13 protein-coding genes (2 of these 13 only partly in view) are annotated in these 57,671 nt (G+C 72.0%); 1 reads left to right on the forward strand and 12 read right to left on the reverse strand.

Annotated elements, in window-relative coordinates:
- From ACFYTT_RS08105 to ACFYTT_RS08130, 6 genes are all read right to left on the reverse strand, one after another.
- Positions 1-27,220, reverse strand: the 5' portion of a protein-coding gene (locus tag ACFYTT_RS08105; RefSeq protein ID WP_387258105.1) for a hypothetical protein. 8,108 nt of this gene lie to the left of the window's left edge; the window shows 27,220 of its 35,328 coding nt (coding positions 1-27,220); its start codon is at positions 27,218-27,220; its stop codon lies off the left edge, out of view.
- Positions 27,221-27,384: 164 nt separating this feature from the next.
- Entirely contained in the window at positions 27,385-28,764 is a 1,380-nt protein-coding gene (locus ACFYTT_RS08110) for an EsaB/YukD family protein (RefSeq protein WP_350696001.1), read from the reverse strand.
- Between the two features lie 25 nt (positions 28,765-28,789).
- Complete coding sequence (locus ACFYTT_RS08115) at positions 28,790-31,531, reverse strand: right-handed parallel beta-helix repeat-containing protein (RefSeq protein ID WP_357211513.1); 2,742 nt, start codon at positions 31,529-31,531, stop codon at positions 28,790-28,792.
- A gap of 7 nt (positions 31,532-31,538) precedes the next feature.
- Positions 31,539-33,185: a S8 family serine peptidase gene (locus ACFYTT_RS08120; protein WP_350696005.1), complete on the reverse strand. Its 1,647-nt coding sequence runs from the start codon at positions 33,183-33,185 to the stop codon at positions 31,539-31,541.
- A 58-nt stretch (positions 33,186-33,243) separates the two neighbouring features.
- Positions 33,244-33,798 (reverse strand): sigma-70 family RNA polymerase sigma factor, encoded by a 555-nt coding sequence (locus ACFYTT_RS08125; protein ID WP_131055982.1) that lies wholly within the window; start codon positions 33,796-33,798, stop codon positions 33,244-33,246.
- Between the two features lie 153 nt (positions 33,799-33,951).
- A complete protein-coding gene (locus ACFYTT_RS08130; protein ID WP_387258109.1) occupies positions 33,952-37,302 on the reverse strand; it encodes a hypothetical protein in 3,351 nt (1,116 codons plus the stop codon).
- Positions 37,303-37,465: 163 nt separating this feature from the next.
- Between ACFYTT_RS08130 and ACFYTT_RS08135 the strand changes: the two genes are divergently transcribed.
- Entirely contained in the window at positions 37,466-38,164 is a 699-nt protein-coding gene (locus ACFYTT_RS08135; RefSeq protein WP_131051007.1) for a response regulator transcription factor, read from the forward strand.
- 10 nt (positions 38,165-38,174) lie between these two features.
- On the opposite strand, the gene ACFYTT_RS08140 is transcribed toward ACFYTT_RS08135, so the two are convergent.
- From ACFYTT_RS08140 to ACFYTT_RS08165, 6 genes are all read right to left on the reverse strand, one after another.
- Entirely contained in the window at positions 38,175-39,623 is a 1,449-nt protein-coding gene (locus ACFYTT_RS08140) for a hypothetical protein (protein WP_387258111.1), read from the reverse strand.
- A 41-nt stretch (positions 39,624-39,664) separates the two neighbouring features.
- Entirely contained in the window at positions 39,665-40,366 is a 702-nt protein-coding gene (locus tag ACFYTT_RS08145; RefSeq protein WP_176092457.1) for a hypothetical protein, read from the reverse strand.
- A 9-nt stretch (positions 40,367-40,375) separates the two neighbouring features.
- The gene (locus tag ACFYTT_RS08150; RefSeq protein WP_161594869.1) at positions 40,376-40,663 is read right to left on the reverse strand and encodes a YbaB/EbfC family nucleoid-associated protein; all 288 of its coding nucleotides are present in this window, start codon (positions 40,661-40,663) and stop codon (positions 40,376-40,378) included.
- Positions 40,664-41,226: 563 nt separating this feature from the next.
- A complete protein-coding gene (gene eccCb / locus ACFYTT_RS08155) occupies positions 41,227-45,276 on the reverse strand; it encodes a type VII secretion protein EccCb (RefSeq protein ID WP_387258114.1) in 4,050 nt (1,349 codons plus the stop codon).
- A gap of 73 nt (positions 45,277-45,349) precedes the next feature.
- Complete coding sequence (locus ACFYTT_RS08160) at positions 45,350-47,452, reverse strand: hypothetical protein (RefSeq protein ID WP_387258115.1); 2,103 nt, start codon at positions 47,450-47,452, stop codon at positions 45,350-45,352.
- 64 nt (positions 47,453-47,516) lie between these two features.
- Positions 47,517-57,671, reverse strand: partial view of a hypothetical protein gene (locus ACFYTT_RS08165; protein WP_387258117.1) — the end only. The gene runs 41,358 nt beyond the window's last position; 10,155 of the gene's 51,513 nt are visible here — the last part of the coding sequence; its start codon lies beyond the right edge, outside the window; the stop codon is at positions 47,517-47,519.

Here is a 57,671-nt window from a genome sequence, read left to right on the forward strand (position 1 = left end):
CCGCGACGCGCACCAGCGCGTCCCCCACCGTCACGACGAGTTCCGGCAGCACCCCCAGGTCGCGGACCACACCGAACAGCGGCCCGGGTCCGGCGAGCCCGATCTCTCGCGCGTGGGTGCCCACGTCGAGCGGCACCGTGCCGAGCACCTCGACCAGGTTCACCAGTTCGGCGACCTCGTCGCCCGCCATGGCCAGTCGCTGGGCCAGCCGATCGACCTCGGTCCGGTCGAACGGCAGTTCCCCGTCATCCAGCAGGCGAGCCGCCTGCGGGCCGGTGATCCCGACACCCTGCAACCATCGCGCGTCGTCGGTGTCCGTCGTGCGGCCGTCGGGGCCGGCGTCCGCTCCGGGGGCGACCAGTACGACCGGGAAGTCCGTCTCGGGCACGACGGGCAGCGACGCGACGGCGTCGTCACCCCCCGACGGGTCGGTCGTCGGCGGCGCCAGGTAGGGCAGGTCCAGTGCCACCAACCGCTCGTGCATGCGCTGGTAGCTGGTGGTGCGATCCGCCTCGGAGACCTGCGGGGCCGGGCCGTGGGCAGCTCCGAACAACACGCGCCGGTGTGCGTCCACGGCTGCCGAGGCCGCACCGGCTCCGGGATGGCCCTCGGCAGCCAGCCGCCGCAGGGCCGCCAGCCGATCCGGCACCGCCCAGGCGACGAATCGCACCTGGGCCTCGGTCGTGGCGAGTGCGCCTGGCAGATCGGACGGCGACGGCGAGGCGGCACCAGCCGCCCCACGGGGTGGCACCACGCCGGCCGCCGCCGGGGATGCGCTCGTCCCGGCCGGTGCCGTGTCGGTCCGGCTCGCGGTCGGCGCCTCGACGGACGCATCACGGATCGCACCGGGTGCGCCACCGCGCAGGCGGGGCAGCCACTGCCGGCTCGCGGTCAGGAAGTAGTCGGCGGTCCGTTCACCGGTCTCCGGGTGCCGGCCGTGCACGCCGGTGTCGTCGATCAGCACCGGCACGAGCAGCCACCGATCGGCGCCCGGCACCGACTGCTCGACCCGGATGTGGCTGGTCAAGCCCTCCGGCGTCGCCTCGACCGGCTGGTGCCGGGCGATCTCGGTCAGCTCGGCCTTACGTTCCCGTAGGCGGTGGATCTCCGTCTGCACGGACAGGATCTCGTCCGACAGATCGGCGATCCGCGCAGCGGCTGCCGTCGGTTCGAGCTCGTCGCGGTTGCGGCCCTCCTCGACGGCTGTCCGGTCGGCAGTCAGATCCGTGAGAGCCTTCGCCCTGTCGATCAGGGCACGCGTCATCTCACTGAGGCGGACGCGGTCGACGCTCGCCGCTTCTGCCGGGGTGACCTCGCGCGCGGCCACGAACAGGGCGGGCGTGAAACCGGTGGTGGACCAGTGCACCCGACCGTCCGGACCGATCACCCGCCACGGTGCGGCGGGACCCGCCTCGTCCGCGCCGATCACGGGCAGGCCGTGCCGGCGTACCAGGGCCGTCAGTTCGGCACTGTGCGTGGCCGCGAGCACCAGCGGTAGCTGACGTCGAGCGCCGAACAGCGTCAGCGTCGCGCCGAGTGCGGTCAACGCCGCGTGTTTCGGCTCGGGCTCCGGGCCGACCACCACCACCGGACGCGCCCAGGAGGCTGCCGCCTCGGCCACCCTCTCCGCGAACGGCCATTCCCGCCACCGGGTCAGGTCCCCCACGACCAGCACGCCGCCGTCGTAAGCCGTGCCGGGAGGCGCCTCGACGCGGGGTGCGCCGAACGGAACCGGATACCGCTGAGGTACTACCTCCGCATCGGACGCCTCCCGACGCTGGTGCAGGTGCCACGTCATCGCCGCATCGGCCGAGGATCCGAGTCGCCTCTGCTCGCCGAACAAGGTCAGTTTGACGAACTGGCCTTCCTCCTGGATCAGCAGACCGCCGTGAACGTCGACGGTCAGCGTCCCCAGCCGCACGTCGGTGTCCCCGGGCAGGATGCGGGCCGGACCGTCGTTGACGACGACATCCTCGAAATTCCCGTGGCGGTGAACGGCCTGCGCGAACCGCATCAGGGCCTGCCGATCCGTTGCGGATCCCTCGGCGCCGCCGGGCAGGAAGAACACCAGCAGCAGGGAGACCTCCTCGTCGAGGCCCGCACGGTGGAGCTGTTGGACGAAGGTCTGTGGGCCGTATCGACCTTCTCGGGTCACCACCTCGCCGGTCGCCGGCTCCAGGGTGGCGAAGACCGAGGTGTAGGTCGAGTACCTGGGCATTCGCCTGACGGCGGCGAATGTGTCCTCGTTGTCGGCGGGATGGACGAAGTGGACCCCGGCAGGGATGTCGTGTCGGGCGCCAGGCCTTCCCGTGCCGGACCCGATCCGGACGCTCAGCGGGAGCACCGGTGCCCGCACCTGGTCGGCCACGAGCCGCGCCGCGACGATCAACCAGTCATGCATCGATCGGGGGCTGTGCTGGTGACGTTCCTCCGTGTCGTTGAACCTGCCCGATTTGTCGTTCATATACCAGATGTCGGTGCCGGGGTTCCAGCGCAGTTCGCCCGCGACACCGGCAGGTGCCACGAGGGCCGCGTCACGTGTCGCCGGGTCGGTGGAGAACCTCACTGCCAGGGAGGGATGGCCCGGGCCGTCGACGAGGTCTCTGACGTGACCCGGCGTGGCCTCCGGGTCGGTCCGCCGCAGCGTCGCCAACAGCTCGTCGAACTGCCAGCTCGACATCGCGGCGGACGCGGCCTCCGAGCCGACGAAGACCAACAGGTCGTCGGGATGCGTCCCGGCCTCGGGATCCTCCTGCTCCGACCCGGTGTGCGCCCGACGCTCCAGCACCACGAACATCCAGGTGTGGCCGGGCCGCCTACCCCACACCTGCGGCGTGAACTCGGCCAGCGGCATCCAGAGCGGATTGAGTCGCACCTCCAGTCCGTCCACGTCGGTCATCTCGTCCACGACGGTCATCTCGTCGACGGCAGGGATCTGCTCGATCGACTGGACGAGGTGCGGCAGCACTCCGGCCGGCCGGTCGTACCGCCGGGACTCGCGGGGATCCACGCTCTCCGGGGACGGCAGCACCGGCTGCTGAACGCCCCGAAGTCCTTCGCGCACCACGTACCAGCCCGGTCCGGTCTCCTCGACGAACTGCCTCTGGGACAGCCGGGTGACACCGACGCCGCCGTGGACCGGCCGGTAGGCGAGCAGTTCCCCGTTGGGCTGTACGACGGCCGCGCGGGCCGTCCCGGTCGGGCTGAGGAAGAGGATGGAGTCACTGGGCCATAGGTCGGTCGGCCAGTCCTGCACCCGAGCCGCCCCCTCGGGCGCTTCGGCGAACGCGGCCAGCACCAGTTCCGTAAGGTCCACCGGCACCATCCGCCCCCCGCGCAACTTGACGGCCTGCGCGGCGGCGAACTCCAACTCCTCCTGTCCCAGTGCGCCCAGGTCGAGCCCCTCATCCGGGCCGCCGTCGAGCAGCCATCGCAGGGCGAGGTACGGCGTGGCGTCGCCGAGCGACAGCCAGCCCGGCGGTGGTGCGGCGGCACTACCGATTCGCGCCGTACCGTCGCCGTCCACGAAGAGGCGCGGCACCGGCGCTTCCTCGACCGCCGGCCGGGCCGGTCGGGCCGCCAGGACGGTCGCCCCGGTGTCGGGGATCGGGAGGTTCACCACGATCGGCAGCCCGAGGGGTTCCGCACCCGCCGCGAGGTCGTTCCCGACCGACTCCGACCCGCCTCCGGCCGGTGGGAAGTAGCGGAACTCACCAGGCTCCGTCCGGGTATGGTCGACGGTTCCGTCCGGGGCACGGACCACGGAGGCGGCCGAGACCTTCCCGTCGGCGCCCAGCACGATGTCGACGGTGCTGGCGATGACCGGGGTGGCGAAACGGTCCCGGAAACGGCGGGCGAGCGCACCGTACGGACCGGACTCGTCGGCGGCCCCGCCCATCACCAGGACCAACGTCTGCGGTCCCCGGCCGGGGTGGACCGCCCACTGGTCGATCAGCTCCTGGCCGGTGAGGTCGGCGGTCAGGTCCCGCAGGCGCCGACCGTCCATACCGGTCACCACGAGAGGCAGCCGTGTCACGTCGGTGGCCGGGTCGTACTCGCCGAAGATCACCTGTGCGGGTTCGATCGCGGTGAGTTGGGCCGGCACCGGTGCGGGGCGGTAGGACTGGAATCGGCCCCGCTCGCCCCTGAGCAGGTGGAGGGTCGAGCCTCCCCCGCCCGAGAACCGGCGGGCAGCCTCGGTCTCCACCACGACCAGGTCCACTTCCAGCACGACGGCGAGCACACCGAGGATCTCGTCGACCAGCGCGGAGTCCCACAGCGTCGGATCCCCGATCGCGTCCGGCAACAGGTGTGCGACATGGCTGGCAGCGGTGGCACCGCCAGCGCCGACGCGACTCAGTGTCCATGCCGCGCCCCGGCTCGGCGAAGCGACGGCGGTGCCGAGAAGTCTGCGCAGGCGCGGATTGCCCTCGCTGATCATTGTCATGATCGTCCACCGCAGGGTCGCCAGGTCATCTAGTGACTCGACCCTGATCGGCAGCGCCTGCGCCAGGCCGAGGAGTGCCTGATCGTCGAGATCTCCGGCGACCAGGTCACCGATGGTCCGCAACGGGAACCTGGTCGGGTCGTCCTGGACCGCCTGCCGCGCGTGCCGGATCAGGCCGTCCTCGTCGCGCACCTGCGACGGCAGCCGCAGCCCCTGGGCGCGGGCGCCGTCGAGGACGGCCCGGACCAGGCTGCCGGGTGCGTCACCCACGTCGTGCGGCACCAGGTGGTGCTCGTCGGCCCCGACGCGGGCGGGATCCCCGTCGTCCAGGAACCAGGTGGTGGTCGTACTCGGGCGGTCGGCCACGACCAGGGGTGCGGGCTTCCGCTGGCGTACGATCGCCGCCGCCATGACGGCCGCCCGGGCCGGCGGATGTTCGATGGGCAGGAACGGGTCGACGCGCAGCCGCTCGGGTCGGCTGACCCGACGATCCAGTCGCGTCGAGTCATACGGGTCGACCTCGTACCCCAGGTATCCCAGCAGTTCGGGGTGCATCGTGAGGCCGCCCGGGAGGGCGATCACCGCGATCAACGCGCTGACGGTCAGCGGCGTCAGGTCCAGTTCCGCGATCCGTGTGGCCGGATCGGGGGAGGCAGCGAGGGAGACGGTCGCGGCAGCGACACGTGTTCCGTCCTGTCGGAGCTCACGCAGGCCCCGCTCCATCTCCTCCCAGGTGGCCGGGTCGTTCGTGAGGATCCATTCCCGCCGGGTCTCGACCGCTGCGAACGTCGCGAAGTCAGCGTCGACCGAGTGCGGCACGTGAACGTTGACGCGAAACCGTGAATCGGGCTCGGCCCACCGGGGCATCGGGAGTTCGAGGCGGGCACCGGCGACATCGGCGACGAATGTGGTCAGCACAGGGAGGAGCTTCTCGACGTTGCGGCCGTACCAGAAGACGGTGTTGTGGTAGACGCGGTTGAGCCCCGCCTCCGAGGCGGACGCCGCGAGGGCCGCAAGGACCTTCTTCCGCTCGTCTCCGGGCAGCGCCGACAGCTCGTCGAACGTCCAGCCGACCCGCCGCGCCTGCGCGGTCAACGGAGGGTGGAGGCGTGTGGACGTCCAGGCGATCCCGCCGAGCCAGTCGACCCACTCGTTGACCATGCGTGGCAGCGCCGCGGGGTCCACGGTGCGGACGGGCGCCTCGGCCTCCGGGCCGCCCTGGGGTACGGGACGGGAGCCGACCGCCAGTCCGATGGCGTCGGCGGTCAGCCAGAGGTCGACCTCACCTGCCTGGTAGGCCGTCTCGACCAGTTCCGTCGCGGAGACGCCGGCCTGTTGTGCGAGGAGTCCCAGGTGTCGCGGTACGCGGTCGTTCGAGGCCACACCGATCCGGAGCAGTTTGCCGGTGAGGCTCTCCCTCGGCGCCGGGGCCTTCCCCTTCGCCCGGATTCGCGCGAGCGCCCGTTCCACCACGACCTGCCGGGGCAGTGCCCGATCCATCACCTCGGTGAGTACCGTCCCGAACTGTTTCGTCACCTCCCGAGAGTCCATCCGGAGCGCGGTGGCGAGCAGGAACAGGTACGCGCCGTACATTTTGTCCGCCAGTTCCATCGGCACTCGGCCCATCCGGACGCTGTGGCCGGTGACCAGGTAGCTGCTGAGGCCCAGCGCGTCGGCCAGCGATTCGAGGTCGTGCCGTGCCCAGTTTCCGTCGGGTTCGCGGACGGCGTACTCGCGACGCACCAGATCGACGAGTTCGAGAAGCGACCGGAGGGAGACCCCGTCGGCGCCGTCCAGATCCTCCGGGTCCAGGCCGAGGATGTCGGCCACCCACCGGTGCGGCCAATCCTCGAGTTCGCCGGGGCGCGTGGCCTGGGTGGTCCGCAGGCCGACGTCGGCCAGGAAAGCGAGCCGGCGCCGGGGCCACTTCGCGATCCGGTCCGGCAGTTGTACCCGCAGCAGGGAATCCCTCACCTGCTCCAGGTCGGGTGCGGTGCCCGCCCTCGCACTCAGCAGGGCCCGCAGCGGCGACAGCAACCGCACCGGCACCGACAGATCGTTCGCCAGGCGGTAGAGGTCCTCGTGCGGCGGTCCCAGGCTCCAGGTCGCCCGCAGACCAGATGCGCGCTCGGAGTGGTACCCGTTGCGTCGGGCGTACTCGTAGACCACGCCGGGCGGGACCTTGAGTCTGCCGGCCGTCGCCACGATCGCCAGGTGATCCAACCAGGGGCGGAGGTAGCGGTCCTCCTCGATCTCGGACTCGGGTACGTCGATGAGCTTCGCCCACGACGGGGCCAGGATGACGTCCGCGCTCTGGTCGTCGGTCTCCGTTCTGTTCCGGGCCTCTGCCTGACCGTCGGTCACGGCTGCGGCGAGTTCGGCTGCGGACAGGCCACCGGCCAGCCGGTCCCAGGCCGCCACGGTCGCGGTGAGCCGCTGAGCGGCCTCGATCGCCTGGGCGGCGACCGCGTTCGCGATCAACGCCGTCCCGGGCCGAGCGGGTGTGCCCGCCCCCACCACCAGACGGGCGATGTGCGTGGCGGCCGCCTCGATCACCATGGCAGCCGTCCGATAGACGCTGCCCGCCTCGGTCGTCCGGGTCAACGTGTGGAGCAGCGTGCGTACCCCGGTCAACATCGCGGCCAGGTCGTCACGACCGGCCTGCGCCGAGGCCCGCCTCTCGCCCGCTGGCAGCGACCGCAGCAGGTCGGGAACGCGCACCGGCCGGGCCGGATCGTCTCCGGCCGACGGTATCGGCCGGTCGGCGTGCCGATCGGTCCAGGCACGTACGGCGTCGACCACGGCGTCGGCAGCCTGGACGGCTCCCCGAACCACCTCCGTCACGTCGGGTGAGGTGATGTCGCGGGTCAGCGCGGGTACCGCTGCGGTCGCCGCCGAGGCGACGATCGCCGCCTGCCGGGTCAGCGTTCCCAGGTCGGGGTCGGCGGCGACCTTCTCGGTGTCCTGCCACAGTTCCTCGGCCTCGACGGAACTGATCTCCGCCCACCGACGCAGCCTGTCGCGCCGATCGCGGACCGCCGTCGGCACGAACGTCCGGAGGCGGTCCAGGACCTCCAGTCCGGCTCCCTCCGGGCCTGATCCGAGACCGGCTGCCCAGAACAGTGCCGAGGCGTTCCGGCGGCTCCGGCCGGCACCGTCCGCCCTGGTCCAGGTCGAGCGACCGCTGTAGACGAGCGCGGCCAGGCTCGTGTGCTGTGCCTGTTGCTCGTCATCGTCCGGGATGGACAAGAGGCTGTGTGAGCGGTGCGACTCCGACGCCGAGCTTCGGTCCGAGTCGTCGTCGCGACCACTGTCCCTCTGGGGGGCAGGCTGAGGGGCGCGGACGCTCGCCGCCGTTTCCTCGGCAGTGGGCCACATCCGGAACTGGTCGTCGTCGAAGGTGTCGTGCCGGTCGAGCAGCAGTCCGTCCGTGAGGTCGGCGGCGGGCTCTGCGTGATACCCCGCGCCCGCGCGGCCCGGGTCCGCCCAGCGACCGACCAGCTCCTCGATCTCCTGCATCGACGGTCGACTCCGAGTGGGCAGCTCCGCGATCCGTGCGAACAGCGGACGCAGCGGCATCAGCCTGCGCGGATGGATCTCCCAGTAGCTGGCGAGCCAGACCAGCAGATAGGGACCCGCTGGCATGCCCAGCCGGTAGGCGAACATGAGCAGGTCGTCAGCCGACACCCGACCGGTGACCTCGACCAGCCGGACCAGTGCGGCGGCTTGCTCTGGGGGCAACGCGAGGCGGTCGGCCATCGCCGGCAGCGCTCGCCCGTCGACGCCGGGCATGACCAGCACCCGCCGCAGGTAGTAGTCGGGCACACCGAGTCTTTGCGACCACGCGGCCAACTCCTCCGGGGTGGGCACGGCGACGTGCCGAGCAGCGATCGGCGCCGGGGCCGCCGCCTCCGGCACCAACGGCACGAGCACCTCGGCGACCCGGCCCCCGTGCACGTCACCCAGGGCCTCCCAGATGAGACCTTCGAGCATCGGAATCTCGGCCAGCGGGCGGAGCCGGTCCACCGGGAATCCGAGCCGCGCACTCCAGCGCACCCAGCGGTCGAGTCCGGGTCCGGTCGACGCGACCTGGGCCAGGAGGCGATCGGCGACCCGCTGCCCCTGCTTCCGGAGGCCGTCCGGCCCCGCGTCGGACAGCGGTGGAGCATCGGACACGGCCGCCCGCAGCCGGTCGCCGAGGGCCAGGGCCAGGTCGACCGGGGGTACGCCGAGTCGCTCGGCCGCCGCCTCCAACGCGGCCGGGCCGGCGAAGCCGGCATCGGCGGCCAGCGCCGCCAGACCGGTGTCGGCCCGACGCCGGCCGTCCAGCGCCGCCCGGACGTACTCGTCGGGCAGTTCGTGCAGCAGTTCCAGCGGTACCCCGAGGTCGCGCAGCTCGCCCAACCACCTGCGGTCGGCGGGGGCCAGGTCCATCCGGCGGGTCAGCCGCATCAGCCACACCAGGTCGCTGTCGGTGCGGACACCGGCGTCGGCCAGTGCCGTCCGGAGCCGGTCGACCCAGCTGCCCTTGTCCGGTTCGAACTTTGACGAGCCGTCCGCGACCCGGGCCAGCACATCGCCGAGCGCTGCCACGTCTGCGGGGGACACCGCGAGTTCACGGACCACACCGAACAGCGGACCGGGCCCGGCGAGCCCCGCAGCCTCGGACCGTTCCCGCAGGTCCAGCAGCACCGCGCCGAGGACCTCGGTCAGCGCGACCAGTTCCCGGGCGTCTCCCTCCCCGCCCAACATCCGCACCACCTGGTCGACCTGTCCCGGGTCGAAACGCAGACGTCCACCGGTCACCAGTCGCGCGACCTGGTGGGGTGGGATGGTGTTCGAGGTCAGCCACGCCCGCGTCGCCGGGTCGGCCACCAGGTCGGCGATCGCGGGTGGCTTTGGGGACCCGGGTGCCGTCTTGGAGCCGGATGCCTCCTTTGCCGCCTTGGACCCGGGTGGCACCAGCTGCACCGGGAAGGCCGGCACCGGCACCGCGTGCACCGGCACGACGCTGTCGTCGACGGAGACCGCCGGTGGGCCGGGCGGTGCCAGATGCGGCAGGTCCAGCGCCGAGGCCAACGCCGTCAGCCGGTCGTGCACGACGCGATAGGCGGTCGCCACCGCAGCGACGTTCCGCCGCGCGTTGCCGGGCTGTTGCCGGTTCGGTGCGGTGGTCTGCGCCAGAACCTCCCGGTACTTCTCCAGGTCGGCCAACGCCTCGACGGCACCCGGACGGCCCTCGTCGGCCAACCGCCGCAGCTCGACGAGCCGGTCCGGCACCGCCCAACTGGCCAGCCGCGCCTGCGCCCGGGTCACGACCAGCTCGTCCTCGACCCCGTTCCTGCTGGCGGGAACCGGTGGCGGGATGGGCGGCGTCCGCCGGACGTCCTGCACCACCGTCGAATCGGGCGAGCCACCCAGAAGGCGGGGCATCCACTGGCCGTTCGACAACCAGAAGGAAGCGGTCACCTCGCCCGTCTCCGGGTGGATGCTCCGCACCCCCGAGTAGTCGTCGATCAGCACCCGATATTCGTCGAACCCCCGATCACCACCCGGCTGCCGACGAACCCTGATGTAGCTCATCAGACCTCGTTCGGTCTCCTCAACCGGGTAGTGGGCGGTGATCGCGCTCAACTCGGTGATACGCGCCGTCAACCGGCCGATCTCCGACTCAGCCTGGAGCCGATCCGCCGACCCGCCCGCGCGACCGCTCCGATCGTCCGCCTGCAACCACCCCAGATGCCCCTCCCATCTGGCCAGATGCTCCCGCATCTCCGCCAGGCGCACCTGACCGACATCGGCAGGCCGCGACGCGACCGCCGGCCCGGACGTGGATTCACCGGCCGCCACGAAGAGTGCCGGCGTGAACACTGACGTGGACCACCGGACCACGCCGTCCGAGTCGACCGCGTGCCACCGCGTGCCATCGCCGGAGGTCTCTGCGAACACCACCGGTACGTGGTGAAGCGTCGCCTCCACCCTCAGCTCGGCGACAATCGCGGTCGTGACCACCAGGGGCCGAAGGCGCCACTGCACGAACCGCTGCATCGTCTCGGCGAAAGTGGCCATCTCGGCAGCCCGTGCAGCGGGGACAGCGCCGACCTCGGCGACGACGATCGGTCGGGCCGACACTCGCGCAGCCTCCACCACCGCGCCGGCCTCCGGCCGCTCCCGCCACCTGGCCAGGTCGCCCACCACCAGCACACCCCGGTCGTAGTCGGCGCCCGGCGGCGGCTCGATGCCAGGTGCGCTGAACGGAACCGGGTACTGCTGACCCGTTTCCCCACCACCGTAGGCATCCGGGTAGGAACCGAGCGCTTCCATGGACATGGACGCCGACGGTCCCAACTCACTGGCGTGCATACCCGAGCTGAGCAATACGAAAAAGCCATCCGGCGCCACCACCGGTGCACCGCGATCATCCGTCGCCAGGATCCCCAACTGCACATCGTCGAAGTCAGGCAGAATTCGGGCAACCCCGTAGTTGGTCACGATGTCGCTGGAGCGGACCTCGTGGAGCTGCCCTGCGAACCGCACCACCGCCTCGCGCTCCGACGCCGACCCGTCCGCATCGGCGGGTAGGAACAGCACCAGCAACAGCTTCGTGTGGGTCTCCACCTCGACGTGGTCGATCTGGCTGTTGAAATTCCTCGGACCGAACCGTCCCGCCCTCGTCACCACTTCGAGCGTTCGCGGATCCAGGGTGGCGTACACGGACTTGAAGCCGGCGTACGCAGGCATCCGCCGCACCGCTGCGACGGTGTCCTGGGTGTCGTCGGGATGCGCGAAATACAGTCCGGAGTGGATCTGCTGACGGCTCATGCTCGCCGTCATCCCGCCGTCCAGCCGCACCGTCCGCGGTAGGACCGGCTCGCCCACCTGATCTGCGACGAGTTGCGCGGCGACCCGCATCCATCGTTGTGTCGCGTCGGCCGAGCGCTGTTCTCCTCGCATGTACCTACCGGAGGAGTCGTTCATCTCCCAGGTCCCGTTTGCCGGGACTCTGCGGAGTTCGCCCGCGACACCTGCCGACGTCACCACTGCGGTCCCCTGCCCCGGCGACGCCGCAGTGAACCGCACCCCCAGCGAAGGATGCCCGGGACCGTCGACCATGTCTCTGACCAGTCCCGGCGTGATGTCCGGATCCACCTGCCGGATCGACGCCAGCAGGTCGTTGAACTGACTATCGGAGAGCGCCTCGGAGGCCGCTTCCGAGCCGACGAAGACCAACAGGTCGTCGGGGCGTTCGGTGGGGACCTCCGGCTCCGACCCGCCGGTGTACGCCCGACGCTCCAGCACCAGGTACAGCCACTTGTGCCCCGGTCGTCCCGCCCACACCTCCGGGGTGAACTCGGCCAGGGGCATCCACAGCGGATTCAGCCGCACCTCGGCGCCACGGGTGTCGGCCCCGCGCACCTCCTCATTCCAGGGCTCCTGCTCGATCTCCAGCACCAGGGTGGGTAGCACATCCGGCGGCCGCGCAGACCACCCCGAGTCGGTCGGAACCGCCGGGCGGTCGGCGGGATACACCGGAGTCCAGTCACTGCGGAGCCGACTGCGGACCAGGTACCACCCGGGGCCGGACTCGTCGACGAACCGGGCATGGGACATCCGCTCGACCGAGACGTCGTCATGCGTGGGCCGGTAGACCAGCAACTCGCCGTTGGGTCGCACGGTGGCGGCATGTGCCCAACCCGCCCGGCTGACGAAGACGACCTCGTCCCCAGAGAACACTGCGGGGAGCCGCCGGTGCATCCGCACTCCGCCCCTGGGCCGCTCCGTGAGCGCCGAAGCCATCTGGTGCGGCAGATCACGTACCGACCGTTGACCCAGTCGGAGTCCGACGGCGTCCGACGCGACGGTCTGGAGATCCCGTTGCTCGACGGCTGCGTCGGGCACGCGCGCCGACCCGTCGTTCCGCAGCCAGCGGAGGGCAAGGTACGGGCTGGCGTCACCAAGCGGCAGCCACCCGTCCGGCGGTGTGGCGTGCCGACCGATGTGGAAGACGCCTTCACCGTCCGTGAACAGGCGGGGCCCCAGTGCCTCGACCTCGGCTGCCGGGGCGGGCCGGACGGCCAGGACGGTCGGTGTGTCCTCGGCCGGCGGAAGGTCCACCACGAGCCGTAGGCCGACCGACGCCGCCCCTGAGACCAGGTCGTCGCCGAGCGGAACGGGAGCGCCGCCGTCGGGAGGGAAGTACCGGAACTCGCTTCGCTCCGGACTGTCCAGGTCGACTGTGCCGTCGGGCAGGTGGCGGAGCGCGACCGCGGACACCCGCCCGTCGGTGTCGAGCACGATGTCGTCCGCACTGGCGATGACGCCCTGGCCGAGTCGGTCACGGAATCGGGCGGCGAGCGTATCGCCTGCACCGACCTGCTGAGCTGCTCCGCCCATGACCAACACCACGGGGCCCACGGGGCCGGTTTGTCGCCTCGCCCAGAGACCGATCAGCTCCTCGCTGCGGAGGCGCGCGGTCAGGCCACCTTGTTGCTGGCCACCGGCACCGGCCAGGACGACGGGAAGGCGTACCACGTCCGAGGCGGGGCCGTAGTGGCCGAATATTCCCTGCGCGGCCCCCAGGTCGACCGCTCCGCCGGCAACGCTGGCCGGAAGATAGGGCTGGAAACGATCCCGCTCGACCCGGTGCAGATAGAGGGTCGAGCCTCCACCCGGATAGGTACGAGCAGTGTCGTCCTCCACGACCACCAGGTCGACGCCGAGTGCGACAGCGAGGACCGCGACGACTTCTTCGCGCAGCGTCGAGTCCCAGAGCCGCGGATCACGGATCACATCCTGCAGGAGACGGGACACCTCGCGGGTCCGGGTGCTCTCTCTCGTCGTCGCGCGGCGCACGATCCATTCCGGGCCGGTGCCGGTCGGCGGTGGCGAGAGGGCGAGGAGGCGGTTGAGGCGCGGGTCGTCGTAGTCGGCGGCAAGCGCGATCCGGGAGCGCAGCAGCTCCCGTCGCGGGCCGATCTGCTCGGTGGGCCAGAGCACTTCGGCGAGTCGGACCATCGTCCGTTCGTCGAGGTCGGCGCTGAGGACCGTGCCGATGCTGCGGAGCACGAACCGATGCGGATCGCCGTGCACGGTCTGCACCGCGCGCGCGATCAGCGTCGCCTCGTCGCGTACGCCGGCGGGAAGGTCGACGCCCTGTGCACGGGCGCCGTCGAGGATCGACCGGAGCAGGCTGCCCGCCCCGATTCCCACATCCTGCGGGCCGAGCCGGTAGGCCGCTGCCGGGCCGGGGCCGGGCTCGGAATCGCCGAGCAGCCAGGTCGTCGATGGTTCCAGTCGGGCCACCGGATCAGGCTGTGGTGACTGTCGTCGGTGCCAGACGGCCGCCGTCATCACCATGGTCCGAGCCGCTCCGGCCGGCAACGGCTCGAACGCCTCTGGGCGCAACGGTCGGACCCAGCTGACTCGGCGGTCCACACGCTTCACGTCGTACGGAGAGACCTCGTAGCCCAGGTACGCCAGGAGATCGGGATACCCCGCCAGCCCGCCGGGCAGACTGTTCACGGCGATCAGGGCGCCGACCAACAGCGGGTGCGGGTCCAGTTCGCTGATCCAGACCTCTCCCCGGGAGTCGCCCCCGGTGCCGGTGGACAGGAAAGCGGGCACGGATCGGTGACCCGCCTGCCGCAGTCGACGTAGTTCGTCCGCCACCTGCTCCAGGTCCTCAACGCGCGAGTACTCCCACAGACGCAGCGCCCGATAGCCTGTCGACGCCCCAGGGGAGGCCGCTGGCGACTGCGCCGGCTCGGTCGCCGGCAGCATCAGCTCCAGGTGCATGGGAGGGGTTTCGCCCACCTCCGGCCAGAGCGGCAGTAGTTCGTCGATGCGTGCGTCGACCGCTCCGTTCACCACCGAAACGAGTCGGTCGAGCATCTGCGCGAAGTCGGCCTCGTCGTAGGAGACGTCGTGGAGTTCGCGGACCACTTTCTCGATGGAGAAGCTCGACAGGGCCCTGAGCGCCCGGTCGGCCGTGTCGGCCGGCAGCGTCGTCAGTGTCGCCGAGGTCCACCGCCCTTGGTTGGCGGTCCGCAACACCGTCGGCATGTCGTGCCGCTCGACCTGGAACTCGTCGTGGAGTCGGCCGATCCAGTCGCGCAGCTGACCGGCCACGACCTGAGGCGACAGATCAGCACGGGAGGTGGCCGTACCGCCGGTGCCCGGCGAACGGCTCGGACCGGCCTTCCCGGGGTCGCCGCCGAACGCGAATCTGACGAACTCCGACACCGTCCGAAGGTCGACGTTGCCGGCCAGTTCAGCCGTCTCGACCAGTTCGTCGACGGACATACCGGCGTCTCGTGTCACCTCGCCGAGGGAGGGCGGGAGGCGCTTGGCCTCGACACCGAGACGCAACAGCCGACTGGCGAGGGACGGCCGCGGAGTGGGAGCCCGGCCGGTGCGGCGAAGCTCGGCCACCAGAGCATCCACCGTGAGGTGCCGCGGTCCATCGACGTCGACGGAGGATTCCATCACGCCGTGGAGCGGCGCCAGGTCGCGCGGGTCCACCCCGAGCCGGCTGGCCACGAGTAGCGTGGTCGTTCCGTCTGCCTGGCCTGCCAGCTCTTTCGGCACGCGGCCGATCCGTACGCTGAATCCCGTCACCAACAGGTTGCTGAGACCCAGGTCGTCAGCCAGCCGTTCGATGTCGTGTTCGCTCCAGCCGCCGCTGGGCTCGCGCTCCTCGTAGTGCTCACGCAGCAGTTCCACCACCGAGTACAGCCGGTCGAACCAGTAGCGGTCGAGGATCTCCAGGTCGGCCGGGTCGATTGCCAGGACCTCGGTGAGCCACTGCTCGCCCAGAACACGGAGTTGATCCGGATCGATGGTCTGGGGCAGGCCGGCCCCGAGGTCGGTCAGGAAGGCGAGCCGCCGAGCCGAGTGCTCGCTGAACGCCTGCGGGACGCCGGACAGTTGGTCCAATGAGCGGCGGAGTTCACGCGTCCTGGCCGGCGGTTGCCCGCCCATCAACGGCTCCAGCAGCCGCACCGGCACCTGCAGTTCGTCCGCCAACTTGTACGCTGTCCGGCTCGCGTGGCGCGGATTCCACCGTGTGATCAGACCCGGAATCCGGCGGGAGAGGTGTTCATGCCAGACGGCGTGCTTGTAGACGAGATCCGGATCCAGCCGCAACTCGTCGGCCATCTCGAGAACCGCTGAGTGATCCAGCCAGGGGCGGTGGTGAAAGTTCCGTTCGATCTCCTCCCTGGACACACCGATCCGCTCCGACCACCATGACGTGAGCAGGACGTCCCCGTCCTGGTCCCAGGTGTCCCGAGTGCTCTCGGCCCTCGTTACGACGCCGGCTGCGGCCCCGCTCACCTGCACCGCCGTCAGGCCACCGGCCAGCCGGTCCCAGTCCGCCAGCGCGAGGGCGACGTTGCGAACGCTTCCGATCGTCTGGGCCACCAGGCCGTACGCGGCCAGCGTCGTCGCTGCCGGCTTGTCGGCGGCGGCTGCCACGACCATGCGGGCGATCTGCGCCACCACGGTGTGCAGGAGCCCGGTCAGCACCTGGTAGGTGTCCCGGGGCAAGTCCGCACCATTCAGCGTGTCGAGTAGTCCACGAAGTTCGGCCACCATCGGGCCGAGGTCGTCATCTCGTGACGCCGGGCTCCGCCCTGCTTCTCGGCGCAGGGCAGCCAAGAGCGCGGGGATGTCTCCGGACGCCACCGTCTCGGCATCGACCGGAGGTATCGACCGGCCAGCTCGGTGCTGTGTCCACCACCGCACACCATCGATCAACGCATCGACGGCACGGCTGGCGGCGCGGACGGCCTCGCCTCGGTTCGAGGCGGTGGTCTCGAGTATCACGGCGGAAACGGCCGCTCTGGCCGCCGCAGCGACCACCGCCACCCGGCCGATCAGGTACCCCAGGTCAGGATCTTTGGCGACAAAGTCGGCGTCTCGCCACAACTCAGTCATTGCCTGACCGGGGACGCCCTGCCACCGCTGCAGCGCCTCGTACCGCTCGGTGATGGCCGCCATCCGTTTCTGGCGAAGCGGACTCACCACCCGCAGCCCGACTCCATCCGGGCCCACGCCATTGCTCGCGAACCAGAGCAGCGCAGCGACATCCCGGCGGTCCGGGGCGGTGTCATCGGAGTCGATCAGAATCGATCCGTTGCCGTGGTCCAGCGCGGCGAGCAATCCGCGCTGCTCTGCCGTTGCCCTCCGCTCTCCCCAAGGGCTCCGCACCGACGAGTTGCCGGGCAGAGAGCCCCGGTAGATGCTCGGGAGGCTCTCTGATCCCGATGTCGAGTCACTATCGGAGTCGGCCACGGGCGCACCGGCCGGTCGGTCACCCTGCACGCTTCTCGCGCTGCTGGCGTCCGCGCTCGGAACCTGCCGCGGAGGGAGGTCCCCAAATTCCGGAAAGGCCGGCGTAAAGTGTGAGATGTCCGGAAAGTCGGCGAAGTCGGCGCTGGTGACGGGGATGTTCGACAGGTCGAAGTCCAGGTCGTCCGGGGCCGAACGGGGCAGAGCCTCGTCCTGAGCATGCGATGCCGCCCACGTGCGAACCAGTTCCTCCACCTGCCGTGGATCGGGTCGCTTGTCCGGAGGCAGCTCCTTGATCCTCGCGAACAGCGGACGCAGTGGCATCAACCGGCGCGGGTCGGTCTCCCAGTACGCGGCCAGCCAGATCAGCAGATAGGGGAAGTGCGGCAGACCCAGTCTGTAGGCGAGAGCCAGCGCGTCGCCCGGCACCCGGCCGGTCACCTCGGTCAGCCGGACCAGGGCCGCCGCCTGGTCAGGGGAGAGTCCGAGATGGTCGGCCAACGCGACCACGTCACTTCCGTCGACGTCTGACCGCACCAGGACCCGACGCAGGTACGGGCCGGGAACGCCGAGCCGGGCCGCCCAGGCGGCCAGCTCACCCGGACGAGGTACCGCCGCACTCCGCTGCCGGGCCAGCGCTGCGGCAAGTCGTTCCGACGCGGCCGTCGCGGGGAACACCGGCACCAGCGCGTCGGCTACCCGCCCCCTCGGCACGTCCCCGAGCGCCTCCCAGATCAGCCCGGACATGACCGGGGCGGAGGCCAGCGGGCGGAGCTGGTCCACCGGGAAGCCCAGTCGGGCGCTCCACCGCACCCAGTCGCTCAGCGTGGGCCCGCCCGGTTCGAACCGGTCCAACAGCCGGTCCGCCACCTGCTGCCCCTGGAGCCGCAGTTGGTCCCTCGCGCCGGTGGGCGGCACCCCGCCCGCAGCCTCCCGGAGCTGGCCGCCGAGCGCCACCGCCAGGTCGATCGGAGATACGTCCAGCCGCTCGGCCGCCGCCTCCAACGCGACGGGACCGCCCAGGCCGGCGGCAGCGGCCAAGGTGGCCACACCCGTCGCGGCCAGGCGCCGGCCCTCCAGCGCCGCCCGCACGTGTTCGTCGGGCAACTCGTGCAGCAGTTCCAGGGACACCCCGAGCTCTCGCAGTTCCCCCAACCTCGTCCGGTCGGCGGGCGCCAACTCCAGCCGCCGGGACAACCGCATGAACCACACGAGATCGCTGTTGGTGCGTACCCCGGCGTCGGCAAGTTCCGACCGCAACCGGTCGGCCCAGGTCCCCTCGTCGGGCTCGACGTCCCGGGAGCCCGCCGCAGCCCGCACCAGCACGTCGCCGATCGCAGCGACGTCGTCGGGTGACACCGCCAACTCCTGGATCACACCGAAGAGTGGCCCCAGCCCGGCGAGCCCCATGGCCCGAGACCTGGCGGGCAGGTCGAGCGGCACCATGCCGAGCACCTCGACCAGATCGACCAGGTCACGGACCTCGTCCTCGTCGAATCGCAGAGCGGTGGACAGTCGGTCGACCTCGGTCGGGTCGAACCGCAGGCGTCCGTCGGTCAGCAGTCGGGCGGCCTGGGCAGCCGGAACCCCCACGCGCTCGGCCCACCGCACCTCCTGCGGATCCGCCATCAGATCGGCGAGTCGGGGCCGGGCCGGTGCGGCAGGGGGAGTCAGCTCCACCGGGAAGGTGGCCGCCGGCACCGGTACGCCAGGCGCGACGTCCGTCTCGGTCGGCGAGGTCGGCGGAGCGAGATGCGCCAGGTTCAACGCCGCCAACCGGTCGTGCATGCTCCGGTAGGCGGTAGCCACCTCTCCGGCCTCGTTCAGCGATCCCTTCTCGGCCCGCGCCAACGCGCTCCGGTACGCCTCGACGGCGGCCAGCGCGTCGCCAGCGCCCGGACGGCCCTCGTCGGCCAACCGCCGCAGCTCGACGAGCCGGTCCGGCACCGCCCAACTGGCCAGCCGTGCCTGCGCCCGGGTCACGACCAGCTCGTCCTCGACCCCGTTCGTACCGATGGGAACGGGCGGCGGGGATGACTGGGACTCCTGCGTGGCTCCGCCGATCGACACCGGCTCCTCAACGGGATCCACCGGACTGCCGGTCCACCAGAGCGGGCTCTCGGGGTCGATCGATTCGTCAGAGGCCGGCCAACCGGAAGGCTGCCCCATCGTGGCCGCTACCTCGTCCAGGCTCATCTGCGCGAGTGCCGCGTCGACGTCGTCGCTCGACATCAGGACGACCGGCTCGGCCATCGTCACCCCGAGAGCCAGCCGGTTCTCGAAGTCCGTCAGGTCCGACCGCAGCCAGTGGTTCTCGACTGGCCCGCTCGTCACCGGCACCAGCAGCACCGGCACCGGCTTGCCCCGCTCGCCCTCGGGTAGGTCCCGCCGCAACCGTTGGCCCACCCGCGCCAGCAGCGCCGCGCCACCGGGGACCGGCAAGCCCACCGGAAGAAGATCGGCGTCCGCCTGGTAGGCGAGCACGTGAGTGCCCTCGACCGGCGCGACGAGGTGCCGCTGCGCCACCGGCCCCAGCCACCAGACACCTCTGCCGTCCCTGGTGCGCCGCGCCAACGACCCGTCGATCCAGCTCCGGTCCTGTCCGAGGACCTGCTGCACGTACTCGGAGGTCAGTCCGTCGGACGGCCAGGTCGTGTCCGGCTGGGCAAGCCACTCCAGGAGTCGGGCGAGTTCCTGCTTGGCGTGACGCTCGTCGTCCTGCGGGACCAGCCGGCGGAAATCGGTGAGGAGCCAGCTTCTGATCGGCTCACCGGTGTCCCTGGGCGCGTTCGACTCGTATCCGTCGCCGAAATCGAGGTCGGGCCGATAGTCGGTCAGGGCCAGCAGAGCCCGCGTCACCAGGGCCAGGCGTGGCACGGTGACGTGACCGATGCCGAAGGCGTACGCCGTGGCGAAGCCCACCGGGAGCAGTTCCTCACGAGTGATGCCGAGCGTGGCGGCCAGGCCGTTGAGTACCTCAACGAGTTGGAACTCCGAGAGCGCTTCCGGTGCCGGTTCCACCGCTCCCACCAGAGCGGCGGTCAGCATGAAGGGGTCGATGTCGAAGTCGCCCACGCCCGATGTGTGCTCAAGCTGCGAATCGTGGACGGCGTCCTCACCGAAGGCGCTGGTCAGGAGCTGCCTGGTCCACGGTGCCGCAGTCTCACCAGGGGGCAGATCGTCCCACTCGGGGGGGTCGAGGACGGGCCGATGGACCTGTACCAGGCCCAGGTCACCCCGACTGTCCGGGATGCCGGTGAGCCGCTCGGCCAGCAACAGTCCGAGCTGGACGATCGTCCATGGGGTGTCCTGGTCGGGCGCACCGACCACGATCCTCGGCATGCCGAGACCGGGCTCCACCGGCGCCGGCAGCGCGGTCGAGGGCACGTCGGTGGTGTGCACCCAGAGCGTCTGCCCCACCGGCCTGATCTGCCAGTCCACCTGGTTTGTCCGCGTGAAGAGGCCGCCCCCGAGATTGATCAGCGACGCAAGGGTGTTGGTGAGGTGGAAATCGGGCCATTGCGGTTCCGGGTGCACGGTGAAGTAGTCGGCGAAGAGACTCATCGACTGGGCATGCCACCGCGAGTACGGGACGAAGTGGTCGAACAGCTCATCGGCCGGGTCGATCCGGAGGCCGGCCGAGGCGGAGACGGCCAGCACCTGTCCCGCGCCGACCGCCGATGCCAGCTCCACCGCCTGAGTCGGCGTCGGTGGATCGGTGGTCACCACCTCCACCAGGGCGTTCGCCGGCAGTCTGGGCACGATGTCGGCAAGACGTGACAGTGCGTTCTCGGCCCGCCCCAGCTCCACCACCACCGTCGGGCGAGAGCGGTGCACCAGCCGCGGGGAGAAGTCCTGCCGCTCGGCCGACGCCCGCCACAGGTGGGTCCCGGCCTCGCTCGTCTCGGCCCGGTACCTGGAGAGCGACGGCACCTTCGCGGCAGAGACCTTCTGCCAGTCCCGCACCGAACCGCCGGTCGAGAACTCCAGGCCTGCGCGGTACGCCGCACCTTCCAGACCGAGCCGGAACATCATGGCGCCGGTGTCGAAGTCACGGGCCGCCCGGCCGATCATCCGCGCTTCCAGCAGTTGACGTACGGGCGGACTGAACTGCTCGATCCCTCTGACCTTGAGCACCTGCGCCGCATTGCGGAAAGACAGCTCCTCTGCCCTGATGTGCAGGTTGCTGTGGTCTAGATCGATTCTCGTGTAGTGGTTCCACCACAGGTTCAGTGCCAATGGATAGCGCTCGTCGTCGAGACGCAGTGGCTGTGCCCACAGGGCGTCCTGCACGTGCCCGGCGCGGGTCACCCGGTCCATGGCCTCACGGTCGTTGGTGGCACCCGCGACGAGCCGGCCCATCAACGTGTACTGCTCGGCATGGACCCCCTCGTGCGCGAGACCCTCCAGCATGTAGTCGACCGAATCCGACTGCCCGACCTCCAACTCCCAGGTCGTGCCGTCGAACCTGGCCGCATGGTGCTCATCCGACACGTCGGTGATGATGGATCTGGCCGGAGTGAGGTCGACGTCGGCCCCCCGCCGGACGTGCCGGAAGATCAGGTCGGTCTTCTCCTGCCAGGCGCGGCGCTGCCGGTCCCCGCCGCCCAGGGTGCGGTACTCCTTCCGTGCCCGAACTCGGAGTTCCGCCCACAGGGCCGGGTCCCTCGCCCACAGCGAACCGTACTCATCGGCGGCCTTGCGCGGTTGCCAGACCTCGACGCCGCGAACGAGCGTCGTGCCACGATTTCCGGCCGGGTCGGCGAGCATCGCAGCGAGCATGGCGACGAGCGCATCATCCAGGTCAACCGGGTCCGGTGGGGTGACCCGCTGGAAGTGGTCGTCCTTGCGGCGTACCGAGAAGTTGGGGTTCTCCGCCACCTTGTGCAAGGTGACCTCACCGGTGTCCGGGTCCACCGAGACCAGCCACCCGGCGACGACGGTGCTCCCGGGGAACTGCCCCAGGACGTCGGGGGCCGTCGGTGGCGCCGCTTTCGTGGCTGGGCTCCCCCACACGTCGATACCACCGCGCGCCACGACCGCGTACACCATCTCGCCGTCGGCGGGCATCCGGTGCAACCGGTCGACCCCGAAGCCCACCAGCCCGTTGGCCATGCCCGCAAGACCGTCGAACACCGGCATGACGCCGTCCGGGCCGTCGTGCACGCGCTGCTGCAGACCGGTGGTGAAGGCAAGCTCCGGCGGGATCGGCACGGAGGCCCAGAGCGTCTCCGTCTCCCAGCCCGGCCGCCGGCTCTTGGCAAACCAGTCGGGCCAGTTCCGCCGTAGTTGTTTCTCGGTGTACCCCGGAGGCACCACGATGGCGGGAACGCTCGGTGCCGAGGCGGCCGCAGCCGTCCCCGCCGAGGACGACCCGGAGCCCCCCCGCCGCGCTGAGGACGACCCGGAGCCGCCCCGCCGTGACGACGACGAGCCGGGCGCGCCGCCCAGCACCCGGGGCATCCACTCGCCGTTGACCAGGCGAAGGTCGACCGTCAGCTCGCTGGTCTCCGGGTGCAGACCGTGCACCCCGGCATCGTCGATGAACACCGGGATCTCGACCCGCTGGAAGCGGCCCTCCATCCACTGCCGCACGGAGACGCGACCGACAAGGCCCCGCCCCGTCGCCGTGACCGGACCGTACGCCACGACCTCGGTCAGCTCGGTGATGCGCTCCCGCAACCGGTCGATCTCCGACTGGGCCCGCGCCACCTCCGTCGACGTGTCAGCGCCGGCACCGTCCGCACGCAGGCGCACCAGATGCTCCGCCCACCTGGTGAGATGCTCCCGCATCGTGGCCAGGCGCACCCGACCGGCGTCCTCGGGCTGCTGCCCCATCGCCGACCCGACCACGCTCTCGTCGAGGTCCATCGGGTCGGCGACCGCATCGTCCTCCACGGCGACAACGACCGGATCGGCCATCGTCACCCCGAGGCTGAGCCGGTTCTCCGTCTCTGTCAACTCGGCCCGCAGCCGATCGCTGTCGGCCGGGGCAGAGATCACCGGGACCAGCAGCACCGGAGTGCCCCACTCCTCCTCCGGTAGCTGTCGCCGCACCAGTTGGCCCACCCGCATCAGCAGGGCGGCACCCCCGGGGACCGGCATCCCCACCGGCAGAAGATCAGCACCAGCCGCGTACGCGAGCACGAGGGTGTCCTCGACGGGAGCGACGAGGTGCCGCTGCACCACCGGCCCCAACCACCAGACCCCACTGCCGTCCGGCGTCCGCTGCGACAGCACCTGGTCGGTCCAGCTCCTGTCCCTGCCGACCACCTGCTGTAGGTACTCGGAGGACAGTCCCTCGGCGGGCCAGGTCGTGCCCGGATGTCCGAGCCACTCCAGCAGCCGCAAGAGTTCGTGCTTGGCACTACGCTCGTTGTCGTCCGGCACCAGGCTGCGGAAACTGTTCAGGATCCGGCTCTCGTCCGGCTGTTCCCTCCCCCGGTCGGGCAGGGCCTGCAACGCCCGCGTCACCACGGTCAGACGTGGCACGGTGACATGACCGATGCCGTGAGCGAACGCCGTGACAAAACCCACCGGAAGAAGTTCCTCGCGGGTCACGCCGAGCCTGGCGGCCAGGCCGGTCAACACCTCGACCAGGTGGGACTCCGACATCGCCTGCGGTGCCGGGTCCACCGCACCCACCAGAGCAGCCGTCAACACGTACGGGTCGATGTCGAAGTCCTCGATCTTCGACGTGTGGGTGAGCCTCGGATCGTCGACGCCGTGCTCACCGAAGGCACTGACCAGGAGCTGCCGGGTGAATGGAGCGGCGGTCTCGACAGGGGGCAGGTCGTGCAGCTCGGGTGGCTCCAGGACAGGCCGGTGAATCTGCACCAGGTCCGGCATACCGCGACTGTCCGGAACACCGGTGAGCTGCTCGGCCAGCAGCAGCCCGAGCTGGACGATCGCCCACGGGGTGTCCCGACCGGGAGCGCCGACGACGATCCTCGGCATTCCGTTGTCGGGCTCCGCCGGCACCGGCAACGCCCCGGCCGGCTCGTCGGAGGCACGCACCCAGAGCGTCTGTCCCACCGGCCTGATCTGCCAGTCGCTCAGGTCCTGCCGGATGAAGACCCCGCCTCCGACGTTGTACAGCGGCTTCAGCGCGTAGTTGAGTCGGAGCAAGGGCCGTTGCGGTTCGGTGTGCACGGTGAAGTAGTCGGCGAAGAGGCTCATCGACTGTGCGTGCCACCGCGAGTACGGCACGAAGTGGTCGAACAGTGGATCGGCCGGATCGATCCGAGGACCGGACGAGACGGAGACAGCCACCGTCTGTCCCTCACCGACTGTCGAGGCCAGCTCCACCGCCTGGGTCGGCGTCAGTGGATCGGAGGTCACCACCGCCACCAGAGCGTCCGCCGGCAGATGCGGCACGACGTCGGCAAGACGCGACAGCGCGTTCCCGGCTCGACCCAACTCCACCACGACGGTGGGGCGAGAGTGGTGCACCAGTCGCGAGGACGAATCCTGCCGCCCGACCGACGCCGGCCACAGGTGGCTCCCGGCCTCGTTTCTCTCGACCTGATAGCCGGCGAGCGACGGCACCTCGGCAGCAGCGACCTCCCGCCAGTCCCGCACCGAGCCGCCGGTCGAGAAGTCCAGAGCCGCACGGTACGCCGGACCTTCCAGCCCGAGTCGGACCAGCAGAATGCCCAGTTCGAAGTGGTGTGCCGTCCGGCCGACCAGCCGCGCTGTCAGCAGATGGCGTACGGGTGCGCTGAACTGCCCGATCTCCAGGGCCTTGACCACCTGGGCATGGGTCCGTCTGCGCAGCAGCGCCGCGTCCCGGCGTACGTCATGGATGCGCCCATCCAGCTCTGAGTGGTGGTGCCACCAGAGGCGCAGCGCCAACGAATAGCGTGGATCGCCGCGGTCGAGTGGCCGTGCCCACAGCGCCTCACGCGCAATGGGGACCCCAGTGACCAGGTCCAGCGTCTCGGGGTCGTTGCTGGCACCGGCGACGAGCCGCCCCATCAGCGCATACTGCTCAGCGTGGAGTCCCTCGTGCGCAAAGAACGCGAGCCGGTCGTCGATGGAGTCCGACTCCCCGACCTCCACCGTCCAGCCCGTTCCGTCGAACATGGCTGAGGAGCCCGTCCCCGCCAGATCGGTGACGACGGTTCTGGCCGCGGGAATGCCGTTGGAACCGGCGTTGAGGTACCGGAAGAGCAGGTCGCTGGCCTTCTGCCAGGCACGGTGCTGCTCGCGTCCGCTGCCCAGAGCACCCTGGTCACGCCGGGCCAGACGCCGCAGCTCCGCCCAGTAGGCCGGGTTCGTCGCCTCCAGCAACCCGTAGTCCTCGATCACCCTGCTCGGCGTCCACACCGCGTCCCCGCGAGTGAGCGTCGTGTCATGCTTTCCCGCGAGGCGGGTAAGCATGGCGGCGAGCTCACCGTCCAGAGCCGTCAACGTGGCTGCGGGTGAGCCTTCCCGGTGCACCGCCAGGTTGGGGTTCGCCGCCGCCTGGCCCAGGATGATCTGACCGGTGTGCGGGTCCACCGACACCGGCCATCCGGCGACGACGCTGGTCCCGGTGAACTGGCCCAGGACGTCGGGTGCGGTGCGCGGTGCCGCCGCCGTGGCCGGGCTTCCCCACACGTCGATCCCGCCGGACGCCACGACGGCATAGACCATCTCGCCGTCGGCGGGCATCCGGTGCAACCGGCCGACTCCGAAGCCCACCAGCCCGTTCGCCATGCCCGCAGTGCCGCCGAACACCGGCTGGACACCGCCCGGATCATCGTGGCGGGTCACGCGCTGCTGCAGGCCGGTGGTGAAGGCAAGCTCCGGCGGAATCGGTACGGAGGCCCAGAGCGGTCTCGTCTCCCAGTCCGGCCGCCGGCTCTCGACATACCGGTCGGGCAAGGTCCGCCGCAGGTTCTGCTCGGTGTAACCGGCAGGCACCACGATGGCGGGAGCACTCGGTGTCGCACCGGGCACGGCCGTCCTAGCCGCCGACGATGATCCGGGCCCGCTCCGCCGAGCTGACGACGAACCCACCCGCCGCTGCGACGAGCCGGGCGCGCCGCCTAGGAGGCGGGGCGTCCACTCACCGTCGACCAGGCGAAGGTCACCGGTGATCTCGCCTGTCTCCGGATGGGTGCTACGCACGCCCGCCTCGTCGACGCGCACTGGGATTCGGACGTATCCGGCGCGCCCCTCCACCGCCTGCCGCACCCAGACGTGGCTGTGCAGGATGCCGTCCGGCGTCTCCTCGATCGGCTCGTGCTCAGTGATCTTGGTCAGCTCGGCGATTCGCGTCCGCTGACGATCGACCTCGGCAGCGATCTCCCACTCCCGTGCGGCCAGGTCGGCAGTCCCGGAGGAGGCAGCCGGTTCCTCGGCGTCCCGGCCATGGTCTATGGCAGTCGATGCGGAGCGCAACTCCCAGAGCTCGGTGCCTGTCTCGATGAACGTGCGCCGCATCTCGGCCAGGCGCGCCTCCACCTCTGCGGAGCGCTGCTCGATGACCGGCGGGTGATCCGCCCACTCTTCGGCAGTCTCGCCGGACAGGGCAGGTGCGGGCGGGGCGGGTACGGGCGGGGTCTCGACGTCCACGCTGACCGGCCGATGGTCCGCGTCGATCAGCACCACCGTGGTGGCCGCGTCGCGCAGCGCCACCATCCGCCAGTCGTCGGTGAGCCGGACGGCGATCGGCATGGTGTCCGAATCCGACGCCCCGACCCACCGCACGTCCTCGCCGTCCGGCAGCAGCCAGGCCACCGCCGGCCCGCCGTTCGGTGCCCGGTAGGACACCAGCGCTGCCGATTCCGGGGCGGCGCGCAGCGTGGCACGCAGCACGTCGGCGGCGATCGGCTGGGCTGACCCGCCGACCATCGTCGGCACGTCGGCAACGGCGACGGGCAGCACCTTTCGGAGCAGGGCCGCCCCCTCCGGCTCGTTACCGGACCGGACCAGGTGGATCGCGGCGGCCAGGCTCCCGGGCGGGATGCTCACCCGCAGCGCCCGCCGGATCTCCTCCAGGTCGGCCAGCAGGGCCTCGACGCGTCGGCGGCCAGGCTCCTCGTCGGCGACGATCCGGTCGTACGCGGCCCGCAGCGCCGCTCGTCCGGCCACGTGTGACCACGGCAGCACCCGTACCGTCGTGGCGTCGTCCCACGACGCCTCCCGGCCGCGCGCGTCGACCGGCACCAGTTGCGGTGCACGCGCCTCGCCCACCGGCACCTGCACCTGGAGGCGGTAGAGGTCGGCGAGGCCACCGAGGCCCTCCGGGTCGTCCGGGAGCGGCTGCCCTCCGGTGGCCCAGCGGTCGAGGTCCCACGGCACCAGCACCAGGGCGTCGGGGAACGGCTGTCCGCGCAGGTAGTCCAGGCCGGCGGCGGAGCGCGGCGTCTCCTCGATCAGATAGACCAGCGTGCCGTCGTCCGGCGCCGGGGTGGCGACCGCGACCGCCCGGGCGACGGGGTGCGTCGTCTGGGTCATCGCGCCGGTGAGCACGAAGCGGCCCGGAACGGCCATGATCTCCTTGCAACCGTCGCCGCCGGGCACCTGATACCTCGCCTTGTCGCCACTTCATGCGGGTCGCCGCCACCGCGGCACGCCGCACCCGTCGTACACCATGGCACCCCTAAGCGGGATGCCCGAAAGTCCCCATTCGGGCCGTGGTCCCGTCCCCCCGGGGGTCAGAAGATGCTGCGACCCACCTCGACCATGTGTCGGAACGCGCCGAGCACGCCCAGCGCCAACGGCACCATGAGCAGACTGGTGATCACCCCGAACACCTCGGCCCGGCTGCGGCGCCGGGCCGAGGGGTGCACCATCGGCCCGTCGCGTGGCGGCTCGGGTGTCGAGGGGCGCAGCAGGCTCAGCGCCACCCCGGCTCCGGCGACGCCGAGCCCGGCCAGCACGAGCACGACCAGGGTCGCGCCGGGGCCCGCGCCGAGCATCCCGACGACCGCGAGGATCAGGCTGAAACAGCCGACCAGTGCGGCGATGCCGAGCAGGAGCAGTTCGGCGGAGAACGCCACCAGCCGGCAGCGGGCCATCAGGGCGATGCTGGCCACCGCGGTCAACGCGACCGCCCAGCCGCCGCCGTTGGAGGCCAGCACCGGAAGCGCGGCGGTCAGCGCCAGCGCCGGACCGACGAGCACCACCGAGAGCAGGCGGTGGGAGCGGTCGACCAGCCCGATCGTGACCGGCAGGGCAGCCGACTGGTCAGGCGGTCGGCGTTGTCCCCAGGACGCCACGGTGGCGGCGATCCGTCGGGCCACCGCGATGATCCCCATCGCCGTCACGGTGACCACCGCGGCGGCACCGGCGCGGTCGGTGTCCAGCGCCCGGATCAGGGACACCAACGCCAGGCCGACGGTCAGGTGCAACTGCACCACGACCAACGCGGCGGTCGGGATGACCACCAGCGCCATCAGCGCGGCCAGGCAGGCGCCGAACACCGCACCGTCCCAGCGGTACGCCGTCACGCCCAACACCCGGGTCACCAGCATGCCGGCCGCCGCCAGACACGGCACCGAGGTCAACGCGACCGCCATCCGCAACCAGTCCGGCACCACCTCGCGGTGCTGGGTGAGGCTCCACGCTCCGGCGAGCAGACCCAGCCCGGCCAGGACGAGCCCCGCGGCGGTGCCGGCACCGCCCTCGAACCGGAGTCCGGCCGTGATCGCGGCCACCGTCGTCCAGAGCAGACCCAGGCTCAGGACGATCGTCCCGCCCCGGAGCCGCTGCTGGCGATGCCGGTGGGTCTCGTCGGCGACGAGTTCCTCGATCTCCTCCACCAGTGGCGCGTCGTTCGGCTCCTGAGCGGCGTCGCGGAGGTACAACACCTGGCCGTCGACCACGCCGACGTCGAGCAGGGTGGCGTCCAGCGGCAGCGGCGGGTGGCCGGCGGGGGCCAGGGACCAGGCCGGTGGAAGCACGTCGGCCCGGTCCTGGCCGCACATCTCGGCCAGGCGGGCCGAGTACTCGCCGACCGGCGCCCCGGAGGGCACCGACACGTCCAACCGGCGGCGGGTGCCGACCACCGTGATCCGGCTCCGTTCGCCGCTCATCGGTCCTCCCTGCACCCGAGCCGTGTCATCCGGCCACCTCCAGGTCGTCCACGTGCAGGTCGTCGGCCTCCAGAGTGCTCAGCTCGGCGGTGCTGGGCGCGTCCATCTCGGCGATCCGTGCGGCGTGCCGCTCGGTCATCATCTGGAAGACCTTGCGGGCGAACCGGCCGTTGCCGAAGCCCTCGCCCCGCAGGACGCCGTCGAAGTAGCTGAGCAGCGCGGCACGGCCGTTCTCCGCAACGTGGTACTGGTGTCGGCTCGCCTGCTTCTCCACGATCTGGACCAGTTCGACCGACGAGTAGTCCTCGAAGGTCAGCGTGCGGGAGAAGCGGGAGGAGAGGCCCGGGTTGGCCGCGACGAACTGCCGCATCTCGTCCGGGTAGCCGGCGACGATCACCACCACCTCGTCCCGGTGGTCCTCCATCAGCTTGACCAGCGTCGAGATCGCCTCCTGGCCGAAGTCGGTGCCGCCACCGGTGGGCACCAGGGCGTACGCCTCGTCGATGAAGAGCACACCGCCGAGGGCCTTGCGGAAGGCCGCCTGGGTCTTCGGGGCGGTGTGTCCCACGTACTCACCGACCAGCGTGCCCCGGTCGACCTCGATCAGATGTCCGCGTTCGAGCATGCCGAGCGCGGCGAGCAACTGCCCGTAGAGCCGGGCCACGGTGGTCTTGCCGGTGCCGGGGTTGCCGGCGAAGACCAGGTGCCGGGACATCGGCGGCGGCGCGAGACCGGCCTCCCGACGGCGCTTGACGGTCTGCACCAGCTTGACCATGGTGCCCACGTCCCGCTTGACCCGGGCCATCCCGACCAGGTCGTCGAGCTGGCCGAGCAGGTCGGCCAACTCCGGCACCTTGCTGGTGGCACCGGCTCGGGGCACGGCGGCGGCCCGGCGCGGACCGGCACCGGCCGGCACCGCGCGGGCGGCGACGGGTTCGGTCGGCAGGGTCGCCTCGGCGACGTCGGTGCTCCAGCACTCCTCGAAGGTCGCCCGGCCCTGGTCGGTCTGGTCGACGTCGGCCCCGGCGTCGTGCACGTGGCAGCGCAGCAACGCCGGATCGGCGTCCACGCCGACGTGCACGGCCGGGTAGTCGGTCCGGGAGATGTCGCAGTCGGTCAGGGTGCCGTGCGCACCGTCACCGACGTACACGCCGTTCTTGCGGCACTCCCGCACGGTCAGGCTGCGGATCATCGGTGCGGCGCCCTCCCAGAGCACCAGTCCGCTGCCGCCGATGTCGGTGATCTCGCACTCTTCGAGCGTCGGCGTGGCGTACGCGTCGACGAGCACCCCGGCCGCGCCACAGGAGGCGATCCGGCAGTTCCGGGCCAGCAGCGCGGCGTGCGGAGCGACCTCGATCCCGGTCTGCTCGACGTCGCGGACCTCGCAGTCGGTCAGCAGCGGCCGGTGCGGGGTGTCCACGCGTACGCCGGCCCGGGAGTCGCTGACGGTCAGTCCACGCAACTCGGCGTCGGCGCCACCGTCGATCTGCACCCCGCCGAGTCCCGCGCCGGTGATCGTGCCGCCCTCCACCCGCAGCAGGGCGCGGTCGGAGGCGCGTACCCCGAACTCGGGGGTGTCGGCGATCGTGCACTCGACCAGCGCGGCGCTGGCCGTGCCGGTGAGGTGCACCGCGCTGTACTCGGAGCGCCGCACCTCGCAGCCGTGCATCAGGATCCGCCCGTCGTCGGCGGCGTAGAGCCCGTTGGCGGCCGAGTCGGCGAAGGCACCGTCGGTGAGGCGGACCTCGGCGCGTTCCCGGACCGCGAGCGCGGTCTGACCGGCCTGGTTGATCCGGCTGCCGGCCATCGAGAGCCGGCTGTCGCCACCGGCCAGCACGCCGGGACCCCGCGCGGCGTCCACCGTGGACTCGTCCAGGTGCAGGTGGCCGTACCCGGCGAGGAGCACCCCGGCGGAGGCCGCGCGGCTGATCGTGCACCGCCGAACGAGCACCCCACCGGTCTCGCCGGTCTCCCCGGCGCCCGGCGTCCCGGCGTGTTCCGGCCGCAGCGGCGGCCACCAGTCCGGGCCGAACGTCGCACTGCCGCTGATCCGGATGCCCTCGGCCGCCAGGTCGTGCAGTTGGCAGTCGGTCAGCCGGGCCTGCCCACCGCCGCTGACCTCGACGCCCACGCCGCCGCTGGGCCCGATCTCGCAGCGGGTGAGCGTCAGCGTGGCGTTCTCCGCCACCAGCGCGCCACCGCCGACGCTGCCCATCCGGCTGTCGACCAGGGTGACCTGGGCGCTTCCGGCGGCCTCGACGGCGGCGCCGCCGGTCTCCGTCACCTCGACCGAGGTGCCCTCCAGCGTCGCCTGGTCGGCGACGATGAGCCCGGGTGCCGCCCCGGTACGCAGGATGGCGCAGTCCCGCAGCGTCGCCGACGCGTCCCCGCTGACCTGGACCGCGCCCCCGGTGACCGTGGTCGACTCCAACGCGATCCGGCCGGTGGCGGCGACCACCACGGCACCGGAGCCGCTCAACACGAACCCGCGGATCGTGGCCGACCCGGACCGTACGGCGAGCGCCGGCCCGTGCGGCGCGACCAGTTCGACCGCGCCACCGTCGTTCTCGGCCACCAGCGTGACGGACTTGTCGACGGTCAACGACTCGCGGTACACCCCGGCCACCACCGACACCACCCCGCCGTCGCGGGCTGCCCGGATCGCCGAGGAGATGGTGCGGTGCCGACTCCACGGGCGGGTGGAGACCCGTTCGATCCGGCCGGACGGTGCGCTGGTCGGGGTGGAGACCGCGGGCTGCCCCGTCACTGGGCGATCACCTCAACCGCTGTGGATCGGAGTGGTCGGTCGGACGGTTCGCGGGCGGGTCGAACTCCGGTTCGGGATCCTTGCGGTCGTCGGAGCGCAGCACGGTACGCAGCCGGAACACCGACAGCACCGTCACGGCCACCAGCACCAGGCCGATGAGCACGAAGATCGCCACCTGGCCACCGCTGGTCGACGATCCGCCGTCATCGGCGGACGGGCCGTTCGGGGCAGCCGCCCCTCCGTCGTTCTCCATCGCGGCACTCACCGAGGTGAACGGGTCGATGACGCCGTCGCCGTACGAGGCGGGGTCCTCCGGGGTGTCGGCGGTCCGGCTGGCCGTGCTCCGGATCCGTTCGGTCACCTGAGCGGCCGAGAGGTTCGGGTACGCGGAGCGCACCAGGGCGGCCTGGCCGGCCGTGTAGGCGACCGCGTACTGGGTGCCGCTGCCGACGAAGTCACCCGCTCCGCCGATGCCGAGGCTGGCCACGTCCACGCCGGGGGCGACGACGTCCACCCCGCCGGCGCGGTAACTGTCCGCCATCTTGCCGTCCCCGCCGATGCCACCGACCCGCAACATGCCCTGCTCCGGCAGCCCCGACTCCGGGTCGCTCGACTCCAGGTCGGCGGCGGACACCACCACGATGTCGTGCTTGACGGCGGTGGCGATCGCCTCGGCGACGGCCGGGACGTTGGGGTCCACGTACGACCCGAGCGCGATCACGGTGGCACCAGCGGCCACCGCCACCTCGATGCCGGCCGCCTGGTCCGCCGGCTGCGCCTCGGCCTTGGTGGTGACCACCCGGATCGGCATCACGGTCGCCTCCGGAGCCACCCCCGTCACCGTGCGCTTCGAGCCGGACTGGGCGATGGCGATACCGGCCATCGCGGTGCCGGTGCCGAGGCAGTCGACGTCGCCCCGGCCGCTGCCGGCCACCACGTCCATGCCCTGGGTGACCCGGCCCCGCAACTCGGCGAGGCTGCCGTCCACCCCGGAGTCCACGATCGCGATCATCTGGCCCTCGCCACGGCTGCGGGACCACGCCCGCTCCGGCGACATGCGCCGCTCCGCCCAGTCCGCGCGGTCCTTGTCACCGCGTTTTGCGGCCGATCCGCACTTGGCGCCCCCGGCACCGGAGTTCTTGGTGCCGCTCGGGCTCGGGCTGGGGCTGGGGCTGGAGCCGATCGTGGGGCGGATCAGCGGAGTACCGGCGGGTGGCGCGGCGGACGCTCCCGGTGACGGTGAACGGGTGCTCGGGGGTGCCGGAGACGGCAGCGAGCCGTACTCGACCCCGCTGCCGACCGCGTCCCACGGCAGCACGAGCTGCCAACCGGCGCGCAGCTGACTCGGGTCGGTGAGGGCGCCGCCGCCGGACTGCGCCCGGCCGACGTTCAGGTTGAAGATCTCCTCCGCGCGGTCCCGGCTGCCGAGGAAGCGCTCGGCGATGTCACGCAGGCCCTCCGGCTTGCCCACGTAGGTGGACTCCACCGTGTAGTACTTGACGTACGGTGCGGCCTGGGCGCGGGCCGGGAGGACGGGCAGCGCGGCCAGCAGTACGCCGAGCACCACCACCACATACCGTCCCACCCGTGACGGGTACCGGCTGACCAACATCTCCCTCGCCCCCTCGTCGTGCCCGTCCCGGTGCGGACTCACGACTCCACGACGGTCCCGGCCGCCGTGTCGTTCAGCCGCCGCGTCGGGAGTTTGGCGGTCACGCCGCCAGTTCGGCGGGCTCCCCGATGATGCCCCGGGCGGCGCGCAGAGCGTAGAACGACCGCGACCGCACGGTCCCCTCCGGGATGCCGATCCGGGCCGCCGCCTCGGCCACCGTCACGTCGCCGTAGTAGAGCTCGACCAGCACCGCCCGGTGTTCCGGGGTGAGCTTGCGCAGCACGTCGGCCAGGGCGAACCGGTCGAGCAGGCCGTCGAACTCGTCGTCCGGCGAGTGGGCCCAGGTCACGTCCATCCCGTAGACCTCGGTCGGTCGGGCGGCCCGGGCGCGGGCCACGTCGATCGAGAGGTTCCGCGCCACGATGAACAGCCACCGGCGGATCGTGGCGTCGTCGGCGGGCAGTTCGCTCAGCCGGGACCAGGCCCGCAGCATGGTCTCCTGCAACAGGTCCTCGGCGAGTTGACCCTGTCCCCGGGTCAGCCGGAGAAGGTAGTAGTACAACGGCTGGGCGTTCGCCGCGAAGACGCGACGCATCCGGTGATCGAGGTCGGCATCCGCCTCGACCCGCTCCTGCACACCCACGTTGGCACCCATCGTTGCAGCCCTCCCCAGGACCGGACCTTTCCCCAGCACCGCTCAAACGGGACGCTAGTGATCCGGGCCGCGGGCGGCGTGAGCCGAAGGACTCAGTGGGGCCCAGGTCTGGTCCCGGCGGCGCAGTCCGGCCGGGTCGGGACAGCGCTACCCCTACCGGATCGGGGCGGTGCTGCCCGGCCGGGTCGTGGCATCGGCCCGGCTGGCGAGGAAGTCGGCCAGCGACATCTCCGGCTCACCCACCGTCCGCCAGCCGAGCCGGCCCGCCGAGAGCAGCCGTACGACCTCGACCTGCTCGTTCGCCTCGCGTGGCAGCAACAGACTCACGCCGGCCTCCAGCATCGATCCGGCCGTCGAGTGAATCTGCGGCAGGTCGCCGATCTGCGCCACGGTCGCGCGCACGTCGACGGCGCACCGCCACGGCACCCGCACCTGCACCAGCAGCCGCCCCCGACGGGCACGCGGCCGGTTGCGCAACAGCACCAGGCCCTGACTACGGGTCGTGGCCTCGGGGTCGCGCACCAGCGCATAGGCGAGCGCCTCGGCCTCGTACGGCCAGCGGGGCAGGTCGGCCGGCAACCCCTCGATGCCGTGCCCGGCGCCGGTGCAGCGCATCGCCAGCGGTGGAGTCGCCGGGGCGACCGGCTGCTCCACGTACCGCCCGGAGGCGTCGACGCCGTAACCGGCGACGAGCTCGGTACGGCCCAGCAGACCCCCCGGGAGCAGGTACGACTCGTCCCGGTCGACGAGCAGCTCGTGCAGGGCCGGTGGCTCGTGCACGGTGATCGAGGACATGTCCACCGCGCCACCGGCGAGGACGCGTACCCGCAGCAGGTGTTCGTCCGCCCGCAGCGCGGCGGGCACCGGCGGGCGGAGCGTGCCGACCAGGAACAGGTTCGGGGTGGGTACGCCGGTGCCGGTGGCGTCGGTGGGCGAGCAGCCGGCGACGACGTACAGCTCGACCGGCTCGGCGTTGACCGTCGGGCGCTCGGCGATCCAGTAGATCGCGTGCGCGACGGGCCGCCGGACGGTGCCGAGCCGGGGCGCGGCACTGACCGGAAGCTCAGGCCCACCCGGCGGGGCGGGGCGGTCGGGACGCCCCCCGGCGTCGGAGCGGGGACCGGCGTCGGAGCGGGGACCAGCGTCGGAGCGGGGACCAGCGTCGGAGCGGGGACCAGCGTCGGAGCGGGGACCAGCGTCGGAGCGGGGACCAGCGTCGGAGCGGCGATCCCGGGCCGGACCGGCGGTGGAGGGCAGTCCCTGCTCGTAGCCGACCCCAGGGTTGGAAGTCGGAGCGGGAGCGGTGCTCGCCTCCGGTCGGGTCGTCGGCGCCGGCCCGGCATTCGGACGCGGGCCCGCCACCGGCCCGACCACCGGTCGCGGTGGCCCGACCTGCCGCTCGACGCGCCTCGGCTCGGTCCGATTGGGCTGGGCCCAGCCACCCGCCCGTGCCTGCGGTGGAAGCGGCGGCACGGGCGAGGACCGCTCCGGATAGGAGTCCGCCCCGGGGGGCGCGGCGGTCGACGAAGGGGCACCCGCCTGGGCGGCCGGGGACGGAGGAACCACCGGCGAGGCGGCCGGAGACAGCGGGACCACCGGCGGCGCGGCCGGAGGTTCGGGGGGCACCGGCGACGGGGAAGGCGACGCGGGGGCCGTAGGCGACGCGGGGGCCACGGCCGTCGAATCCGGCGCAGCCGGAGCCGGTCGCGGGGTTGCCGGTCGGAACGGTGACGCCGCCGGGGCCGGAGGCGTGGCCGGGGACGTCGGCGCGGGCAGCGGCAGGACCGCGTGCACCGGGACCGGGGACACCGGGCCGGACGTCGCCGCCGCAGGGCGTCCCGTCCACGGCGACCCCGGGTACGCCCGGACGTCGGACGCCGAGGGCGAGGTGGACAGAGCGGGCTCCCCCGCCTGCTGCCGGTCGATCGAGGGCGTCGCCTCGGACGCGGTGCTCCGCTCAGCGCTGTCCGGGACAGCGGCGATGCTCTCCGGCGCGCGGGAAGGGGCGTCGGCCGGACGGCCGGTGACGGCAATGCGATCGGTGCCGGCGACACGATCGGTGCCGGCCGGACGGCTGCTGCTCTCGGCCGTCACCAGCACGCCGTCGTCGCTCTGCCAGCGTCGCTGCGAGTCGTCCAGGTCGAGGCGCTGCCAGTCCACCGGACGGCCCCGCTCGTCGACGGCGCGGGCCGTACCGTCGACGCTGTCGAACGCGGCCTCCGGCGGCAGCACCCACACCTCGGCGCGGAGTCCTTCCACCAGCCGGCTGCCGTAGCGGCGGACCCCCGCCTCGGCGGAGGCCGGATAGCTCGCCAGCAGCAGCAGGTCCTCGCCCTGCCAGCCGGCCGTGCGCAGCATCCGTTGCAGCACCCGTGGCCCGAGCGCGTGCGGCCCGGAGTCGGCGTACTGCACCGCCCACCGACCGTCGTTGAGGATGGTCAGATCGATCCGGAACAGCCCGTGCTGGGCCCGCAGGCTGCTGTACCGCGAGTTCATCGCCCGCTGGCGCGCGGGCGCGACGCTGACCAGGGGCGCACCCGGATAGGGGGTGACGACCATCCGCCCGGCCGGGGACAACCGACCGTCCTGGTCCGGTTCGAAGCGCGGTGAGGCGGCCATCGGCGGCAGGTAGGTACGCCACTCGGCCGGACCGCCGGCGCGGTCCACCGCGCTCAGGTCCTGGCAACTCTCCAGGATCTCCAGGGCGGCGGTACGCTCCGGGGCCCACACGATCGCCCCGGTGTTGTCCGCGAACGCGGCCAGGTTGGCGTGCAGCCGCTGCCGCTCGTCCGGGTCGGAGGGCCAGTGCAGCCACATCCGGATCTCACTGCCGTAGAGCGGCACGTCCGACAGGGCGGCGGCGAGCTGACGCCCACCGGTCACCTGGTAGGAGCCGGTGTAGTCGCCGACCACGAAGCCGCCGCCCCGGACGGACACCCCGATCGTGGTCAGTTCCGGGTGACCCGGGGCCAGGTCCACCGCAGCGGCCCGGCGGGCCACGAAGTCGGCCCGGGTGGCGAGCGTCAGCCCGCCGGGCAGCGGCGCGGCGACGACACCGGACCGGGGACGCAGCACGCCGCCGGTCGTCTCATACCAACCGGGCAGTCCGGTGGCCATCGCCGGGGGCTGGACGACGAGCCACTCCGCCGGCCGCCCGGTCCGGGCGTCCACCAGGCTGGGCTCCGGCTCGCGGTCCCCGTCGTACCGCAACACGCTGCCGGCCGGGCTGATCAGCACGTCCCGCCCGAGGATCCCGGCCAGCTCGGCGAAGATCTCCGCGTGCTCCTCGCCACCGTCCATCATGATCCGGACGTCGTCGCCCGCCCCACCGCCCCGGCGGACCAGGTCGGCGAGTTGTCCGGCGTCGAGCGGCGTCCCGCTGCCCCGCAGCGCGACCGGCAGCCCGTCCGGGCCGGTACGCAGCCAGATGTCGTAGAGCCCGTCGATGCGCCGGTGCTCCGGGCGCGCCCGGGCAGCCGGTGTCGGCGGCGGCCTGCCGGTCATGACGCTCGTCCGTTCCTCGATGTCCCCCCTTGCACGTCCTCTCAACGGACGGCGGTACCTGGTTTTCTCAATCCGAGGTCGGCGAGTCCCCGCCATCACCGCACTGAACACGGCGAGTCCCGCGTCCGTCGTGTGATGCACCGGGCAGAGAAGGGGTACGGCGATGGAACAGGATCTGGGTACGGTCGCGATCGTCTGCGACCAGCCGTTGTCGCGGGTCGGGATGGAGCGGCTGGTGCAGGACGAGCCGGGCCTCGCGCTCGGCCCCTCGGTCGGCTCGGTCGGCGAGTTGGAGCAGGCCGGACCGGCCGACTACCGGGTGATCTTCATCGACCTGCCGGCGCTGCCCGGCGCGAGCGTGCTGGAGCTGATCGGGAAACTCGCCACCCGTGGCGCCCCGCTGGTCTGCGCCACCTGGGAACAGCCGCCGGGCCTGCTCTCCGCCGTCCGGGCCGGGGCCCGAGGCGTGATCACCCGGTACGCCGAGCAACCCGACGTACGCCTGGCGTTGCGCGTGGTCGCCACCGGTGGGCTGCACATCGGCGCGGAACTGGCCGACCGGTTCGCGGCCGACCTGTCGCGCCCGGCGGACGCCGACGAGAACGGACTGGCCCCGCGCGAGGTGGAGACGCTGCGCTGGATCGCGCTCGGGCTCACCCACGCGCAGATCGCCACCCGGATGGGGCTGTCCCAGGCGACCGTGAACACGTACGCCAAGCGGATCCGGGCCAAGCTCAACGTGACGAACAAGGCGGAGCTGACCCGGATGGCGATCGAGTTGGGTCACGTGACCCAGGGACGCGTGACGCACGGTCGGCTGACCCACGGGCACCTGTCGCACGGCTGGCGCGCCGCCTCGTAGTCCACTCCACTCACGACAGCTCGACACCGGGCTCCTCCGTCGGCCGCAGCGAGATCGACCAGCGCGACGGCGTCACCTCACCGAGCACCACCGGCACCTGCACTCCGGCCGTACGCAGCTCGCGGGCCACCCGTCCGTCGCCGTTGGCGAGCCGGGCGCAGATCACGATGCCCGGAGTCGGCGACGGCTCCACGTCGGACAGTTGCGCCACCCGGCTGCATCCGTTCGGCATCGACTCGCCGAGGACGTCCCCGACCACGGTCACCTCGTTGCCGTCGGCCAGGGCCTGCCGGATCAGCCGGCGCGCGTAGCGCTGCCCGTCGGGCAGGTTGCCGGCGACGGTCAGCACGTCCGGGCAGCGGACCAGGTCGACATAGAGCCGCCAGCCGTCACGGTCGCCGAGCAGCAGCGGCATGGTGGCGGCCGGCGGTGCCTCACCCGGGCCGTACCAGCCGAACGGCGCTGCCGCCCCGTCCCGGGCCCCGTTCAGGGAGACACTCAGCTTGAGCCCTTCGGCCCGCAGGTCGGCGCTGAGCTCGGTGGCGTCGACAGCGACCTCCGGTCGACGCGGCCCGGCGGACGGCTCCGGCAGGGGTGGTACCGGGGACGGCGACGGCGTCCGGCGCGGTAGTTCCGGAGAGGGCGGCCCCACCGGCCGTAGACGGCCGGCGAGCGACGGTCGCGCCGGTCGTTCGGGTGCGGTCGGCCGTTCCGGTGCCACCGGTCGCTCGGGCGCCGTCGGTGGGAGGTACGCGGCCCGTGACGTGGCGGTCGCCGGATACGGGTCCACGACCGGCGGTGCGGAGGAGTGCGCCCCGGCCAGCACCAGCTCGCGCTCGGCGTCGGTCGGCGGCGGGCCGGACCGGGCCGGGTGACCGGGTACGGGTGGCGCGTCCGACGGCGCGGGCGGGTCGGAGAGCGGCGGCGGGTCCGACAGGGGTGGCGGGGCGGCGGACACCGCCGGTGCCGTGGCGCCTCGCGCACCACGCCCACCGCGGAGCACCGCCACCGCCACCGCGAACAACATGACGGCCGCGAACACCCCGATGGCCTCGAAGACGGGGGCGCCCTGCCGTCCCGGAGTCGACAGGTCCCGGGGCGCGGGCGGGGCCGCCTGCGTCGCCACCGGGTACTCGTCGTAGACGCCGGGACCGCTGGCGTCGGCGGGCAGCGTCAGCACCCAGCCGGGTTTCAGCACCATCGGGTCGGTGAGCTGCCCACCGTCCGGCTGCGGACGGCCTTTGGTCAACTCGAAGATCTCCAGGTGCCGCCGGCCGGTGCCGAGGGTCCGGGCCGAGATCTCGTACAGCGACTCGCGCTGGCCGGCGATCGGTTCACCGACGACGTAGTACTTGGAGCCGGCCGGCGTGTCGGCCGGGGCGGCGTGGACCGGCCCGACCGGCCCGAGCACGGCCAGGGCGGTCAGGCACACCACGACGATCCGGCGCAGCCCTCGCACTGTTCCCCTCCCTCTTCCGGCTCACTACCTGCCGGCGACCGTCACCGGCCGCAGGTGGCCCGTACGGCGGAGACCGCGAGTCGCGCGTCGGCCTCGCCCGCCGCCCGCGCCGTCACGCGTACCGCCAACTCGTTGGTGCGCAGCGGGAACGCGCCGACGTCCACCCACCGCCCGGTGTTCTGCGCCTGGTTCATCTCGAACTCGGCGTACGCGGCGCCGCCGCGACCGGCCAGCACCTCGTAGCGGACGCTGGTCACCCAGGTGCCGGCGCCGGACGTGCCACGCGGCACGTACACCTCGACTCGGCACTGCCCGCCGGTGGACGGGACGAACCACCACTGGACCGACTGGTCGGCGTCGTTGCTGATCGGCAGTGTCTGGAAGGTACCCCGACAGCCGCCCTCGGACCATCCGCCGTCGGCCACCGTACGCCACTGGTCGGTCCGTCCCTGCACGTCGAACCCGTGGTCGTTGGTGGTGTCGCAGCCCCAGCCCGCCGTCGCGACGTAGCCCGGGTCCGCCGCACCGGCCTTGGATCGTGGGCTGATGAGCTGCCAGAAGATCCCCACCACCAGGGAGATCAGCATGCACACCGCGGTTACCGTGATCAGCGTCGGTAGCCTGACCGACAACCGGTCGCTGGCCGGCTTCGACCCGGCGTGCTCGACGAACGCGGTGACGAAGTCCGACCGCCACCGCACCGCCCGCCGGGCCGGCGTCTGCGTCGCCTCGGTGGGGTCCACGATCGGTTGTTACCCGGCCAGCCTGCTGATCGACTCGGTCAGTAGCGTCATCCGCTCGGCAGCCTGCACGCGCAACTGCTCGGTCCCGTCCCGCAGCGCCGCCAGCACCAGGTCGGCCAGTTCGTCCGCGTCGCAGGTCTCCATCACGCGCGGGTCGATGTACACCGCCTGGAACTCGCTGTCGGCCAACGTGACCGTCACGCCCCCGCCGGCCGCCGACCCGACCACCTCGGAGTTGCTCATCGACTGCGCCAGCTCGGCGACCTCGTGCTCAAGCGCCTGGGTCCGAGCCAACATCTCGCTGAAATCCGCCTGCCCGCTGACCACAGCAACCCCTCCCTCGCCGATCCGCCTCCGGACGACCGCGCACGGCCGTCGGCGACGATGGCCCCAGCCTCGCAGGACACACGGAGCAGCCGGTAGTCCCTCATCCGGCACCCACCCCGGCAGGGCGTGGCACCGCACGCTCATACGGGGGCTATGCCGACGTCCCGTAATGGGGACGCCACCCCTCCCCTTCCCCGGCTCTCGTCCGTACCCACCGGTGTGCCGCCTCTGCTCTGCTTCACTCCACGCAACACATCCGGCGAATTGCCCGCCGTTGAAGCAGATATTCGGCTACCGCCGCGCCACGTCTACTTCGCGCGCCACGTCTACTTCGGGTGTCGCCCTGTCGAGCTGAACCGTTCACGCCGTCGGGCGGGATGATTCGTTGCCGCTATCAGCTCGACAGGCCCCGAGACGGACCGTGAGCCCGTGCTCGTCGTCGCCGGCCGACGGTCGTGGCTGCCGATACCCGGCAAATCCACGCGTCCACGTCACGCCGGCCCTCCCACGCCGTCCACGTCACACCGGGGCGGTCACGCCGGGGCGGTGTCGGGACCGTCCTGCTCGGGTGTCTCCGGGACGGGCGGCGGGAGCGCGACCTGGATCAGTCGGCCCGGTTGGGACCGCTCGACGAGGCTTCCTCGGCCGGGTGGGCGGGCGGCGGCACGCTCGTTGCCCAGCACGACGCCCTCTCGGCTGTCGCCGGAGAGGATCAGGCCACTGCAACCCATCTCCTTGACCCGGTTGAGCAGTGGGTCGGCCATGGCGCGGGCCATGCCGCTGACCCGGCGGGCGAGCACCAGGTGCAGGCCGATGTCGCGGGCCTGCGGCAGGAAGCGGGACAGCGGGGCTAGCGGGGCCGCGGAGCCGGTGGGCAGCAGGTCGTAGTCGTCGGCCACCACGTAGATGTCCGGCCCCTCCCACCAGTCCCGCTGGCGTAGCCGCTGCGGGCTGATGCCGGCCGGTGGCAGCCGCTCGGTGAGCTTCGCGACCACCTGCTGGACGTAGGCGCTGGCGGTGTCCGGGTCGCCGGCGTAGGCGGCCAGGTGGTCCTGCGGCACGGCGTCGAGCAGGGAGAGCCGGGCGTCGAGCAGCACCACCCGCGCGTCCCAGGCGGACTGGCGCGCGCAGAGCGCCGCCAGCCAGGTACGCAGGGCCGTCGACTTGCCGGAGCCGGCATCACCGAAGACGAGGAAGTGCGGGTCGTCGCGGATCAGGTCGACGGTCACCGGCTTCAGGTCGGACTCGCCGATACCGATGGGTACGGCGGTCGGGGCGGCGTCCGGCGGCGCGGGTACCTCGGCGGCGTCGATCCGTGCCGGAAGCAGGCGTACCGGTGGGGCCGGGGGGCCGGACCACCCGGCGGCGATCTTTCCGAGTACGTCCTGCTGGGCCGCGCGTAGACCGTCGATGCTGTCCTGGCCGTCCATCCGGGGCAGGACGAGCTGGAAGTAGACGCCCGGCAGGCTCAGCCCCCGGCCGGGCACCTTCGCCGGCACCCGGGCGGCGAGCCGACGGTTCACCTCGGACTCGGCGGGGTCGTTGAGGCGCAACTCGATCCGGGTGCCGATGCTGTCCCGCAGGGCGGGGCGGATGTCGTTCCACCGGCCGGTGGTGATGATCAGGTGTACGCCCACGCCGAGTCCACGGGCCGCGATCTCGTTGATGACCGGGTCGGCCCAGTCGAACTCGGTCCGTAGCGCGCCCCAGTTGTCGACGAAGAGGAAGACGTCGGCGGCGCGTACGCCCTCGGGCAGTTTGCCGGCGCGGCGAAGGTCCCGCAGGTCGGCGATGGAGTCCAGACCGAGGGAGCGGAGCAGTTGCTCCCGTTCGCTGATCAGCGACCGGACCTCGACGATCATCCGGCTGACCAGGTCACGATCGCTACGACCGGCCACCGAGCCGACGTGCGGCGCCTCGGCCATCGTGTGCAGCGTGCCGCCGCCGAAGTCCACGCAGTAGAACTGCATCTCGTCGGGGCTGTGGGTGAGCATCCCGGCGAGCATCAGGGTCCGCAGCAGCGTGCTGCGCCCGGTCTGCGGTGCGCCGACGATCGCGATGTTGCCGTGTGCCCCGCCGAAGTCCATCATCAGCGTTTCCTGCTCCTGCTTCAACGGCAGGTCGAGCAGGCCGATGGGCACGGACAGCGAGCCGGTCATCGGCCAGTGCTTCGCGCTGTAGCCCCGGCCGGGGTGGTGGGCGACCGGGCCGAGCAGGTGGTCCAGGGCGAGCGCCTTCGGCAACGGCGGCAGCCAGACCTGGTGCACCGGGCTGATGATCGAGGTGAGCCGGTCCACCACGATGCCCAGCTCGGTCTGGCCGCCCCGCTCCGCTGCCGGTGGCGGCTCGTCCAGCTCTTCCTCGGTCATCCGGGTCAATCCCCGCAGCGGGAACTGCGCGACGGTGTTGCGGGGCTTCGCACCGCTGGCCCGTTCGCGTTCCTCGGCCGAGACGTACCCGGCCGACACGTGCGCTACCCGGAACCGCTGGTAGATCGACTCGTCCACCTTGAGGTACGCGGATCCGGGGATCGGCGGCAGGTTGTACGCGTCGGTGGTGCCGATCACCGTACGGCTCTCGCTGGCGCTGAACGTACGCAGGCAGATGCGGTAGGACAGGTGGGAGTCCAGGCCCCGCAGTCGCCCCTCCTCCAGCCGCTGGGTGGCCATCAGCAGGTGCATGCCGAGGCTTCGACCGACCCGGCCGATCTGCACGAACAACTCGGCGAAGTCCGGCCGGCCGGAGAGCAGTTCGCCGAACTCGTCCACCACGATCAGCAGGTACGGCAGCGGGTCGAGCGGACGACCGTCGGTGCCGACGGCACCCTCCGCGCGGCGGCTCTGGTACTCGCGTACCGAGTCGATGTTGCCGGCGTCGCGCAGCATGCGTTGCCGGCGCTGCTGCTCGCCCATCAACGCGGCGAGCACCCGGTCGATCATCGCGGCGTCGTCGGCCAGGTTGGTGATCAGACCGGCGACGTGCGGCAGCCCGGTCAACGGGGCGAAGGCGGCACCGCCCTTGAAGTCGATCAGCACGAAGCTGAGCAGCTCCGGCGGGTGGGTCAGGGCCAGGCCGGTGACGAGCGTCCGCAGCAACTCGCTCTTGCCCGAGCCGGTGGCACCGACGATCAGGCCGTGCGGGCCGGAGCCGCCCTGCGCCGACTCCTTGATGTCCAGCACCAGCGGATGGCCGTCCCCGTCGGTGCCGATCGGGGCGCGCAGCAGCCGTGGGTCACCGGCACCGATCCAGCGGCTGGTGATCTCGGAGTTCATCGGGTCGCCGCCGAGCACCATCTCGGTCAGCGAAACGGTGCGGGCGAGGACCTGCTCCCGTTCGTCGCTGAGCCGCAGCGGTGCCAGGGTCCGGGCGACCAGCTCGGCCATGCCCAGACTCACCCGGTCGACGTGGCAGTCGGTGGCGGGTGTGACGACCAGGTCCGCCCTGCCCTCCGTGGTGAGCTGGCCGTCCGCTCCACACCGCAGCCGCAGGTTGACCCGGCTCGGTTCGTCGGACTCGCGCTGGACCAGGAAGACGAGCGTGATGCCGAGATGCGGACCGGCCCCGGCCAGCAGGGCGGCCATCAGCTCGCCACGCCCCCACTCGGAGAACGGGTCGAAGCTGGTGAACACCAGGATCAGCCGGGGCAGGGTCGGTCCGCCGGTGGTCGGGCGCCGGTTGCCCTGCTGGTCGAGGCGGCGTCGGAGTTCGGCCTCCAGGTAGTCGGTGAGCGCGGCGGGGCTCTCCCCGACCAGCGACAGCTCCCCCGCCTCGCCGCGCAGTTCCGGGTCGATGGTGTGCGGCAGCCACTTCGCCCACTGCCACTGGTCGTCCCCGCCGGCCTCCACCGCGACGAGCACGTCGTCCGGCGCGTGGAAGACGCTGACCTGGCAGAGCAGAGCGCGGGCGACCTCGGCGGTGGCCGGCGGTGGGCCGAGCAGGCTGATCACCCCGGCCCGGCCGATGTCGACCACCATCGGCTGCTCGGGTACCACGCCGAGTCGTTCCACCAGTCGTTCGGCGGCCTCCTGCGACTCCCAGTCGTAGTCGGTCAGCGGGTCGATCTTCGCGTCGAGTTCGATCGGGGTGGTCAGTCGGACCGTACCCCGGCCGAGCCGGACCTGGAGGAAGTCGGCGTCGTCGCGACGGCGTTCCCAGACGCGGTGGCCGCCGACGCCGATCGACCAGAGCCGGGCCGGTTCGGGGTTGGCGAGCGCGGAGGCGGCGCGTTGCGCGTTGGCGCTCTGCCGCGCCTGGTCCCGCACGAGCCGCAGGTGGCTGCGGTACCGGCGGCGCTGTTTGCGGGCCGTGACCCCTCGGGTACGCCGCTGTCCGAGGAAGAGGAAGACGACGGCGGCGATCGAGGAGAAGAAGAAGACCGAGCCGAGGATGATGGTCGCCGGCTGCCCGAAGCTGACCATGTACGCGGCCATGCCGACGCTGCTGATCAGCGGCAGGACCAGGTTCCAGGCGTGCGAACCGGTCGAGGCGTCCGGCACCTCGGGGGGTATGGGCAGCACGATCCGGTCCGTCGGCAGCGCCGGAAGGATGTGACGGGCCGGACGGTGGAAGGCGACCCGGCTCATCCGGCCACGCTCCGCTCGTTCATGTCCTCCACGACGGGCCGGGGTGACCTCCCGTTCAGTCGCCGGGACGGGCTCATCTGTCCGGGTCGGGACAGGTCATGATCGCCTCCTGGATCTGTGTGAGGGGTTCCCGGTGGCCCTCGGCCACCAACGGCACCAGCGCATTGATCTTGCGGATCCAGTTCGCCCGGACCGCACCGCCGCCCGGCAGGTCGTCCTTGAACGCCCAGATGGCGGTCGTCACCTCGTCGGCCGACCGGTTGCCCTCGATCAGATCGCCGATCGCGGCCAGGATCGCGTGGCTGGCCCGGTCGTCGAACGACACCCCGGCCAGGTCGGCGAGCATCGGTGCCATCGCGCCGAGTTGCGCTGCGGAGCCGGCCGCGCCACCGGCACCAACCGCACCACGGGTGCCCGCCGCGCCGCCGGGCCGGGCCGGGCCGTCGAGGAGCAGGGGCTTGGCCAGGCTGAGCACCGCGTGGTAGCCGGCGAGGGACGGAACCCGGTGCACCGCATCGCGCAACTGGGAGTGCTGGTCGGGCAGGGCCGGGCCGGCGCGGTCCAGCCCGGACACGATGGCCTGCGGATCGGTCAGCGAGGCGGACAGGAACGACACCACCGGGACGGTCGGCGGTGTGAACGCGGGAGCCCGGCGCAGACCGGTGGCCGCCTCGATCAGGTCCACGCTGAGCGCGTCCACGACGGGCGGTGCCGTCTGGCCACCCCCGCCCGGGGAGCCACCCGGTCGCCGCGCCGTCCACGCGCTGCCCAGGTTGAGCAGCGGCATTCCGCCCGCACCTGGCGCGGAGAGCCCGGGTGCCTCGTACACCAGTGGCGCGCCGTACTCGTCGAGCACCCGGGTGAGTTCCGGCGACGCGGACGCGCGGGTGTAGACGACCGGCACCGGGTCGTGACCGCCGGCCAGGACCGACTCACCCAGGTGCACGAAGAGACGCCGGTTCAGCAGCGACACCTGCTCCGGGGCGGGACGCCGACCGGGCCGTTCGGTGGCCAGCACGATGATCGGCTGGTCGAGGTACTCGGCCGCCTCCGCCAGTACGCCCAGGTCGTGCGTGGACACCGCTGCCGCCGGGCCGATGATCTCCATGACCCGGCCCGTGCCGTCGGCCGCCTGCCAGGTGTGGAGCGCGACCTCGTTGCGGGTGGTCTCCGCCCAGGAAGGTCCGGTGGACACCGCGGCCGAGCTACCAGTCGAAGCCGCAGCGATCTGGATCAGTCGCTCCTCGACGCTCACCGGCTCCCCGGGGTACAGGGCGAGTCGGATCCGGCCGGATTCGGTGGCGGGCAGCAGCACCGACCCGTCCGGGCCGAGCAGCGAGAGGTTGCGGGCCCCGTCGTTCACCGCCAGATGGATCGACTCGCCGTCCGGGCCGTCCACGACGACCACGGCGTGTGCGCCGGCACCGGCCTGCTCCATCCGGTACGCCAGGTCGACGTACCCGGTCGGCTCGTCCACCCGCTCGGCGCCGGTCGCCGCGAGGGCGTCGTCGCCGGAGGTGAAGCGCAGGCCGTGGGTACGCAGTGCCGCGCGGTACCGGTGGTTGGTCAGCGCCGCCGGCAGGCCGACCTCGACACCGTCGGCGGAGAAGACGATCCGCCCGGAGAGGTACGGCTTCCCGGACAGCATCTCCAACGGCCCGGCGGGTACGTCCGCCCAGGGCGACGGCTCGCGGTGTGCCATCGGCGCCAGCCGCACCGTCACGCCGGCGCCGGGCGCGGTGATCCGGCCCTCGGCGTCCAGGTCGACGACGCGATGCGGCCCGTACGGCACCGGCTCGTCCGTCGTGCCGTCGCCGTCGAGCTGGGCACGCAGCACCTGCGCGGGAAGTCGCAGGTCGTCGGCCCACTCCGCCAGAGCCGGCAGGGTCACCGGCCCGGCCGACTCCGGCCAGTGCACCGGAGTCAGGTCGAGGTCTTCGGCCGACTGCCGGGCCAGCATGCGACGCAGCAGCTCCGAGTCCTCCTGCGGGAACAACGGAGTGGCCAGCGGGCCGGAGACCCGGGCAGCGGCAGCGGCCCACTGGAGGAACGGGTCGTCCGCCGTGGGGATCTCGTCGGTTACGACCGCCATCGCCCCGCCGGGCAGGAACACCGTACGTCCGTCGGCGCACAGCTCCGCCATCGGACGGGTGATCAAGGGAAGGTGGGTGACCACGCCACGGCTCCTCATCGTCTCCCCGTGACCGTGGCATCTGGGACGGGACGCGCGACAGTCCCCGTTATGGCCGCCGGGACGTCCCCGGCGGGCAGACGAAGAGCGATAGATTGAGCGCGGCCAGCTGTTCGTGGTACTCCGGCCTGCGTCTCCCCAGCACGCCGAGGGATCGGCTCGCGTCCAGCTTGTGCGCTTCGAGATCGACGACGAGGTCGACCGGCATGACGTGGGGGCCCGGCCGACCGTCGAGGATGGCACGTACCCGGTCCAGCAACGCTACGGCTGCACGTTCGACGCTCGTCGGTCCCGCGTCATGGACCCGGTTGGAGAACATCCGGATCGTCGCGGTATCACCACCGCCGATGGAGCGGACGAGCAGATTGGCGCGGGCGCTGGCAGCGGCGTGCCACCCGGGCCCACCGCGCCAGGGAACGGGGGCGACTGTTCCCGCCGCAGCTGTCGGAGGCACGGGACGCCGGGCCGGCGGGGCTGCCCGGAGGGCGGCGAGCGTCGCGAGGTCCCCGCCAATCGCCGAACTCCCCAGCGTCTGTCGGACGAGAGTGATGAGGTCGACCAGGTCGGGGTAGGGGTCTGCATCGCGCGCGTCGGCATTGCGCACGACGTCCGTAAGTGCCTGCAGATCGACGTGATTCGGCTTTAGGGCGAGACCCTTCGCCCGCGCCCAGCGTGCGGTCACGTCAGCCAACTTGGGCCGGCGGTCGGTGGCAACGGAGCGCAGAACCTGGGTAAGGCGGCTCACCCCGATCAGGTCCTCCGCATCCGCATTGTGCCTGAAGACGAGGACGGTGTCCTTAACGAGGGAATCGATCTCCTCCGCGACATCACCCCAGGGGTGGATGAGGATGCGGCTCAGCGAACGGAGGTGCCTCGGCCGGATCTCGCCGAGCATCGGCAGACGACGCCGCAGCAGGGCGGCGACCGCCTGTCGCAACGAGGACAGGTCCAGCGGCAGCCCCTGCGGCAGCACGGTGAACATCCGCGCCAGACCGACCAGGTCCGGCTCTTCGAGATATGCACCGAAAACGACCTGACCCAGCCGCTGCATGTGCAGGAATCGACTCCTCACCTCAGTGGGCGCGATGGGTGTGCGGAACGTTGCGACGACGTCGATGGCGACCCTCGCTCGGCTGGCCTGGGCCACATCGAGGCCACCAACCAGTAGTCCCTGCGACGACAGGACCGGCACGGCACGGCCGAGTCGCGAGATGTCTCCCGCCTTGAGCTCTCTATCGAAGATCATCTCGGCTCTGGTCACATGGTTGCCGAGCGCGGCCCGATTCCGATCCGGCGAGTCGGTGGGGCTGATCAATGCCTCCAGCGCCGCCACGTCGCCCCACGACAATCTGACCGAAGGCGTCCGCGCACCGAGCTGACCGACGGCGACCTCGATCTGATCCCACGTGTACGGACGGTGATCGCGGCCCAGCACCAGCAGGAGTCGACTCATCCGTGCCAGATCGTTCGCGGTGAACATAGGCCCGAACACGGCAGCGGTGACGTAGGCGATGTCGGACAGCACCTGTTCCGCATCCGCGTCGCGGGGCGGATCGGCCTCCACCCCCAGGTTCCGGGCCAACTCCGTGATCCGGTGCGCGCCCCCGGCCACGTCCGCCAGCCGTTCGGCGACCTGCCGGACCGACACCCGCTCCGGTGCGGTGTTCGCCCCACGGAACCGGTCACTGAGCTGCGCCCACCGCACTGGCGACCACAGTTGGCCGTCCGCCACCCGGACCCAGGCATTTGGGAACCACCGCTGGACCTGGCGCGCGGTCGGTCCGGCCAGGTTTGCTCCGCGCACGTCCACCATGATGATCTGCCGTCGCAGCGCCGGGTCCAGTCGCAGGTTCACACTTTCCAGCAGGCCCATCGCCAGAACCGGTCGGCGTCTCTCGGGGACCTGCGCCAGCAACGGTGCGACCGCCGACAGGGAGAGCCGGCTGGGAATGTCCTGAAGGCCGACCACCAACCGCAGCGTGCCCTGCCAGATGCGGCGCAGGTCGGTTGCCTCTCGGCCCGCCCCCTCGGCCGAACCGTCCAGCGACGCCAGTTGGCGAAGGAGATCGCTCTCCACCTCGACGAGATCGACCGCGCTGACCAACTTCTGCACTGAGCGTTCGAGGACGACCCGCCGGTAGCCCCTACGCACCCTCGTTCGGAGCCACTCCTCGTCCTGTTCGACCTCGGCGCGGAACCATGGATTGGCATTGCCGAAGCCCCGCCCCTCCCCGACCCGCAGCGCGACGTGGGTCAGATGCCCTTCGTTGGTGTCGACCGCAGTGAATTCCGTGGTGATGTCGAGCGCCTCGGCCATTCCGATGATCCGGCCGGGATTCGGGCGGAGGACGTTGTCCAGCAGCTCCCGCACGGTGAATCTCGCGCCTCGCGGCCGGTCGTCCAGCAGGTTACGCAGTTCACCCGGGCCAACGTTCCGGTCCAGGTTGGTGCCGTAGCGCCGACGATAGTGGTCGGCGAACAGGCGCTGGATCCGGGCGGCGTTCGTCGCCAGGAACTGCCGCAACTCCTGCGGAAGCGCCATCAGCGCGGCATGGAACGTCTCCCGGGTGGCCCACAGCATCAGGCTCTTCGGCTGTGTTCCGACCTGGTAGAACCTCGATGCGACCGCACCGACGCGCGTGTATTCGTGGGCCAGGTGACCCGCGAGGGTCGTGGCCAGGGAGGGCATGGTCAGATCGGGGCGCAGGCCGCCGTTGAACTCCGTGGCGATCAGCCGGCCGAAGTCCAGACCTTCGTCGAGCAGGGCCAGCTTGTGGACGGACGTTTCGGGGTGGTACCGGCGTTGATGGTCGACGAGGTCTTCCAGGAAGCGGTACATGTCCTCGACCGGCAGACCGTAATTGTGCTGTAACCCCGCGGCGTAACGCCTGGAGGGAACGATCAACATCTCCCGGAAGGAGGAGTCGACCGCCCAGCCCGAGAACGCCTCGCCGATGGTGACAGGCTGCGATGCTCGTCGAATCGCGTCAGCGGTCGTCCGGGCCACGGAGCGCGGGTCTGCACCCACCTCTTCGTCGTCCAGCACGAGTGTCGCCGGTTCGACGATCTCCAGAAGCGTGCCCCAAAGTCCATCCGCGTCGAGACGGAATCCGTCCCTGGACGTCGCGATCCGTCTGGCGTTGCGAGGCGACGCGTCACCGGGCCACCTGAGGGTGGACGTCTCCAGTTCCTTGCCGCCCCGTCCGCCACGCAGCCGGCCAACCGTCTCCCACCGGCCGTTGCCCGCCCATCCGTAGTCCCGGTCCGGCAGCCCGGTTTCCGGGTCGAGGCCGTGCAGACCGCTCTCGTCGACCAGCACCTGCACCGGCCGGAAGGTCGTGCCACCCCGGCCCTCCTCGGCGACGTGAATGACGGTCGAGGTCTCCGCGTGCGCCGCCATTCTTCGCCGGAGCCGGACGGCCTCCCGCCGGGCCACGTCGGCCAGCGCGTTCGTTCCCGACGCGACCCCCGTCAGCCCGGCCAGGGCACGATGGCGCGTGAGGGCGGACGTCGGTGCCGTACCGGTCGGCGGCGTGGCCGCGTCGGCCTGCTCGCCGTCACCGGCCGTCAACGAGCGCGGCGGCTGCACCTTGAAGTCCAGGCCGAACCGGTGGTCGAGTTCCTCGGCCCGGACCGACAGCTTCGGGAACCATCGGGTGCCCAGGCCGACCGGCCGGAACACCACCGGCCCGTCGAACGCGTCCGGGTCGGCGGCCCGCAGCCGGTCGAGCAGCACCGTCAGCCAGGCCGCACCGCCGGGCACGCCCACCGCCGGGTCCTGCTGCCGGGGCCTGCCGTCCTCGCGGGCCGGGTAGCCGACCACCACCCCGTCCGGCGACGGCTCCTCGGCACGGACACCGCCGAGCGACCACACCCGTGCCTCCGACGAGGGCCGCGCCGAGCCGATCCAGTCGTCGATCGTCGCGTGGGTCTGCGTCACCCGCCGGGCCAGGTCGTCGGCGTCGACCGCCCCGGCGGCCAACTCCAGCGCCGTCACCAGCCAGTCGAACGCCAGCGGCTCGTCCGGCGCCGGTGCGGGCAGGCCCCACAGCCGGTGTACGAGGGCGGTGAGACGGGCCGGATCCACGCCGCCGGTCGGTCCGCCCAGGGCGAGGAGCCGTCCGGCTGCGGTCAGCCGGGGCCAGCTCAACCCACCGATGCCGTACGCGAGCGCGGCGACGAAACCGGCGTCGAGCAGGGCCGAAGGGCGGCGCGGGTCGACACCGACCGCCTCGGCCAGGTGTGACCAGGACAGGCGGACCGCAGGTGGCTCGCTCGACGTGGTGGCCGCCTGGTCACCGATGGCGCGTACCAGGTCCGGCAGGCCGAAGGCGATGCCACCGTCGTCGCCGGGCCACTGGTAACGGCCCGGGTCGACCTGCCCGAACAGGGCATCGATCAGGTCGGAGGTGCCCACTGTCGGTGCGAGCCGGTCGGGGAAGGCCGGTCGACCGGCCACCACGTCCGGAACCCGCAGCGGGTGCGGATGCACGCTGTCGCCCCCGGTCAGGGCCCGGCTGACCCGGCGAGCCAGCACCACCGCAGCCCAGGGTGCGGGCTCGTGCGTCGGTCCCGCGCGCAGGGTCAGCTCGTCGTCGAGGCTCAGCCACCAGTCGTCGTGGTCGACGAGCGCGTAGCCGTCACCCCGGGTGGACGGCAGCGTCAGGCCCGGACCGGGCCGCAGCACCGAGTACGCCGCCGCGCGGAACGGCCGGAACTCGAACTCGGTGGCCGTCGCACCGAGGCTGTCCCACCCGCCGGCACGCAGCGGACGGATCCACCCCGATCGCACCGGCACCTCGGCCAGCGCATCGCGCCCCAGCAGCAGCGTCCGATTCCCGCCGAGTTGGTCGGCCAGTTCCACGGCCTGATCGGTCGTCAGCGGTGCCGCCGGCAGCACCTCCACCATCGCGTGTGCCCTGAGGCGATCGGGCAGCACGTCCAGCGCCGCCTGCACCGCCGATGCGGCGGCAGCCGCCCGGGCGTCCACCACCACCCGCAGGCGGCTCGGGTGCGCCGGGCGTTCCGGCAGGTCACCGAGGGCCTGGCGGTCGGGGCCGACGTAGAGGCCGTCGGGGCGGGCCAGCAGGTGTCGTCCGGGCGGTGCGGTGAGGTCCACGTCGGCCAGATCCACCCGCCAGTCCCGGACCGAGCCGAAGGCCGACGAGGTCAGCTCCAGCTCGTCCACCTGCGTCTGGGCCAGCGACGCGAGGTGCAGGGCGGAGGCGGTCGTCGCACGCTCCCAGGTCTGCTCGCGGGCGACACCGAGCCAGGCCAGCGTCCGGGGGCTGAAGCCGGGCGTCTCCGTCGCGTCGGCCAGTCGCCGGTCGGCGTCACGGGCGTCCTGGTGCAACCGCTCCCGGGCCGGTCGACGGACCGAGTCGCCGTGCTCGGGGTCGTACAGGTCCTGCCGCAGCGCCGTGGCCAGGCCGTGCCGGTCGTCGTCGACGGGCAGCGGGTTCGTGCGGGCCGCGTCCAGCGCGGTCTCGTCGGTCACCCCCTGCGTGACCTGCTGCCAGGAGCGGTCGTCTCCGGTGCCTGCGACCAGGCGGTACACGAGGAAGTGCTGCGCGGCGACCAGCACCTCCCGCCGCAGTCCGACGAGCATCCGGTCCGGCTCGTCCAGCACCACCCGCACGGTCCAGGCGGAACGGTCGAAGGCCACGCCGAGGATGCCGTCGGTGTCCGGCGGCAGCAGGTCGGCCGAGGGCGACGGCATCTGCTCGACGGTGGCCAGGTGAACGACCAGTTCCCGCAGCGCGTCCTCGGCGGCGGTGACAGCGGCATCGCCCGCCCCCGTGACGGCCGTGCTCTGCCAGGCTCGCAGCAGCGTGTCGAAGTGGGTCCGGGCCAGGTCGTGGGAGGCCCGCTGCACCTCGGGAGCGGCCATGGCGAACCCGCTGGCCGGGTGCGGGTCGACCGACGGGGGCGGTGCCGACGGCTGCCCGACGGCCGGCACTCCGGTCAGCTCGGGTCCGATCCGCGCCGGATCGCCGCCGTCGGCCGGGTACCGCCAGAACGCCGCCAGATCATGCCGCAGCGCGTACTCGCCGGTCGGGTCGAACCCGACGTGCAGCGCCCGCAGCCGCCCCGGCTCACTCTGGACCCAGCCGTCGCTGGCGTACACGTCCACGCCCAGGATGCGGCGGAGCGTGTCGGCGAGGCGGGTGGACCAGGAGTCCGTCGCGCAGTCGCAGATCGCCAGCGCCAGCGGCTGTCCCCGCCGCCCCGGCGTCATCCGGATGATCTCGGCGAACCGGGCCACCGAGACGTGCCGACCGTTGATGCGTACGCCTCGGGCGTCGCCGTGCAGGGCGGCCACGAAGGCGCCGGGGATGGCCGACAGCGACTGCGGCACGGCGGTTCCCGGGCCGCTCGCCTCGGGTGACCAGTACCGCCCACCGGGGAAGCCGACTCCCGCGTCAGCGAACTCTCCGCCGACGCCGCCGTACAGTGCGGGCGTGGACGGGGCCGGCAGGTCGCCGTCGTCCGAGGCGCGCGACGCGTCGTCGACCGCCCACACGTCGCCGGACACCTGGCCACCGACCCGGTCCTTGCGGCTGCCGCGCGATGTCGCAGTGGAATCCCCGGCCGTCTCCGGCGCGCTGCCCACCGCCGCCCAGGCCGCCGGCAGGTCCGCCACCCGGACCGGCAGGTCGCCTCGGGTGTTCTTGGCGTGCTCCACGGCCGCCAGCAGCCGCCTCAGCTCGCTGTCGGTGACCGTTGCGGAGTCGCCACCGCGCAGCGCCCACACCGCCAGGTCGAAGCGGTTGCCCCACTGGACCGGGCGCCTGTCCTCCGCCGCCAGCGCGGCCGAGAGTCGGCGCACCGAGGCGACCTGCGTGACGGTGGTCCGCGTGCCGAACAGCGCCCGCGCCCACACGCCCAGGGTGAGCAACGACTCCTGCTCGTCGCCGTGCGCCGGCAGGCCGTCGTTGAGCAGCCGGCCGAACCGTTTACGCAGGCTGGTTCCGTGTCGCAGACCGGTCTGTTCCGCCAACCAGCCCGGTGCGGCGTCCAACGGAGCGAGACCCGTCAGCCAGTCACGCAGTGTCCGCCGCCAGTTCTGCACCAGTTCCTGGGTGGCCGGGTTGCCGGGCGGCTCGAACGCCCACACCTGACGCCGGAGCCGCCGCGCGTCCGCGCCGGTCCCGCCGTGCGCGAGGATGGCCCGCGCCACCGCCCTGACCTCGGCGACGCTGCCCGTCCAGAGTGGGTCGTCGGCGAAGATCTCCCGCCGTACGGCGGTGACAAGTTCATCCCGGTCCACCGACGTTCGGCCGATCTCCAGTGCCCGGACGAGGTGCACCAGGCCCACCAGGTCCCCCGCCGTCGGCTGCGTATCGTCCGACGGGCCGAAGACGGACCAGACGGCTCGGAGGGTGTCGCGTACGGCGGCCACGGCGCCGTCGTCGGCAGCCTGCCGGATCACCTGGGTCAGCGCCTGAACGTCGACGTAGGCCAGTTGGAGCGGCCTGCGGCCGGCCGGCGCCTCCAGGCGACTCACCAGATCGAAGACGTCGTCCAGCCTGAGGTTCCATCGGCGAGGGCCGGACAGGAGGCCGATCAGGCGTCCCAGCCCGACCATGTCGTCGGCGGTGGCCGTCGGGCCGAACAGGACGCTGGTGTCCCGAGCCAGCATGTGGAGCATCTCCACCGCCTCGTCACGGAAGTGATAGAGGGTCCGGGCCAGCCAGCGCAGGTGTCGCGGCTCCACCTCGGAGATCCGCAGATGCTCGAAGATCAGTCGTCGGAACGGTGGGATCAACGCGGCCGGATCGTCGAGTCTCGGCCGGTCCGGCAGCACGGAAACCAGCCGTGCCGTACCGACGAGCTCCGCCGCTTTGGCCTCGTCGTCGAAGAGCCGCGCGGCAAGTGCCCGCACCTCGCGCAGCAGGTCGACCGTCACTGGTTCGCGCTTGTCCAGATCGGTGATGAGCGTGGCCGTCAGGGCGACATTGGTTCCGCGAAGCTGTGCCGGGTCGCCGCCGGTGACGGCGCTGACGGCCTGCCGCAGGTCGGTCTCCCCGACGAAGGTCCGCCCGGTGAAGACCTCGATGGTTCGACCCAACCGGGCCAGGCTGCCCTCGCGCGGCTCGGGGCCGTACACCCAGCGAGCCAGCGCCGCCGCCGCACGCAGAAGTGCATCCGCCGCCCGCCGGTCGCCGTCGGCCAGCACCTTCAGCAGCCAGCGAACGTCCGGCACGGACAACGTCACGGTCCACGGCTGGTCGGCGGAGAGCCCGCCGACCGCCGCTTCGAGGTCACCCCAGGTCACCACGCGGTGCTCCGGGCGCAGCGCCGTCAGCAGCCCGGCGAGGCGCTCCAGGTCGGCCCGGTCGAACGTGGGCCCGGAGACCGCCGCGGTCAGGTACGCCAGATCGTGCAGCGCCTCCCGGGCGTCGGCGCCGGTGGCCGGGTCGTCGGTCAGCCCCAGACCGCGCGCGAACCCGGTCAGCCGGTGTCGGTCCCCGGCCAGCTCGTCCAGGCGCCGGGTCACCTCGCGCACCGGCACCCGGACCGGCGCGCTGTTGGCCCCCGCGAACCGGTCGCTGAGCTGCGCCCAGCTCGGTGGGAACTGGACCGGCTCGTCGACGACACGCAGTTCCGCCTTCGGGAACCACTGGTGGATCTTGGGCCACGACCGCTCGGGCAGGTCGACCGCGCGCAGGTCGACGATCTGGATCCGGCGGCGCAACGCGGGGTCGAGCCGCAGGTGCACGCTCTCCAGCACTGCCGTCGCCAGGTCGATGCGCCGCTGTGGCGGCACCCGGTCCAACACGTCGCCGGCCGCCGAGAGGTCGAGCCGGTCCGGGTGCTCCAGCAGCCCGGTCAGCAGCCGGAGTGCGCCCTGCCAGACCGGTCCGGGCCCGGCCGGGCCGCCCGGGGCCGGTTCACCGGACGCCACCTGGCGTCGCAGGTCCGCCACCAGGTCGGCCAGCTCGACGGTGGGCGGGGCGGCCGACGCCGTACGCGCGAAGGCGACCTTCTGGTATCCCCGGCGAACCCGCCGCCACAGCCATTGGCCGTCACGTTCGAGGACCGAGGAGAACATCGAGTGCGCCAGCCCGAAATTGCGTCCCTCGCCGATGCGCAGCCCGACATGGCGCAGGTGACCCTCGTTGGTGTCGATCTCGTCGGTGTAGGTCCGGATGTTCAGCGCCTCGGCCGGCGTGATCGCTCGGTCGGGGTTGGTGCGGACCACGTTGTCAAGCACCTGGCGCAGGGTGAACGACTTACCCGGCACCTCGACGTCCAGCAGGTCCGCGCCGCGTCCGGCCTGCGAGAGCTGTTCGGCGTGGTGGGTCCGGTATCGCGTGAGGAACTGCTCCTGCACCCACTCGGCGTGGGTGTGCAGGTAGCGCCGCAGCTCGGCCGGAAGCGCGGCGAGCGCGGCCCGCCAGGTCTCCCGGGTGGCCCAGAGCAGCAGGTTCTTCGGCCGGTGTTCCCTGGTGTGGTAGGCCGACGCGACCGCGCCCACCCGGGTGTACTCCTGCGCCAGGTAACCGGCCAGGGTGGTGGCGGGCGACGGCCGGCTCAGGTCCGGCTTCACGCCGCCGTTGAACGCGGTGGCGACGTACTCACCGAAGACGAGGCCCTGCGTGGTCAGCGCGGCGGCCTTCCCGAACGCCTGGTTCCTGGTCTGGTCGTGGTAGTCGACCAGGTCCCCGAGGAACTCGTGCATGTCCTCGACCGGGAAGCCGTAGTTGTGTTGCACGTACGGCTGCTCAGCCAGCGGGGTGAGCGGCATGTCCCGCATCTCGGGTGCCACCGTGTAGTCCGGGAAGAGGGAGCCGAGCGTGCCTGACCGGGTGGCGCGTCGGACCGCCTCGGCCGTGGCGGCGTGTACGGCCGCCGGGTCGGCCCCGACCACCTCGTCGTCGAGCACGAGCAGCGGCGGCTCCACCACCTCCAGGATGCCGCCGGCGTCACCGTCGGCGTCCAGCCGGAGCCCCTGCGACGAGCGGGCGATGTCCCGGCGGCCTCGCCCTCGGCCCGGGTCGGTGCGTTTGAGGAGGACCGGCAGCTCCAGCTCCCGGGCTCCCCGCCCGCCGCGCAACCGCAGGATCGGCTCGGCATGGGCGCGGGGAGGCTGCACCTGGAAGCTCTGCGACAGCCGGTGGTCGAGTGCGGCGGCCTGCCGACGCAGTTCCGGAAGCCACCGGGCGTCGATGCCGACCGGTCGGACCACCACCGGGCCGCC

It is taken from the genome of Micromonospora sp. NPDC003816 (genome assembly GCF_042874705.1).
Classification (GTDB): Bacteria; Actinomycetota; Actinomycetes; order Mycobacteriales; family Micromonosporaceae; genus Micromonospora.

Bases quoted from the DNA above. Each gene is read 5' to 3' on its own strand.
- ACFYTT_RS08110 (WP_350696001.1), bottom strand. From the start codon at position 28,764: ATGAGCGGCGAACGGAGCCGGATCACGGTGGTCGGCACCCGCCGCCGG.
- ACFYTT_RS08125 (WP_131055982.1), bottom strand. From the start codon at position 33,798: ATGGGTGCCAACGTGGGTGTGCAGGAGCGGGTCGAGGCGGATGCCGAC.
- ACFYTT_RS08130 (WP_387258109.1), bottom strand. From the start codon at position 37,302: ATGACCGGCAGGCCGCCGCCGACACCGGCTGCCCGGGCGCGCCCGGAG.
- ACFYTT_RS08135 (WP_131051007.1), top strand. From the start codon at position 37,466: ATGGAACAGGATCTGGGTACGGTCGCGATCGTCTGCGACCAGCCGTTG.
- ACFYTT_RS08150 (WP_161594869.1), bottom strand. From the start codon at position 40,663: ATGTTGGCTCGGACCCAGGCGCTTGAGCACGAGGTCGCCGAGCTGGCG.
- eccCb (WP_387258114.1), bottom strand. From the start codon at position 45,276: ATGAGCCGGGTCGCCTTCCACCGTCCGGCCCGTCACATCCTTCCGGCG.